This window comes from Gemmiger sp. (genome assembly GCF_057431175.1).
The window spans coordinates 1-57,671 of sequence record NZ_DBMDDV010000017.1 but is presented as its reverse complement, the minus strand read 5'-3'; the positions used below and the strand labels follow the sequence as shown (position 1 = coordinate 57,671).

General features: G+C 60.0%; 44 protein-coding genes and 2 tRNA genes (1 of these 46 running past the window's edge). 28 read left to right on the top strand and 18 right to left on the bottom strand.

Features of this window, described 5'->3' with window-relative positions:
• The 5 genes from ACZO0A_RS07715 to ACZO0A_RS07695 form a co-directional block, all read right to left on the bottom strand.
• Positions 1–465: the start of a glutamate synthase subunit beta gene (locus ACZO0A_RS07715; protein WP_291232337.1), read on the bottom strand. It extends 1,008 nt beyond the left edge of the window; only the first 465 of its 1,473 coding nucleotides appear in the window; the start codon lies at positions 463–465; its stop codon lies off the left edge, out of view.
• Positions 466–480: 15 nt separating this feature from the next.
• Positions 481–5,031, bottom strand: coding sequence for a glutamate synthase large subunit (gene gltB / locus ACZO0A_RS07710; protein ID WP_486846194.1), 4,551 nt, complete (start codon positions 5,029–5,031; stop codon positions 481–483).
• Positions 5,032–5,406: 375 nt separating this feature from the next.
• On the bottom strand, positions 5,407–5,829 hold the full coding sequence (gene mscL / locus ACZO0A_RS07705; protein ID WP_418757323.1) for a large conductance mechanosensitive channel protein MscL: 423 nt from the start codon (positions 5,827–5,829) through the stop codon (positions 5,407–5,409).
• Between the two features lie 37 nt (positions 5,830–5,866).
• Positions 5,867–6,688, bottom strand: a complete 822-nt coding sequence (locus ACZO0A_RS07700) for an Mrp/NBP35 family ATP-binding protein (protein WP_215691496.1) — start codon at positions 6,686–6,688, stop codon at positions 5,867–5,869.
• A gap of 100 nt (positions 6,689–6,788) precedes the next feature.
• A complete protein-coding gene (locus tag ACZO0A_RS07695; RefSeq protein WP_302371519.1) occupies positions 6,789–7,598 on the bottom strand; it encodes a purine-nucleoside phosphorylase in 810 nt (269 codons plus the stop codon).
• 322 nt (positions 7,599–7,920) lie between these two features.
• Here ACZO0A_RS07695 and ACZO0A_RS07690 point away from each other — a divergent pair, with 322 nt between their 5' ends.
• A complete protein-coding gene (locus ACZO0A_RS07690) occupies positions 7,921–9,264 on the top strand; it encodes an oligosaccharide flippase family protein (protein ID WP_486846193.1) in 1,344 nt (447 codons plus the stop codon).
• A gap of 101 nt (positions 9,265–9,365) precedes the next feature.
• Here ACZO0A_RS07690 and ACZO0A_RS07685 read toward each other — a convergent pair whose 3' ends face one another.
• Together ACZO0A_RS07685 and ACZO0A_RS07680 are read right to left on the bottom strand one after the other, a co-directional pair.
• Complete coding sequence (locus ACZO0A_RS07685; protein WP_291213086.1) at positions 9,366–11,138, bottom strand: ABC transporter ATP-binding protein; 1,773 nt, start codon at positions 11,136–11,138, stop codon at positions 9,366–9,368.
• A gap of 116 nt (positions 11,139–11,254) precedes the next feature.
• Positions 11,255–13,036, bottom strand: a complete 1,782-nt coding sequence (locus ACZO0A_RS07680; protein ID WP_302376160.1) for an InlB B-repeat-containing protein — start codon at positions 13,034–13,036, stop codon at positions 11,255–11,257.
• A gap of 238 nt (positions 13,037–13,274) precedes the next feature.
• On the opposite strand from ACZO0A_RS07680, the gene ACZO0A_RS07675 reads away from it, so the two are divergent.
• The 3 genes from ACZO0A_RS07675 (at position 13,275) to ACZO0A_RS07665 (ending at position 15,372) form a co-directional block, all read left to right on the top strand.
• Complete coding sequence (locus tag ACZO0A_RS07675) at positions 13,275–13,733, top strand: DUF2975 domain-containing protein (RefSeq protein WP_215691491.1); 459 nt, start codon at positions 13,275–13,277, stop codon at positions 13,731–13,733.
• Positions 13,734–13,745: 12 nt separating this feature from the next.
• On the top strand, positions 13,746–13,961 hold the full coding sequence (locus ACZO0A_RS07670; protein WP_215691490.1) for a helix-turn-helix domain-containing protein: 216 nt from the start codon (positions 13,746–13,748) through the stop codon (positions 13,959–13,961).
• A gap of 184 nt (positions 13,962–14,145) precedes the next feature.
• The gene (locus ACZO0A_RS07665) at positions 14,146–15,372 is read left to right on the top strand and encodes a DUF4153 domain-containing protein (protein WP_302492699.1); all 1,227 of its coding nucleotides are present in this window, start codon (positions 14,146–14,148) and stop codon (positions 15,370–15,372) included.
• A gap of 208 nt (positions 15,373–15,580) precedes the next feature.
• Here ACZO0A_RS07665 and ACZO0A_RS07660 read toward each other — a convergent pair whose 3' ends face one another.
• Entirely contained in the window at positions 15,581–17,164 is a 1,584-nt protein-coding gene (locus ACZO0A_RS07660; protein ID WP_302376168.1) for a UDP-glucose--hexose-1-phosphate uridylyltransferase, read from the bottom strand.
• A 460-nt stretch (positions 17,165–17,624) separates the two neighbouring features.
• Between ACZO0A_RS07660 and ACZO0A_RS07655 the strand changes: the two genes are divergently transcribed.
• Positions 17,625–20,090 (top strand): hypothetical protein, encoded by a 2,466-nt coding sequence (locus ACZO0A_RS07655; RefSeq protein ID WP_302376169.1) that lies wholly within the window; start codon positions 17,625–17,627, stop codon positions 20,088–20,090.
• 120 nt (positions 20,091–20,210) lie between these two features.
• On the opposite strand, the gene ACZO0A_RS07650 is transcribed toward ACZO0A_RS07655, so the two are convergent.
• Both ACZO0A_RS07650 and ACZO0A_RS07645 read right to left on the bottom strand, forming a co-directional pair.
• On the bottom strand, positions 20,211–21,140 hold the full coding sequence (locus ACZO0A_RS07650) for a nucleotidyltransferase family protein (protein ID WP_291209658.1): 930 nt from the start codon (positions 21,138–21,140) through the stop codon (positions 20,211–20,213).
• Positions 21,141–21,193: 53 nt separating this feature from the next.
• Positions 21,194–22,210 carry an RING finger protein gene (locus ACZO0A_RS07645; RefSeq protein WP_486846192.1) on the bottom strand — a complete coding sequence of 339 codons (1,017 nt, stop codon included), beginning with the start codon at positions 22,208–22,210 and terminating at the stop codon, positions 21,194–21,196.
• A 330-nt stretch (positions 22,211–22,540) separates the two neighbouring features.
• On the opposite strand from ACZO0A_RS07645, the gene prfB reads away from it, so the two are divergent.
• From prfB to ACZO0A_RS07630, 3 genes are all read left to right on the top strand, one after another.
• Positions 22,541–23,662 carry a peptide chain release factor 2 gene (gene prfB / locus ACZO0A_RS07640; protein WP_215691484.1) on the top strand — a complete coding sequence of 374 codons (1,122 nt, stop codon included), beginning with the start codon at positions 22,541–22,543 and terminating at the stop codon, positions 23,660–23,662.
• A 1-nt stretch (position 23,663) separates the two neighbouring features.
• Positions 23,664–24,131, top strand: a complete 468-nt coding sequence (locus tag ACZO0A_RS07635) for a MarR family winged helix-turn-helix transcriptional regulator (protein ID WP_215691483.1) — start codon at positions 23,664–23,666, stop codon at positions 24,129–24,131.
• A gap of 241 nt (positions 24,132–24,372) precedes the next feature.
• A complete protein-coding gene (locus tag ACZO0A_RS07630; RefSeq protein ID WP_486846191.1) occupies positions 24,373–26,739 on the top strand; it encodes an HAD-IC family P-type ATPase in 2,367 nt (788 codons plus the stop codon).
• A gap of 39 nt (positions 26,740–26,778) precedes the next feature.
• Here ACZO0A_RS07630 and ACZO0A_RS07625 read toward each other — a convergent pair whose 3' ends face one another.
• Positions 26,779–27,483, bottom strand: a complete 705-nt coding sequence (locus ACZO0A_RS07625; RefSeq protein ID WP_291231655.1) for a YoaK family protein — start codon at positions 27,481–27,483, stop codon at positions 26,779–26,781.
• A gap of 333 nt (positions 27,484–27,816) precedes the next feature.
• On the opposite strand from ACZO0A_RS07625, the gene ACZO0A_RS07620 reads away from it, so the two are divergent.
• From ACZO0A_RS07620 to fucO, 12 genes are all read left to right on the top strand, one after another.
• Complete coding sequence (locus tag ACZO0A_RS07620; protein WP_291231654.1) at positions 27,817–28,290, top strand: DUF2798 domain-containing protein; 474 nt, start codon at positions 27,817–27,819, stop codon at positions 28,288–28,290.
• A 229-nt stretch (positions 28,291–28,519) separates the two neighbouring features.
• Positions 28,520–28,852 (top strand): hypothetical protein, encoded by a 333-nt coding sequence (locus ACZO0A_RS07615; protein WP_291209669.1) that lies wholly within the window; start codon positions 28,520–28,522, stop codon positions 28,850–28,852.
• The gene (locus ACZO0A_RS07610; RefSeq protein ID WP_302376173.1) at positions 28,849–29,907 is read left to right on the top strand and encodes a V0D/AC39 family V-type ATPase subunit; all 1,059 of its coding nucleotides are present in this window, start codon (positions 28,849–28,851) and stop codon (positions 29,905–29,907) included. The genes ACZO0A_RS07615 and ACZO0A_RS07610 overlap by 4 nt, the downstream gene beginning before the upstream one ends.
• Positions 29,908–30,050: 143 nt before the next feature.
• On the top strand, positions 30,051–31,967 hold the full coding sequence (locus ACZO0A_RS07605) for a V-type ATP synthase subunit I (protein ID WP_294781498.1): 1,917 nt from the start codon (positions 30,051–30,053) through the stop codon (positions 31,965–31,967).
• A 152-nt stretch (positions 31,968–32,119) separates the two neighbouring features.
• A complete protein-coding gene (locus tag ACZO0A_RS07600; RefSeq protein WP_215692200.1) occupies positions 32,120–32,497 on the top strand; it encodes an ATP synthase subunit C in 378 nt (125 codons plus the stop codon).
• A gap of 4 nt (positions 32,498–32,501) precedes the next feature.
• Positions 32,502–32,807: a V-type ATP synthase subunit F gene (locus ACZO0A_RS07595; RefSeq protein WP_215692199.1), complete on the top strand. Its 306-nt coding sequence runs from the start codon at positions 32,502–32,504 to the stop codon at positions 32,805–32,807.
• 11 nt (positions 32,808–32,818) lie between these two features.
• Positions 32,819–33,409, top strand: coding sequence for a V-type ATP synthase subunit E family protein (locus ACZO0A_RS07590; protein WP_302376175.1), 591 nt, complete (start codon positions 32,819–32,821; stop codon positions 33,407–33,409).
• A gap of 11 nt (positions 33,410–33,420) precedes the next feature.
• Positions 33,421–35,175 carry a V-type ATP synthase subunit A gene (locus tag ACZO0A_RS07585; RefSeq protein ID WP_302376177.1) on the top strand — a complete coding sequence of 585 codons (1,755 nt, stop codon included), beginning with the start codon at positions 33,421–33,423 and terminating at the stop codon, positions 35,173–35,175.
• Positions 35,176–35,190: 15 nt separating this feature from the next.
• A complete protein-coding gene (locus tag ACZO0A_RS07580) occupies positions 35,191–36,579 on the top strand; it encodes a V-type ATP synthase subunit B (protein WP_215692196.1) in 1,389 nt (462 codons plus the stop codon).
• 172 nt (positions 36,580–36,751) lie between these two features.
• Positions 36,752–37,375: a V-type ATP synthase subunit D gene (locus ACZO0A_RS07575; RefSeq protein WP_215692195.1), complete on the top strand. Its 624-nt coding sequence runs from the start codon at positions 36,752–36,754 to the stop codon at positions 37,373–37,375.
• Between the two features lie 155 nt (positions 37,376–37,530).
• On the top strand, positions 37,531–37,689 hold the full coding sequence (locus ACZO0A_RS07570) for a C2H2-type zinc finger protein (RefSeq protein ID WP_294719438.1): 159 nt from the start codon (positions 37,531–37,533) through the stop codon (positions 37,687–37,689).
• Positions 37,690–37,825: 136 nt separating this feature from the next.
• Complete coding sequence (fucO, locus tag ACZO0A_RS07565) at positions 37,826–38,974, top strand: lactaldehyde reductase (protein ID WP_302376179.1); 1,149 nt, start codon at positions 37,826–37,828, stop codon at positions 38,972–38,974.
• A 277-nt stretch (positions 38,975–39,251) separates the two neighbouring features.
• Here fucO and lepA read toward each other — a convergent pair whose 3' ends face one another.
• From lepA to ACZO0A_RS07535, 6 genes are all read right to left on the bottom strand, one after another.
• Complete coding sequence (gene lepA, locus ACZO0A_RS07560) at positions 39,252–41,060, bottom strand: translation elongation factor 4 (RefSeq protein ID WP_215692192.1); 1,809 nt, start codon at positions 41,058–41,060, stop codon at positions 39,252–39,254.
• Complete coding sequence (gene alr, locus ACZO0A_RS07555; RefSeq protein ID WP_302371284.1) at positions 41,060–42,241, bottom strand: alanine racemase; 1,182 nt, start codon at positions 42,239–42,241, stop codon at positions 41,060–41,062. The genes lepA and alr overlap by 1 nt, the downstream gene beginning before the upstream one ends.
• A gap of 55 nt (positions 42,242–42,296) precedes the next feature.
• On the bottom strand, positions 42,297–43,607 hold the full coding sequence (locus ACZO0A_RS07550; protein ID WP_302376181.1) for a chloride channel protein: 1,311 nt from the start codon (positions 43,605–43,607) through the stop codon (positions 42,297–42,299).
• A gap of 285 nt (positions 43,608–43,892) precedes the next feature.
• Positions 43,893–43,968, bottom strand: a tRNA-Pro gene (locus tag ACZO0A_RS07545).
• A 164-nt stretch (positions 43,969–44,132) separates the two neighbouring features.
• Positions 44,133–46,181 (bottom strand): sensor histidine kinase, encoded by a 2,049-nt coding sequence (locus ACZO0A_RS07540; RefSeq protein ID WP_302376182.1) that lies wholly within the window; start codon positions 46,179–46,181, stop codon positions 44,133–44,135.
• A gap of 154 nt (positions 46,182–46,335) precedes the next feature.
• A complete protein-coding gene (locus ACZO0A_RS07535; RefSeq protein WP_302376183.1) occupies positions 46,336–47,031 on the bottom strand; it encodes a TraX family protein in 696 nt (231 codons plus the stop codon).
• Between the two features lie 167 nt (positions 47,032–47,198).
• On the opposite strand from ACZO0A_RS07535, the gene ACZO0A_RS07530 reads away from it, so the two are divergent.
• The 6 genes from ACZO0A_RS07530 (at position 47,199) to ACZO0A_RS07505 (ending at position 54,690) form a co-directional block, all read left to right on the top strand.
• Positions 47,199–47,927, top strand: coding sequence for an AzlC family ABC transporter permease (locus ACZO0A_RS07530; RefSeq protein ID WP_302376185.1), 729 nt, complete (start codon positions 47,199–47,201; stop codon positions 47,925–47,927).
• Positions 47,920–48,219, top strand: a complete 300-nt coding sequence (locus tag ACZO0A_RS07525; protein WP_291231645.1) for an AzlD domain-containing protein — start codon at positions 47,920–47,922, stop codon at positions 48,217–48,219. The genes ACZO0A_RS07530 and ACZO0A_RS07525 overlap by 8 nt, the downstream gene beginning before the upstream one ends.
• Before the next feature lie 44 nt (positions 48,220–48,263).
• The gene (locus ACZO0A_RS07520; RefSeq protein ID WP_302376186.1) at positions 48,264–50,738 is read left to right on the top strand and encodes an excinuclease ABC subunit UvrA; all 2,475 of its coding nucleotides are present in this window, start codon (positions 48,264–48,266) and stop codon (positions 50,736–50,738) included.
• 210 nt (positions 50,739–50,948) lie between these two features.
• Entirely contained in the window at positions 50,949–51,704 is a 756-nt protein-coding gene (locus ACZO0A_RS07515) for a DeoR/GlpR family DNA-binding transcription regulator (protein ID WP_215692184.1), read from the top strand.
• On the top strand, positions 51,701–52,609 hold the full coding sequence (pfkB, locus tag ACZO0A_RS07510; RefSeq protein ID WP_302376189.1) for a 1-phosphofructokinase: 909 nt from the start codon (positions 51,701–51,703) through the stop codon (positions 52,607–52,609). The genes ACZO0A_RS07515 and pfkB overlap by 4 nt, the downstream gene beginning before the upstream one ends.
• 155 nt (positions 52,610–52,764) lie before the next feature.
• A complete protein-coding gene (locus ACZO0A_RS07505) occupies positions 52,765–54,690 on the top strand; it encodes a PTS fructose transporter subunit IIABC (protein ID WP_302376191.1) in 1,926 nt (641 codons plus the stop codon).
• A gap of 165 nt (positions 54,691–54,855) precedes the next feature.
• On the opposite strand, the gene ACZO0A_RS07500 is transcribed toward ACZO0A_RS07505, so the two are convergent.
• A complete protein-coding gene (locus ACZO0A_RS07500; RefSeq protein WP_215692181.1) occupies positions 54,856–55,932 on the bottom strand; it encodes a 6-phosphofructokinase in 1,077 nt (358 codons plus the stop codon).
• 212 nt (positions 55,933–56,144) lie between these two features.
• On the opposite strand from ACZO0A_RS07500, the gene ACZO0A_RS07495 reads away from it, so the two are divergent.
• A tRNA-Tyr gene (locus ACZO0A_RS07495) sits at positions 56,145–56,229 on the top strand.
• A 348-nt stretch (positions 56,230–56,577) separates the two neighbouring features.
• Positions 56,578–57,507: a ParM/StbA family protein gene (locus tag ACZO0A_RS07490; RefSeq protein ID WP_302376193.1), complete on the top strand. Its 930-nt coding sequence runs from the start codon at positions 56,578–56,580 to the stop codon at positions 57,505–57,507.
• Positions 57,508–57,671: the final 164 nt, after the last annotated feature.

Below are 57,671 nucleotides of genomic sequence, written 5' to 3'. Positions count from 1 at the left end.
GGTCTTGCCGGTGCGGGCCGGGGGCGGCACAGCATGGATCGCGCCGCTCTCGTAGCCGTATTCCACGATGGCACGCTCGTTCTCCTTGACCGTGACCGGGTCGCCGGTGACATTGCCGCAGGTGCAGGCGGCTTCGCACAGGGCGGGGCAGACCCGGCTGGTGAACTCTGGGTAGCGGTTCGTGGCAATCAGGCGGTGTACGGCCAGATCCCACTTGCCCTGGTAGACCAGGTCGTTCCACTCAGGGATCAGGTTATTCAACGGGCAGCCGCTGAACATACCGCCCAGCTGGACACCGCTTTGGCAGAAGGGGACGCCGCAGTCCATGCAACGTGCGCCCTGGGCCTGCTGCTCGTCGGTATGCAGCGGGACGTGAAACTCGTTAAAATTCTGGATGCGCTCCTCGGGCGGCAGCTCTAAACTGGTCTGCCGCGCGATCTCGATAAATCCTGTCGGTTTGCCCATGATACTCTGCCTCCCTTACTTTGCGCTTTTCATGGCGTAGAACGCCTCGATTTGGGCCTGCTCGCTGTCCTCGCCCTTCTCTTCCATCTGGGCAATCAGGCGCAGCATCTTGTCGTAGTCGTGGGGCAGGACCTTCTTGAACTTTGGCAGATACTCGCCGAAGTTGTCGAGGATTTCCTTGCCGCGCGGCGACCCGGTCAGTTCGACGTGCTCACGGATCAGGTCTTTTAACAGCGATACATCGTACTTATGCTCCACGGGCTCCAGGCTTACCATGTCTTTGTTGACGCGCTGGTAGAAGTCCCAGTCCTCATCGAGGACATAGGCAATGCCGCCGCTCATGCCGGCTGCAAAGTTTTTGCCGGTCTTGCCAAGCACGACTACCGTGCCGCCGGTCATGTACTCGCAGCCGTGGTCGCCCACGCCCTCAACGACGGCCACGCCGCCGGAATTGCGCACGCAGAAGCGCTCGCCCGCAACACCGTTGATGAACGCCTTGCCGCCGGTTGCGCCGTAGAGCGCCACGTTGCCGATGACAATGTTTTCGCTGCGGTCAAAGGCGGCATCCTTCGGCGGATAGACGACGAGCTTGCCGCCGGACAGGCCCTTGCCAAGGTAGTCGTTGGCGTCGCCGACCAGTTCCAGCGTCAGGCCCTGGGGGATGAACGCGCCAAAGCTCTGGCCGCCGTAGCCGTGGCAGACGACATGGAAGGTATCTTCCGGTAAGGTGTTGCCGAACTTGGCGGTGATTTCACTGCCGAAGATCGTGCCGAAGGCGCGGTCGGTGTTGCCGACATCCAGCGTAACGGTGCTGGGCTTCGGCTCGGCGGAATCGAAATTCTTCTTGAACTTCTTCATCAGCACCTTCATGTCGGGCGTCTTTTCCAGTTGGAAGTTGTAGACATCCTTCGCGTTGAAATGTACGTTGGAGTTCTCGACCAAGGGGTTCTGCAAGAGGGCCGAAAGATCCATCTCGCTGGCGCGGGAACCTGCGGGCACGGCCTTGACCTTCAACAGGTCGGTGCGGCCGACGAGTTCATCAACGGTGCGCACGCCGAGCTTTGCCATATACTCACGCAGATCCTCGGCCATGAAGCGCATGAAGTTCATGATGTACTCGGGCTTGCCCTTGAAGCGCTTGCGCAGCTCGGGGTTCTGGGTGCAGATGCCCATGGGGCAGGTGTCCAGATTGCAGACGCGCATCATGACGCAGCCCATGGCCACCAGCGGCCCGGTGCCGAAACCAAATTCCTCGGCACCCAGCAGAGCGGCGATGGCAACATCGCGGCCGCTCATCAGCTTGCTGTCGGCCTCGATGCGGACGCGGCTGCGCAGGCCGTTCATGATGAGGCACTGGTGTGCCTCGGCAATGCCCAGCTCCCAAGGCAAGCCTGCGTTGTGAATGGAGTTGCGGGGCGCCGCGCCGGTGCCGCCGTCAAAGCCGGAAATCAGGATGACCTCGGCACCCGCCTTGGCCACGCCGGCTGCAATCGTGCCGACACCGGCCTCGCTGACCAGCTTGACATTGATGGCCGCCTTGCGGTTGGCACACTTTAAATCGTAGATAAGCTGTGCCAGATCCTCGATCGAGTAGATGTCATGGTGCGGCGGGGGAGAGATGAGCCCCACGCCGGTCGTGGAGTTGCGGGTCTTGGCGACCCACGGGTAGACCTTGCCGCCGGGCAGCTGGCCGCCCTCGCCGGGCTTGGCGCCCTGCGCCATCTTGATCTGAATTTCGCTGGCGGATACCAGATACTTGCTGGTGACGCCGAAGCGGGCGGACGCCACCTGCTTGATGGCGGAGTTGCGCTCTGTGCCGAAGCGGTCCTCGGCCTCGCCGCCCTCGCCGGTGTTGGACTTGCCGCCAAGCCGGTTCATGGCGATGGCCATACACTCGTGGGCTTCCTCGGACAGCGCGCCGTAGCTCATGGCGGCGGTCTTGAACCGCTTCACGATGGAGTCCACGCTCTCGACCTCGTCGAGCGGGATACCCGCCTCAGGGTAGTTGAAGTCGAGCAGGCTGCGCAGATGCATCGCATCGCCGCCCTCATTGGCGGCGGCCGCCGTGTACTGCTTGAAGATGTCGTAGCTGCCGGTCCAGCAGGCCTGCTGCAGCAGGTGGATGGTCTGCGGATTGTACAGGTGCTGCTCGGCAGCGGGGCCGCCGCGGTACTTGTGAGCACCCAGACTCGGCAGCTCGCGGTTGATGTCCAGCCCCAGCGGGTCAAAGGCCTCCTGATGGCGGGCCTCCAGATCGTTCTGGATGTCCTGAATCGTGATGCCGCCCACGCGAGAGACGGTGTTCGTGAAGTACTTGTCTACGACCTCTTTCGAGATGCCGAGTGCCTCAAAGATCTGGCTGCCCGCGTAGGACTGGATGGTGGAAATGCCCATCTTGGACGCGATTTTGACAATGCCCGCGAGGACGGCCTTGTTGTAATCCTCGACGGCGGCATAGTAATCTTTGTCGAGCAGGCCGTCGGAAATCAGCCCGCCGATGGTCTCCTGCGCCAGGTACGGGTTGATGGCCGCTGCGCCGTAGCCCAAGAGCGTTGCGAAGTCATGCACCAGGCGCGGCTCGCCGCTTTCCAGAATCAGCGCCATAGCCGTGCGCTTGCGGGTGCGGACCAGGTACTTGCTGACTGCGCCCACAGCCAAAAGGCTGGGGATGGCGACGTGGTACTCGTCAATGTCGCGGTCGGACAAAATCAGGATGTTGGCGCCGTCGCGGTAGGCGCGGTCCACATCGACAAACAGGCGGTCAATGGCCTTTTCCAGGTCAGTGTTCTTGTAATAGCAGATAGACAGTGTCACGACCTTGAAGCCGGGCACATCCATCGCCTTGATTTTGAGCAGATCAGTCTCGGTCAGAATCGGGTTCTCGATTTTCAGCACCTTGCAGTTGTCGGCATCCTCTTCCAGCAAATTGCCCTGGGCACCGACATATACGGTGGTGGAAGTGACGATCTTCTCGCGCAGGGCATCGATGGGCGGGTTCGTGACCTGGGCGAACATCTGCTTGAAGTACTCGCTCAAACTCGGGCGGGTGTGGCTCAAAACGGCCAGCGGGGTATCGCTGCCCATGGCCCCGGCAGGCTCGCCGCCGTTCTTCGCCATCGGCAGAATGATCGTAGATACGTCCTCATACCGGTAGCCGAAGGCCTTTTGCAGCTGGACGAGCTGGTCTTTCGTGTAGCTGGGCACCTTCTTGTTGGGCACCTTCAGGCTGGACAGCGGAACCAGGTTGCGGTCCAGCCACTCGCCGTAGGGTTGGCGGCTGGCGTAGTCGGCCTTCAGCTTTTCGTCGTCCACCAGCTCGCCCTTGACGGTGTCCACCAACAGCATTTTGCCGGGGCGCAGACGATCCTTGCGCACGACCTCGTCAGCAGGGATATCCAGCACGCCGACCTCGCTGGACAAAATCAGGCGGCCGTCCTTCGTGATGTAGTACCGGCTGGGACGCAGGCCGTTACGGTCCAGCACCGCGCCCATGACGTCGCCGTCGCTGAACAGGATGCTGGCGGGGCCGTCCCACGGCTCCAGCATCGTGGCGTAATACTGGTAGAAATCACGCTTCTTCGGGTCCATGGATTTGTTGTTGTCCCAAGGCTCGGGGATGGTCACCATGACGGCCAGCGGCAGATCCATGCCGTTCATGACCATAAATTCCAGGGTGTTGTCCAGCTGGGCAGAGTCAGAGCCTCCCTGGTTGACGATGGGCAGAACCTTCGTCATATCGTCCTTTAAGTAGTTGGAGCCGATGGTCTCCTCGCGGGCCAGCATCGTGTCCACGTTGCCGCGGATGGTGTTGATCTCGCCGTTGTGCAGGATAAAGCGGTTGGGGTGGGCGCGGTTCCAACTGGGGGCGGTGTTGGTGGAGAAGCGGCTGTGTACCATGCCGATGGCGGACTCGTAGTCTGTATCCTGCAAGTCGGGATAGAACAGGCGCAGCTCCTTGACGAGGAACATACCTTTATATACGATGGTCCGGCTGGACAGGCTGCAAACGTAGGTGTCGGGGCTGGACTGCTCAAACACGCGGCGGGCGACATACAGGCGGCGGTCAAAGGCAATGCCCGCCTCTACGCGCTGCGGCTTGCCCACAAAGCCCTGCCAGATGCTAGGCATACAGGCAATGGCCTTGTGGCCCAGCACCTCGGGGCAGGTGGGGACTTCGCGCCAGCCTAAGAAGGGAAGCCCCTCTTTTTTGCAGACGATCTCAAACAACTTTTTGGCTTGGTTGCGCTTGAGTTCATCCTGTGGGAAAAAGAACATACCAATGCCGTATTCACGCTCTTTGCCGATTTCCAGGCCCAGCTCGGCCGCCGCTTTCTGGAAAAATTTGTCGCTGATCTGCGTTAAGATACCGACGCCGTCGCCGGTCTTGCCCTCGGCATCCTTGCCTGCGCGGTGTTCGAGATGCTCCACGATTTGCAGTGCATCATCAATGGTTTTGTGGCTCTTGCGCCCCTTGATATCCACCACGGCACCAATGCCGCAGTTGTCATGCTCAAACTGTGGGCTGTACAGCCCGGCGGGGGTGCTGCGCTCGGTAAAGTTTTCCATGCCTTGTCTGCTCCTTTCCCAATGCAAAAGCAACGCAGCTACGCACATAACGCTGCGGCCTTTGGGGTAACAAAAAAGACGTCCCCGAAGGGGCGCATAAGCCCCTTGTGGGAACGTCTTTGTTCTTGTCTGCATCATACCATAGAACCAGGCGCTTTACAATCCTAAAGCAGAAGATTTTACGGAAATTAAGCGCAAAACGTTTGAAAATTTCATTATCGAAGTTTAAACTTAATAAAATTAAGCAGCGAGCGATAAGAAAGCCTCCCTTTGACAAGGAAGTCTCTACTCCGGCAGCTGGTTCACCATTCTCTAAAAAACACAACAGCGCAGGGCTGCACTGGCTCTGCGCTGTTGTTGGTAATAAAGCGAAAATTACGCCGTTTTTTCCTCGTTCTGCTTTTTCAGCTCAGCAAGGATGTCGGCCAGCAGCTCTTCCTGCGTGGGGGCGGCGGGGGCCTCCGGCTCAGCGGGGGCGGCTTCCTCGTGCTTGCCCATCTCCATCAGTTTGTTCATAGCTTTGACGATGCAGAACAGCACAAAAGCCATGATCAGGAAGTTGATGACAGCCGTGATAAAGGCACCATACTTAAAAACCAGCTTGCCATCGCCGAAAACGTCCCACATCATGGCGTCAAAGTTCACCTTGCCCAGAATGCCCAGGATGGGGCTGATGAGGTAGTCGGTCAGGGAAGTGACCAGCGTGGAGAACGCACCGCCGATGATAACACCGATGGCCATATCCATCATGTTGCCCTTCAGGGCGAAGGCCTTGAACTCTTCAAAGAACTTTTTCATAAGCAGGTGCCTCCTCAAAATTTAACGCCGCAGCGTTTTACTTCTTCAGCAGCTTTGCCACGGTCCGGGCTGCATTGTCGAGGTAATCACCCGCAAAGACCTCGATCATGCCCGCGTCGGCCTCCTTGGCAAGCTCGGGATCGATGGGCATTTTCGCCAGCACCGGCAGCTTGTACTTGTCGGCAATCTCGTCCACATGGCTGTCGCCAAACACGTTGATATGCTTGCCGCAGTCGGGGCAGACGGCGTAGCTCATGTTCTCGACCAAGCCGAGGATGGGCACGTGCATCATCTGGGCCATCTGGACGGCTTTGCCGACGATCATGCCGACCAGTTCCTGCGGGCTGGACACGATGACGATGCCGTCCACCGGCAGCGTCTGGAAGACGGTCAGCGGCACATCGCCGGTTCCCGGGGGCATATCGACGAAGAGAAAGTCAACGTCCCACACAACCTCCTGCCAGAACTGCTTGACAGCGCCCGCAATGACGGGGCCGCGCCAGACAACGGGGGCCTCTGGGTCATCAAGCAGAAGGTTGATGCTCATAATTTCCACGCCGGTGCGGCTGCAAACCGGATTGATGCTGGTGCCGTCGCCGGTGGCGGGACCCTTGACGCCGAACAGGCGGGGGATGGAAGGACCGGTGATGTCAGCGTCCAGCACACCGGCCTTGAAGCCGAGGCGGCGCATCGAGACGGCCAGCATCGCGCTGGTCATGCTTTTGCCGACGCCGCCCTTGCCGGAAACGACGCCGATCACTTTTTGGATACGGCTGCGCTCGTGCGGCGGCTCATGCTGCGGTGCGCGGTGGTCACAGCTGGCACTGCAGCTGCTGCAATCGTGGGTACATTCGCTCATGGTATGTTTGCTCCTTTAAAAATTGCTCTTTCTCCAGTTTACCAAAAATCGCGCCGGAATGCAAGAACACTCACAAATTTAAAAACGACCTGGCATGATTTTATAACACTTCCACGATTCCCTTGACCAACTTCTGGAACACCGGACCGCGCCGGTCGGCAATCTCGATGACTTCGGCCCCGTCCAGCCGCTTGCCCGCCATCCCGGCGGCCATGTTGGTAATCAGGCTCAGTGCCACCACCGGCAGACCGCAGTGGCTGGCGGCGATAGCCTCGGGCACGGTGCTCATGCCCACGGCGTCCGCACCCAAAACGCGAAACGCGCGTATCTCGGCGGGGGTCTCAAAGCTCGGCCCCATGTAGCCGAGGTAGACGCCCTTTTGCAGCAGGATGTTTTGTTTTTTGGCAACGGCAAGCGCTTTTTCCTGCAATTCCGGCGTGTAGGTGTGGGTCATATCGCAAAAGCGCGGACCGATGCTGTCATCGTTTGTGCCGCGCAGGGGGTTCGCGCCCATAAAGTTGATGTGGTCGGTGATGAGCATGATGTCGCCGACATTGAAATCCCAGTTCACGCCGCCCGCCGCGTTGGTCAGCACCAGCGCACGGCAGCCCAGTGCCTTGAACACCCGTACAGGCAGGGCAATGGCGGCCATGTCGTGGCCCTCATAATAGTGGAACCGCCCCTGCATACACAGGACGTTTTTGCCCGCCAGCTGCCCGGCCACAAACTGCCCGGCGTGCCCCGGCGCGGTGGACACAGGGAACCCCGGCACGCTGCGGTAGGGGATGATGACGGCATTTTCAATTTGTTCTGCCAGCCCGCCCAGGCCCGACCCCAGCACAAGGGCAATATCCGGGGCGAACGGTAATTTTTCCCGCAAGTATGCGGCAATGGTAGTGGCTTGATTCATGGTAAAAATCTCCCATTTTATTTGAGGCAATACCGCATAATTCTAAGTGCCGATACGGCGAGCGAGGTGCGGCAGCTGCTAAGCCAAAAGCGCAGATAATACTGGATGTCTTATCGAGCATTTTGGCAACGCAGATGCCGTGCCGCAGCCGCCGGAGCGGTGCTTGAGCCGTTAGGCGGGAATTGTGCGGTGATGCCTTGAGGTTGCAGGGCGGCCTGACCTCACCCCGCCCTACGTATATCTTAGCACAGCAAACAGATAATCTGCAAGTCATACCGACCGATTTCCCCGCATACCCATCAGCAGGGGAAGGGGGCGGCGTATGAGCAAACGCAAGACCTATCTGCAAAACGCGGCGCTGCTCACCGGGTCGGGGCTGGTGCTGCGGGCGCTGGGCATGGGGTTCCGGGTTGTGCTGGCAGCCTACCTGGGCGGCGAGGGCATGGGCCTGTACCAGCTGATTCTGGCGCTGTACATGGTGTTTGTGTCCTTCGCCACGGCGGGCATCAACGTGGCGTCGGCGCGGCTGGCGGCCCAAAGCCTGGCCCGGGGCAGCGGCATGGCTGAGACGCTGCGTGGGTTGTGCTTCACGGCACTGGGCTTCGGCACAACAGCCATGGTGGCGCAGGCCGTGCTGGCCGGGCCGTGCGCACGGTACCTGCTGCACGATATCCGCGCCGAGACCGCGCTGCTGATTTTGGCCCCCAGCCTGCCGTTTATGGCGGTGTCCGGAGCGGTGCGGGGGTGCTTTTTGGCTGCGCGGCGGGTGCAGCCCAATATCACAGCGCAACTCATCGAGCAGCTGGTGCGGATGGCTGTTGCCGTGGCGGGGCTGCGGGCGCTGGCCCAGTGGGGCGCGGGGTACGGCTGCGCCGCCGTGCTGCTGGGCAACACGGTCAGCGAGGGCGTCTCCTGCGGCGTCATGCTGGCGTTTGCCGCCCGCACGCCGGAATTTGTGCCCCGTCCAGGCGCCCCGCTGCACCCCTACACCCGCAAGGAACTCTACGATATTCTTTGGCCGGTCGAGGGCAGCCGCCTGTTGGCCAGCGCCCTGCAGGCGGCCGAGAGCAGTCTGATTCCCTACACGCTGGCGCTCTGCACCGGCAGCCGCACCGAGGCTGTGGCCCAGTACGGCAGCCTGAAAGGGATGGCGCTGCCGCTGCTGTTCTTTCCGTTTTCGGTGCTGGGGGCGCTGTCCGGCCTGCTGATGCCGGAAATCACCCGCGCCCACACCAAGGGAGACACCGCCGCCATGCGCCGCTTGATTTTCACGATGCTGCGTCTGACCGGCGCATTCTCGCTGGCGGCAGGGGCCGGATTTGTGGTGTTCGGTGCGCCGCTGGCGCAGTTCGTCTACCACGACGCCGAGGTCGGACGGTATGTGCAGATTTTAGGCTTTGTCGCGCCGTTCATGTACCTGGAAAGCATGGTGGACGGCGTGCTGAAGGGCCTGGGGGAGCAGCTGGCGACGTTCCGCTATTCGCTGCTGGACTCGATATTGCGCATCACAGCCATCTGGTTTGTTGTGCCGAAATATGGCATGATGGGGTTCCTGGGGGTGATGGTGGTGTCGAATTTGATGACGTTCTGCTTGAATATGAAGAGGATGATGGAGCAAATAAAAAAGCCTTCCCCCGATGGGGGAAGGCGGCCGAAGGCCGGATGAGAGGCGGACTTGCCATGATTGCCCGGTAAGGGGCGGCGGGGGTAAATCTCCCCTCATCAGCCCGCTTCGCGAGCAGCTTCTCCCCCAAGGGAGAAGCCGTTTTACAAGGTTTCCCCGCTCACCAGTCCATTCCACAACCTATAATATACGCCCTGCTTCGCCAGCAGCTCTTCATGGCTGCCTTCTTCCTCAATGCCGTCCTTGCCCAAAACGAGGATGCGGTCGGCGTTCTTGATGGTCGTCAGGCGGTGGGCAATCGTCAGCGTTGTGCGGCCCTTCGCCAGTTTGTCCAGGCTCTGGCCGACCAAAATCTCGCTCTCGTTGTCCAGGGCACTCGTGGCCTCGTCTAACAGCAGAATGCGCGGGTTCTTCAAAAATACGCGGGCAATGGCGAGGCGCTGCTTCTGCCCGCCGGAGAGCTTGACACCGCGCTCACCGACATAGGTGTCATAGCCGTCCTTCAAGGCGCGGACAAAGGCGTCAGCCCCAGCCAGGCGGGCAGCTTCCTCAATTTCGGCGCGGGTCGCGCCCGGACGGCCGTAGGCGATATTCTCCGCCACTGTGCCGCTGAAAAGATACACGTCCTGCTGCACCACGCCGATGGCACTGCGCAGGCTGTGCAGCGTTACGCTGCGCACATCCTGGCCGTCAATGCGGATGGTGCCGCCAGTCACGTCGTAGAAGCGGGGAATCAGGTTGCACAGCGTCGTTTTGCCGCCGCCGGACGGCCCGACCAGCGCGACATTCTCGCCCGGGAGGATGTGCAGATCTACGTGGCGCAGCACTTTATTGTGGTCGTCGGGGTACTCAAAGCTCACATCGTCAAAGTCGATGCCGCCCTCTTTGACTTCCAAGTCCTTCGCGTTGGGGGCGTCGGCAATCGCGATGGGGGTGTCCATGATTTCCGCAAAGCGCTCGATGCCGGTCATGCCGCGCTGGAACTGCTCGGCAAATTCGACGATGCGGCGGATCGTGGCGATCAGCGTGGACACGTACAGCACGTAGGCAACCAGATCGCCCGCGCTGATGGCCCCATACACAAGGGACAGACCGCCCGCCAGGATGACCACAAAGTACATCAGGCCGTCAAAAAGGCGGGTGGATGTGTTGAACGCGGCCATGGCATAGTAGCCCAGCGTCTTGATGTTCTCAAAATCACGGTTGCCCTGCTCAAACTTTTCACGCTCCAAATCTTCCGCCGCAAACGCCTTGACGACTCGCTGGCCCAGCAGGCTGTCCTCAATCGTGGCGTTCAGTTCACCAATCTGGAATCGCTGCTGGCGGAACCGCTCCCGCAGTTTGTGGTTGAGTTTGACCGACACAACGCCCATCAGCGGCACACAGGCAAACACCACCAGCGTCAGCGGCACACTGGCCTGGCAGAGGATAACGAACGATGCCACGATCTTTATGCCCGCAATGAAAAATTCCTCGGGGCAGTGGTGGGCAAACTCGGTCACGTCAAACAGATCGTTGGTGATGCGGCCCATAATCTGGCCGACCTTCGTGTTATTGTAGTAAGTGTGGTCCAGCCGCAGCAGGTGGTCAAAGGCGTCGCGGCGCATATCCGTCTCGATATGTACGCCCATGATGTGGCCGATGCCGGACATAAAGTAGCTGGCCGCGCCGTCGATGACACGCAATACGAAGTAGAGCGCCGCCATTTTCAGCACGGCGTCCACGGTAAGGGCCGCAGCGCTGACGGTATTTGTCAGGTTGCGCATGATGGTGGGCAGCGCAATATCGCAGAGCGTTGTCAGCGCGGCGCAGAACAGATCAAACGCCAGCACGCCGCGGTATTTGACCATATACGGAAGAAAACGGCGTATCAGCGCCCCGTTTTTCGGGCGCTGCGGGGTGGTAGTTTCAGACATGGATTCCTCTTTCATTCGGACTTGTAGGGGCCGGGCATGCCCGGTCCGCACGTGGAAGGCAAACGGTCGTTTACCGGAAAGCTGCGGGCCGCATATGTGCGGCCCCTACATGGTGGTTACTCGGTGGGGGTGTCACTTTCCGTTGTTGGTTCACTCGGCGTAACTGGTTCTGGCGCAGGTGCGGCCCGCAAAACCTCGTTACAGCGGGAGCACACAACGCTGCCGTCGGGCTGCTCAACGCCGCTGTGCCCCAGTGCGGCAGATTCCTCCGTTTTTGTCTCGCCGCAGCTGCATTGGTAGGTTTTTGTGCCGGCTGCCGTGCAGGTGGTGGTGTCACTGATCAGCTGGAAATCATGGGTGTGCGGTTCCGGTGTCGGTGTCGGCACTGCCGTTGGCTCGGGTGTGGCGGGCACGGCGGTCGGCGCAGCGGTGGGTACTGCCGTCGGCACCGGCGTCGGTGCCTGGGTGGGCACTGCCGTTGGTGCCGTCGTCACGACCGGCGTAGGGGAGGGGGAGGGAGACGGCGTGGCCTTGGCGGCCTCGACCTTCGTCTCGCCGCAGCCCTCGCGCTTGCAGGTGTAGATGATTTCCGCGCCCTTCTGCACCCCGTCATCCCAGTCGTGGCCCAGCGGCTTAATGTCCTTCTCGACGACTTCGCCGCAGATTTTGCACTTGTACTTGGCGGACCCGGCCTTCAGGCAGGTGGCGGCAGTCTTGGTGCCCTCGACCTCAACATACTCGTGCTCGTGGGCGTCGGCCTTGAAGTGCGCCGTCAGCACCACGCCGCCCGCGTCGGCGTTCTGGGGCATTGTAAAGCTGATGGTCGCGCTGCTGTAACTGCCGCCGGAGCTGGCCGTCCAGCCCGCAAAGACAAAGCCCTCGTCAGCCACGGCGGTCACGGCGCTGGCGGTGCCGCCTTTCTTGACCAGCTGGCTGGTGGAGCCGCTGACCTTGCCGCCGTTTGTAGCGACAAATTCCAGCGGGACCTTCGCGCCGCGCACGGCTATCGGGTCGCTGGTGATAAGGTTCGCAGGGACGCCGTCGGGCTGGGGGATGGACCCCAACGGCTGCGGGCGGCGGTCCTCGGTGATATAGGCGTGGGTGCGCACATAGTCAAAGTACGCTGTAACGGCGGTTTTTGACAGGTGCACGCCGTCGGACAGCGTGTAATCCGTCTTGGCCCAGCCGGTGGCGGCGTCGCGCAGGACTTCGGCGCTGTTCAAAAACTTAAAGCCGTTTTCCTCGCACATTGTCACCAGTGCGGCATTGTAGGCGTCCACCTGGGTCATGGTCAGGTTGGTGTTCTCGCGCTGTTTGTCCAGCGGCGGGATGGCACTGACGATGATATCGCAGTAGGGCCACGCAGTCTGGATGGCCTGCAAGCCCTGCAAATAGGTCTTGATGTAGCTGGTCGCGTCGGTGGACGAGCCGCCCAGGTTGTTGGTGCCGTAACAGATGATGATGCGCTGGGGCTTGAGCATCGCCACGGCCTCCGGCACGGTGTACATTGTGGAGGAACCCTTGAATTTTTCACATTTCAGCGTGGTAATAGCACCAGCGCCCATGCTGACGACACCGATGCTGTTGTCCACCGATGCAAAGGCCGTGCCGGTTTCGTCGGCGTACATCGTGTAGCGCACGGTGTTTGAGTCGCCGATAAACAGCGTCTCGTCCAGGTAGCTGCGGCCCGCGTCCTCAGTGGCGGGCAGCACGGTCCCGATTTCGGCGGCGACAGGCTGTGCGGTCGTCGCGGCCGTGGGCGTCAGCGTGGCAGCGACCTCGGCTGTTTCGGCTGTGGCGGAGGCAGCAGGCTCATCGGTGGCAGCGGGCTTGCAGCCCACCAGGCAGACGCCCAGCGCCGCAGCCAGCAGCGCGGCCCGGCAAAAGGGTAATTTCATGCGGTGCACCCCTCTTTTTTGTTTCGATACACAGCTATGATACAACATTTTGTGTCAATACGCAAATGAATCTTGCAGGTTTTACAAATTTATCGAAAAACAATAAAAAAATGCTTGTAAAACGATATGCGCCGTGGTATACTGCAAACAATGAAAGCGGGGGCAGGCCACATGCAGGGGGCGATGCCTGCATCCGTCCCTACAATAACAACCATTTGCAGCAACAGGAGAGCTACCTATGAACTACCATTGGAACGACCGCAAAAGTATCACGCTGACCCGGGTGGTCGTGGCGACGGCCATTTTGGGCAGCGCCATTATGACAATATCCGGCCCATGGCTGACCCGCTGGATGGTCACGGCCCACGCGCTGCCGCCGCGCACAGGGCCGGTGTTGCTGGTGTTGGGCTACCTGTGCGCGGTGCTGGCGTTCGGGATGCTGTTCAGCCTGTACAAATTCCTGCGCCGCATCGAGGCCGGGCAGATTTTTGTGCCCGCCAACGTCACAGCGCTGCGGCGCATCAGCTGGTGCTGCGTGGGCGCAGCGGTGCTCTGCCTGCCTGCGGGGGTGGGCATCTACCTTCCGTTTGCGTTTTTGGGCGTGGCAGCGGCGTTTATGGCGCTCATCGTCCGGGTGCTGAAAAACGCTTTTGAACAGGCCGTCCGCATGAAGGACGAGCTGGATCTGACGATTTAAGGGGGCGGTGCTATGCCTATCGTGGTCAATTTGGATGTCATGATGGCCCGTCGTCACAAAGGTGCGGGCGAGCTGGCTGAGGAAATCGGCATCACCCCGGCAAATTTGTCGATTTTGAAAAACAACAAGGCCAAGGCCGTGCGGTTTTCGACCTTGGAAGCCCTCTGCAAGGCGCTGGACTGCCAGCCGGGGGATATTTTGGAGTTTGTGCCGGACGAGAATCGGTAGGGGCCGGGCATGCCCGGCCCGCGGCTTACCCGCAAACGCCCACGTAATTTTACACGACCGGGCCGGACATATCCGGCCCCTACGGGAAGGTGGTTTCGCTATGCTGTATGCACTTTTGATGTACCCGCTGGCGTATTTTTATCTGCGCGGAGTGATGTTTCCGCAGTCATATTCGGATTGGGGAATGCCGGTTTTTGCGGCGCTGTTCATTGTGTATGTGGACTGTGCCGCCCGGGCGGCCCACCGCACCGCCGCCCGGGAAACCCCGATCTGGGCCGGGTGCTGGCTGGCGCTGTCGCTGACGTACCCGCTGTTCGGCTATCAGCCGGACCCGCTGGGCACGTGGCAGTGGATGGCGTGGCACATTTTCGCCGTCTGGTACGTGCTGGCCCGCTGCGGAATGCTGGCCCAGGGGTACAGCGGCAGCCTGGTTTTGCTGGATGGCCTGGCCGGGGTATTCCGGCTGCCCTTCGGCAATTTCTTCCTGCGGGTGCGCACGGTGTTTTCTGCGCTGAAAACCGGCCTGCATGGCCGCATCAAAGCCCGTAAGGCGCTGCGCGTGCTGGCTACGGCGGCACTGACGCTGGCGCTCTGCGGTACGGCGTGGGGCTTGCTGGCCGCCGCCGATGCCAACTTTGCGGCGCTGGGCCAGAGTGTGGCCGACTGGTGGAACAGCCTGCTCAACAATATAAAATATATCGATACACTGATGTATATTCTACTGTCGCTGCCGGTGGGCGCGTGGCTGTACGGACTGGTGTTCGGCGCACTGCGCCGCACCGAACCGCCCACGACGGCGGCCCAATGTACCGCTGCGCTGGAACACGCCCGCATTGTGCCGCGCAGTACGGCAACGGTAGCGGTAGCCGCGCTCTGCGGTGTTTACGCGCTGTTCTTCGCCGTGCAGGCGGGGGAGTGGTTCGCCGCCGCGCCCCTGGGGTTAAGCGCTCCGGACGCCGCTGCCTTTGCGGTGGACGGCTTCTGGGAGCTGCAAAAAATCCTGCTGCTCAACTTCGGCGTGCTGGCCGGCGTGCATTTTCTGGGCCGCGCACCGCTGCCCAAAGCGCTGGCCGCGGTGTTCTGCGGCTTCGGGCTGGCGTTTGCTGCGCTGGCGGCGGGCAAGCTGGCGGTCTATGTCGTCCTCTACGGCCTGACGCCCCGGCGGGTCATCGCGGGGTGGTTCCTCGGCGTGTTGGCGGTCTGGTGCGTGCTGGCGCTGGTGCGGGTGTTCCGCGCCATCCCGGCGGCGCATATCGCCATTCTGGTGCTGGCGGTCAGCTTTACGGTTCTGGCCTGCGTGAACATGAAACAACGCATTATCAATGCAAATTTGGCCCGCGTGGAAGCCGGAATCGATGAAGAACCCGATTGGGGCGTGCTGTGGGAGTGCGGGTACAGGGAGGAACCGTAGGGGAGGGATTCATCCCTCCCGGGTCGTGTGCGGCGGATTTCACGGTAAACATCATTGAGTTGTAGGGGCCGCACATGTGCGGCCCGCGCGTGTACGGCAGACGACTGCCTGCCGGAAGGTCGCGGGCCGGGCATGCCCGGCCCCTACAAGGCAACGAAAACAGGGACACCAGCCCTTCCGGGTCGATGTCCCTGTTTCTTATGCGATTTTACACTTTCTTAAACCCTACGCTCTGCATAAACCGCACAAATGCGGCCTGACCCTGGGCGTCCTGCTTGAATACACCGGCGTTCTCCAAAACGTGGCTGAACACCGTGCCGATCTCCGCCTTCACGGCCTTGTTGGCGGCTTCGGGCTTCATGTGGGTGCCGTACTTGGCAATCAGCTCGTCGATCCAATCGGCGTGTACGGCCAGGGTGTCGCCCGGCTCACGGCTCGTGTTCGGGCGCTGGCCCGTCAGAATCTCCGCAATCTGCGCACCCTGATCCTTCAGGCGGGCGGGCAAAATCGCCAGGCCCATGACCTCGATCAGGCCGATGTTTTCCTTTTTAATATTGTGGTATTCCTTGTGCGGGTGGAAGATACCATCCGGGAACTCCGCACTGGTGCGGTTGTTGCGCAGGGCCAGGTCCAGGATGAACCCATCCGTCTCGTCGTAGTGCAGGATCGGCGTCACGGTGTTGTGGGGCGTGCCGTCTGTTTCTGCCAGAATACCGACGCTCTCGTCGGTGTAGGTGCGCCAGGCGGTCAGGATGTTGTTTGCCACGATCTGCATCTGCTGGCTGCTGCGGCCCACCAGGCGCACGGCGGAGACAGGCCAGTTCAAAATGCCGGCCTTGACGCCGGGATAGCGGATATCTGCCATAGGTACGGCAATATCGGCCTTCTGCATCGGGAAGACATACCGCCCGCCCTGGAAGTGGCTGTGGCTCAGAATGCTGCCGCCGACGATCGGCAGGTCGGCGTTGGAGCCGCAGGTATAGTGGGGGAACTGCGCCACAAAGTCAAAAATTTCGGCCAGCGTCTGTTTATTCATCTCCATGGGCTTGTGCTGCTCGTGGAGCATGATGCAATGCTCGTGGAAGTAGGCATAGGGGCTGTATTGCAGGTAGAACTGCTCGCCCGCCAGCGTAATGGGCACAATGCGGTGAGTCTGCCGCGCGGGGAAGTTGATGCGCCCGGCATAGCCGATATTCTCCTTGCAGAGCATACAGGCCGGGTAGCCGCTCTTGGGCTGCAAACGCTCCAGCGCGATGGTCTTGGGGTCTTTTTCAGGCTTGGTCAGGTTGATGGTGATTTCCAGTTCGCCGTAGGGGGTGGCGGTGTTCCACTGGATGTTCTTGGCGATCTGCGCGGTGCGGATGTAGTTAGTGTCCACGCAGAGCTGATAGAACCAGTCAGTGGCGGCCTTTGCGCCCTGCTTCTGGTAGAGCTTCTTGAACTTTTTGCAGACTTCGCTCTCGCGGGGCATCAGGGCACCCATCAGGCGTGTCTCAAAGTTGATGCGGTACTGGTTCACCGCGCCGTCGAACAGTTCCTTCTGGGCGGCCAGCTCGACCATCTCGTCCAGCAGGGCGGCGGGGGTGGCGGGATCCTCCTTCGGGGGCTTGGCCTCGCTGGGGGCGGCCAGGGCCAGCAGGTCCAACAGGGTGTTGCGTGCTACCAGAACGTCCAGGTCTTTGATGAGCTTGTGCTTGCGGCCAAAGCGCAGCAGGCGCTCCACATCCAGGGCCAGGCGCGCGTCGCGCTGCTCCGGGGTCAGGGTCGTAATGTCCAATTCGTTCTTTGCCATAAGTACCCTCCTGTAACGGTGTATGCGGTGTGTTGATTCTGTTGTATTAACCATACCGCCTTTTGCCTCGGCTTTCCATAGCGTTGTGTGCCAGGCTTTTGCAATTTTCAACCAAAAGCCCGGCAGGGCCTGCTGTAATTTTGTTTTTATTGTCGCATTTTATGGTGGGGTTGTCAATAGTCTGCCCGGGGCAGAGAATGTAGGGGCCGCACATGTGCGGCCCGCGACTTTTAGGCAGACGACCGCCTGCCTTTCACGCGAGGGCCGGGCATGCCCGGCCCCTACATGGGAGCCAAAATCCATCAACTTGCACAAACCAGCCCGGGATTTTTGTGCGCATGGGAAAAATTCCACACAATTTACACAAATGTATCAACTGTGCATTGACAGAATGCAATGGGGGGGGGGTACAATGGCGGTATGCAGTAAAACTTACATAATAAGGAAAGGAAAAAGCAACATGAGAAAACGCATTTGCAAAAAGGCGGCGTCTCTTGCTTTAGCGCTGGCCATGGCAGTTTCTGTCTGCACGACAGCACTGGCAGAGGACGACACCGAGCAGACGACCACGGAAACGACCAGCATTTCCGAACAGACGAAGGACAACGGGGGAGAGGATAGACTCTCCACCGAGACCGTGGAAAACGGCGCAATCCTGACGCTGGATGAGTTCAACGCACTGACCGAGATTCCCGCGAATGTTACCGAGCTGACGGTAAATCTGGACGGCGTGGATTTGAGAAACGGCAGTTTTGTTGTCGGCAATGAAACCATTGCTGACACCTATCGGTATGTCAACACCTTGGATGAAATGCGGGAAGATGAAACGCAGTTTGAACCGCATGGACAGGGATTTGTTGTTGGAACCCATAAGCAGGGAATTAAACTGAATATTGTTGGAAATATTCAATTTTCAGATGATGCGGCGAGTGTAAACTCGCCGGCAAATTCACTTACATTTAAAATTCCTGATGCGTCCGATATTGTGTTCTCTAATGCGACACTGAATGGATTTATTCGCATCTATTCGTCTTGGACACAGAGCTTTGCGTCAATGGTCAAAGGGCATAAAATGAATGGTCTGACGCTCAAAGATTGTATAGTCAATGGCCTTTGGGTTCAGAACAGCGGTGCGCCCGCGAACGATATCATTATTGACGGATGTACTTTTAATGAGCATAAAAACACTGTCTCGCCCAACGATTCCAGCCCGATTTGGATTCAGAACATTGAGACTTGCAGCGTAACGATTCAGAACTCGAACTTCACGATGAGCCGTCCTATTAAAGTCATCGAAAATAACGTTCTGGGTGTTTCGTTCAAGGCAATCAATAATACGTTCACACTGCTGGACAATAATAAGGACGGCAGCAAAGTAAAGGAAATTGCTATTTACATTACGGATACCAAGAATGGCGACACAAGAGGCATAGCAAACCCCACTCGCGAGCAGCAAATCGGTACTGCAAGCCTTGGCAACGTTGAAATCAGTGGCAACACGGTAATTGGCGGTGCAGCTCTGCTTGCGTTTACGCAGGAAGAGCCTTTAATTAAGATGGCTGACGGTGCAACGTTCATCGTTAAAGACAACAAGCTGGGCGAAAACGTAAAGACCAGCGTGATTTGGAAAAAGGGCGTGGAATACGTCCCTGACTTTGTCACCGTCATCAAGCCTGCAACCGTTGCCATCTCCACCGCTGCACCCTCTGTGCGTGTGGACGATGTCACCGATGAAACCCTCATCCAAGCCGCAAAGACCGTTGACATCTCCGGCGAGAGCGTGGACGCTGTTGAGAACAGCGATGCCGTTGTCGCCGTCAAGGCCGACGCCGAAAAGACCTACAAGAACGCGGATAACACCTGGAACGAAGCCAAACTGAAAGCGGCCCTCGAAAATTCCGCACTTGCGAACACCGATGTGAACAACATCACCCTCGTGGTTGTGCCGTACCTGGCTATCACCCCCAAGCAGACCGACGCAAAAGGCCAGCTCACCTTTGCTATTGAGCTGCTGTGCGACCTGCGCGCTACGACCGACCCCGACAATATGACCCCCGACAACACCTACACGATCAGCACCACCAATATTTCCGCCAACGCCCCCACTGTCACCATTCAGCTGTCCGTCGGCAGCGCGTTCACCGCGGACCAGCTGACCGGCCTGTACGTCAAGCACGACAGCACCAAGGGCGTGCGCTACTACGATACCACCGTTGTGAACGTCGACAACAAGACGATCGCCTTTGAGAACCCCGACGGATACAGCGACTTCACCGTCATGTACAGCGCTGACGAGGCCGTCGTTGACTTTGAGGGCACATCCAAGACGCTGAACCTGACCAGCCTGAACGACAAGACCCTGCCCGCCCCCGCCAAGACCGAGAACTTCCTCGGCTGGCAGTTTGCGGGTGTGGATGGCACCTACACCGAACTGGACGAGGCCCTGCTGGCCAAGCTGGCCGCTGCCTACAAGGCCGCCGGCAAGCCCCTGACCGCCACGGCCCAGTACAAGACCGTCGAGCAGCCCACCCCGGCCCCGACCGAAGCGCCGAAGCCTACGGCAGCGCCGACCGCCGCCCCCACGGCGGCCCCGGCGGCTACTGCGGCCCCGGCCCCCACGGCCGCGCCCGCCGCAAACAATAAGTATTACACCTGCACCGCCTGCGGCCACCACAACTGGACTGCCACTGGAGAGGGCTACAAGTGCGATACCTGCGGCCATTTGGAAAGCGCGAAGCAGCTTTCCGGCTATGCCAACGTCAAGGGCGTGTACACGCCGCAGACCACCGGTGCAGCCCAAGCTGCCAAGGCCAGCACCATTCCGCAGACCAGCGATGATATGCCGATCATCCCGATCGTCGTTATCTCCATCGCCGCCCTGCTGGGCCTGGGTGTGACCGCCTATTTGAAGAAAAAGCAGAACTAAGGTTGTTCTGAAATAGCAAAAGCAAACCGCCCCATGCACCGTGATGGTGCATGGGGCGGTTTTGCCTTCCCCCAAGGGGGAAGCCTAAAGCCTCCCTTGTCAAAGGGAGGCTTTGCTTTCTTACTTCTTCAAATCGCTGAACAAATCCTTCTTATACACGCCATCGGCGACCAGCTTGGCGAAGCTGTCAATGACGGTCTGCTTGTCCTCGGCGTAGGTCACCCCGAACCACTTGTCGTGGGTGGGCAGGACCTTGACGCTGACCTTGCCCGCGTGCAGCAGCTCGTCAATGTAGATGGGCAGCAGGTACTCGGCTTTCAGCGGGTTGGCAGGCTCGGCCTTCTCAAAGAACTCAACAAAACCGGCGTCCAGCAGGTCCACAAACTCCGGGGTCAGTGCCCACATATTCATCGAGACAAGGCTGTCCGTGTCGATGCTCTTGCCGCCCGCTGCTGCGCCGTCGGCGGTCTTTTCAATGCCGCTGGTCTCCAGCACGCCGGTCAGGTAGTGGGCGTCGTTCATCTGGCAGATGCCGCGGGTGACAGCGCCGTTGTCGCTCAGGGTGTTTTTCAGCACAAAGCCCGCCATGGCCAGGTCGCCGGACTTGTCGGGCGTGTAGCCCTGCAAAAAGTCGTGCAGCTGGACAAAAGCCTCTTTGCCGTAGTAGTCGTCGGCGTTGATAACGGCGAACGGCTCCTTGATGATGCCCTTGCAGGCCAGCACAGCCTGGCCGGTGCCCCAGGGCTTGCTGCGGCCCTCGGGCACGGCGTACCCGGCGGGAACGTTCTCCAACGCCTGGAACGCGTAGTCGATCTCAACGCCCAGCTCGGCGCAGATTTTCTCGATGCGGTCGCCGATGGCCTCTTTGAAAGCGTCCTCGATATCGTGGCGGATGATAAAGACGATTTTGTCAAACCCGGCCTCGATGGCGTCATGAATGGAATAGTCCATGATGATCTCGCCGTTGGGGCCGACGGCTGCCAGCTGCTTGATGCCGCCGCCGAAGCGGGAGCCGATACCAGCGGCCATAATAACTAATGCGGTTTTCATAAGTTTCCTCCTATTTTAACACCATTGGTGTATTGCGTTGTTTTGCGGTGCCATCAATACCCACTCATCGCCATGGCGTACTGCACAAAATCGGGGCCGGCCAGGTTGATGACCAGGGACGCCAGCAGCAGAATGACGGCGTAGTACAAAATCACCGACAAAAAGCTCGTGCCGCCCTTTTGCAGCAGGGCATCGGTGCGGGCGTCGCCCTCGGGGTAGTCGGCATAAATTTTCTCAATGCTGCGCTTGGCATCGTTGCGATACCACGATACCGCAAACAGGCCCAGCACGATTTTGAACGCCCACGCCACCACGGCGCAGATGTTGGCCGCCGTGGGGATCCACCCCAGCGGCAGCGAGCCGAACAGCGTCGGGTTGAACGTCGCCACAATGGCAATCAGCTCCGGCGCGCTGAGCAGCAGCATCACAAGTGCGGCCAGCAGACCCTCTTTCCACATCTTGCGGTAGAAAAGGTACGCAGGGCCGAACAAAAATGCAGACAGGCAGACCGTGGCATTCTTCTTCGTCATGCTCATGCGGAAAAACTGCATCAGGTAGTACATCGGGCTGCGGCCCACGTAGGCGGCCCAGTCCTTGGCCTTGATGCCGTCGATGGGGTCCTCGGGGCCGATCTCGCGGCGGTAGATGCCGCCGTCCTCGCCGGTGCCGAAGGTGTCAATGTGCGGCCCGGGCGTGGTGCGGCTGTTGTTCACCGCGGACGAGTCGCGGGCGTAGATGGGCACAGACTTTTCATCGTCTGTCTTGGCGGTGATGGGGTCCGGCGCTTTGGGCAGGGGGCAGCCGCAGTGCGCACAGCGCACCGCGCCCGGCGTGTTGTGGGTGCCGCAGTTGGGGCAGGTGGCCTCGTGTGCGGCCTTGTCGGCGTCGGGGCCGACCTCGGGCTGCCACTCAAACCCGGCGGCGTGCTCGGATTTGTGCATACATACGCCAACTTTTTGCCAGCAGGCCCGGTGGTAGGGTGTGCCGCAGTCAGGGCAAACGACGATATCGTCCTCGTCGGTAAATGCCTGTTCGCAGACAGGGCAGTGGTTTCCGGTGTAACGTGTCATGTGGTGTGTCCTCGTTCTTCTTTCAGTAACATAAAGACATTATACCGCATCAAATGGATAAATGCAAAGAAAACATAAAAACTTTACAAGAGAAATGAATTTATTGCCTTTTTTCCTTGCGCCACCGGGTAGTGGCCGGGCGGTCGTTTGCCCGAAGGCTGCGGGCCGGGCATACCCGGTCCCTACCCGGTGGCGTTGTTTTTGCCGGGAGGGATACATCCCTCTTTTACAAATATTTTATGCGGCTGCCCCTCTTTACAACGCCTGCCAATTCGCTTATAATGGTACTATGTAATTTTATGCCAACTTATGTGATGAGGGATACCATATATGATTACCATTGACGAACTGAAAGCAAAACTCGGCGGCATGAAAACCGCCGTGGACGACCTGCGCGACGCCCTGTCCATTGAGGCCAGCGAGAAGCGCCTTGCTGAGCTGGAACACCAGATGACGATGCCCGGCTTCTACGATGACCAGGCCCGCAGCCAGAAAATCATCGGTGAGATGGGCGAAGTGAAGAACAAGCTCGAGCGCTTCGGTAAACTGGCCACCCAGTATGAGGAAGCCGAGACGCTGCTGGAAATGATCGAGGAAGAGAACGATCCCGCCCTGGCCGCCGAGGGTGAGGAGGCCGTTGAGGGCGTCGAGAAGTCCATCGACGAGCTGCAGCTCATGACGATGCTGAACGGCGAGTACGACCACAACAACGCCATCCTGACCTTCCACGCAGGCACCGGCGGCACCGAGGCCCAGGACTGGGCCGAAATGCTCTACCGTATGTACACCCGCTGGGCCGAAGCCCACGGGTACAGCGTTGAGGTGCTGGACGTGCTGGACGGTGACGAGGCCGGTATCAAGTCCGCCTCCATGATGGTCAAGGGCGCGAACGCCTACGGTATGCTCAAAAGCGAGCACGGCGTCCACCGCCTGGTGCGCATCAGCCCGTTTGACGCCAACGCCCGCCGCCAGACAAGCTTCTCCAGCCTGGAGGTCATGCCCGAGCTGGACAACAACATCAATATCGAAATCAACCCCGCCGATATCGAGATGCAGGTCTACCGTTCCTCCGGCGCGGGCGGCCAGCACATCAACAAGACGTCCTCGGCCGTGCGCCTGATCCACAAACCCACCGGCATTGTGACCAGCTGCCAGACCCAGCGCAGCCAGCTGCAGAACCGTGAGTACGCCATGGAAATGATGAAGGCCAAGCTGTACCAGATCGCTTTGCAGCAGCACAAGGACAAAATCGACGACATCAAGGGCGTGCAGAACGAGATTGCCTGGGGCCACCAGATCCGCAGCTATGTGTTCATGCCCTACACGCTGGTCAAGGACAACCGCACCGGCTACGAGAGCAGCAACGTACAGGCCGTCATGGACGGCGACCTGGACGGCTTCATCTTTGCGTACCTGAAGGCGGCCTCCCGCGGTGAGCTGAAGGAAGATTGATATGCAGGACCGTTTCATTCGACTGTCCGTCTCGCTGGCGCGGCTGCAAAAGGTCATCCAGCGCATCAAGACCAGCGGTATGGGCCGCATTGCGCTGAAAGCGGGCCACACGCTGGTGCTCTGCCAGCTGGCAGCCGCCCCCGAGGGCTGGCATTTCTCCGACCTGACTGAGCGGTGCGACCTGGACCCGGCCATGATCTCCCGCGTGCTGGCGGATTTGGTCCGCAGCGGCCTGGTGGAAAAGTGCGGTGCGCCCGGCAAGTACAACGCGCTGTATCTGTTGACCGACGCGGGCCGCGACCGCGCCGCCCGTGTGACCGCCGTGGTACGTGACGTGGAACGCCGCGCCGACGAGGGGATAGATCCTGCCGACCTGGCGACGTTTTATAAGGTGCTGAACCAGCTGACAAAGAACCTGGAAGCCGTGGCCGCCGACCCGGCGGAGGCGTTTGAACCGTTGGAAAGATAAAACCGCGACAACCGCATATAGACAAAAGTGCCCGACTGCCCCAAAACGCAGCCGGGCACTTGTTTTGTTCATACTTGGCGGGTATACTTGCCATAATAAGCTGATGTAGTTCGTTTTACTATTGTAGGGGCCGCACAGGTGCGGCCCGCAGCTTTCCCATAAACGGTCGTTTGCCTTCTGCGACCGGGCCGGACATACCCGGCCCCTACAACCTCTACCACCTGAAAGGAGCCACCCTCTCATGCCATCCATCACCGGGCTGACCGCTGCCGAGGTCAACGCACGCCGCGCGGCAGGGCAGACGAACACGCCGCCCAAGTCCCAGACCAAGACCACCGGCGAGATCGTGCGGGACAATATCTGCACCTACTTCAACCTTGTGTTCCTTGTGCTGGCCGTTATGCTGGCGCTCGTGCGCTCCTGGCTGAACATGGGGTTCCTTGGCATCGTGTTTTGCAATACCCTCATCGGCATCGTGCAGCAGCTGCGCGCTAAACGTACCATCGACAAATTGACCCTTGTCTCGGCGCAGAAAATTCGCTGCCTGCGGGACGGCCGGTGGTGCGAGGTGCTGTCCGACGACCTTGTGCAGGACGATGTGGTCGAGTTCGGCGCGGGCGACCAGATCGTGGCCGACGCCGTTGTGCTGGACGGCAGCGCCCAGGCGAACGAATCCCTCATCACCGGCGAGGCCCGGGCTGTGCCGAAGGAGTGCGGTGCGGAGCTGAAATCTGGCAGCTTTTTAATGGCGGGGCGCTGCGTCGCCCGGCTGACCCGCGTCGGGGCCGAGAGCTACGCAAGCCGCCTGACCGCCGAGGCCCAGGCCAACGGCCACAAAGTCGCTCGGGGTGAAATGATGCGCAGCCTGGATAAGCTGATAAAATTCATCGGTATCGCGTTGGTTCCCATCGGCGCGGTGCTGATCTGGAAGCAGCATTGGGTGCTGGAACTGCCGATGAAGGACACCGTGGACGCGACGGTCGCGGCGCTCATCGGCATGATCCCCGAGGGGCTGTACCTGCTGACCAGTGTAGCCTTGGCCGTGAGCATGATGCGCCTGGCCCGCCGCAAGGTGCTGACCCGCGATATGAACTGCATTGAGACGCTGGCCCGGGTGGACACTCTCTGTGTGGACAAGACCGGCACGATCACCGAAAGCGCCATGCAGGCCGACAATCCGCTTCCACTGGCGGAAAATGAACCGCTGGACGCGATTTTGGCGAACTTTTACGCGGGTGAGCAGCCCGACAATGACACCGGCCGTGCTCTGGCGGCCCGCTTCGGGCAGGGCGGCACCGGCTGGTTTGCGCGGTGCAGCGTGCCCTTCAACACGGCGTACAAGTACAGCGCCAAGGATTTTGGCGCGCAGGGCTGCTACGTCGTCGGTGCGCCGGATGTGCTGGCCGGGGTGCGGGCAGGGGAGTTTGCCGACAAGCTGGCACCGCTGCTGGCCCAGGGCCGCCGCGTGCTGCTGCTGGCAAAATGTAACGCCGCACTGCCCGACCCGCCAGCCGCGCTCGATCCCGCGCAGCTGGAATTTCTGGCGCTGCTGCCGCTGCAAAACCGCATCCGGGAAAACGCGCCCAAGACCTTCCGCTACTTTGCCAAGCAGGGTGTGGCGGTCAAGGTCATTTCGGGCGATGACCCGCAGGCCGTCAGCCATGTGGCCGCCAACGCAGGCATTGCGGGGGCCGAGCGCTGGGTGGACGCCGCGACGCTGCGCAGTGAGCAGGCGCTGGCCGAGGCCGCCGAAAAATGCACGGTCTTTGGCCGTGTGACGCCCGAGCAGAAGCGCCAGCTCGTCCACGCCTTGCAGGCGAAAGGACACACAGTTGCCATGACCGGAGATGGCGTAAATGACGTATTGGCGTTAAAAGATGCCGACTGCGGCATCGCCATGGCGTCCGGTGCACAGGCAGCCAGCCAGGTGGCGCAGCTGGTGCTGTTGGATTCTGACTTTGCCGCACTGCCCAGCGTTGTGGGCGAGGGGCGGCGTGTCATCAACAACATCCAGCGGTCAGCGTCGCTGTTTCTGGTCAAAAATATCTTCTCGTTCCTGCTCAGCATCGTGGCATTGGCGCTGCCGCTGGCCTATCCGTTCCAGCCTTTGCAGCTGTCCCTCGTCACATTTGCCACCATCGGCGCACCGGCGTTTTTCCTGGCATTGGAGCCAAACCACGAGCTGGTGCGCGGGAAATTCATGCGCAACGTCCTGCGGGCCGCGCTGCCCGGCGGGCTGACAGACTTCCTGCTCGTGTTCTGCACCCAGGGATTTGGCTATGCGTTTGATATCCCCACAGACATGGTTGGCACGATCTGCACCTTCGTGATTTTGTGCGTAGGCTTGCAGATCTTGTGGGGTGTCTGCATTCCGTTCACGCCGCTGCACTGGATCATCTGGGGCGGCATGACGGTGATGGGGGTCGCGGGGGCGTTCCTGCTGGCCCCCTGGCTGCCGCTGGTGCGGCTGGACTTGGGCGGCATGCTGGTCTTGGTCGTATTGCTGGCCCTTAGCGCCCCGACCCTGGCGGGGCTGACCTTTATGGGGGCGCGGCTGAACGGCATGGTGAATGATGCCCGGAACAAAATAGGACGAAGAAAAGTATAAAAGTAAGCCCCATCCGACGTAAAATCGGATGGGGCTTGCTTATTTTTCCAACTCTTCTTCGATCTCCGGCAGATCCTCTTTGATAAACATAAAGCACAAGCTCACCAGCAGCAGTGCGCAGGAAAGCCAGATCGTTTTCTCGCCGAAAATGCCGACGCACTGTGTGCCGATGCCTGCACCCAGTGCAAACACGAAAATCACGCCGAAATAGTGCAGAGCCTTCCACAACAGCTTTTTGTCGCGGGTATGCCCAAAACCAACCAGCGAATCCATACCGCTGCGCAGGTTGCCGATGCACATGGTACTGGCAAACGGGTAGCCGTGTACCTTGCGGAACGCCTGTACCTGCATGGCGCAGGAAAAGGATACCAATGCGTTGGCACCGATATCCCACGCGGCGGGGAAGAAGCCCACCACGAACAGCAGCGCAATCTCGGCCAGCAGCACAAGCTGCCGCCAGTGCATACGCTTGGCCTCGCGCCAGCGCAGGCGGATACACTCAGCCGCCGCCACGCCCAGCGCAAAGGCCAGCACCGGGATGAAATAGTGGGCGAACCGTGCGAAATCGCCCTCGAACAGGCTTTGGCTCATCAGGACGATGTTGCCGGTCTGGGCGTTGGCAAACACCTTGCCGCGCCCGATGTAGGTGTAGGCGTCCTGTAACCCGCCCGATGCGGACAGAAACATGACCGTGCGGAATGCCTCGGACATCTGCCCGCGGTGATGCAGTAATGAATGTGACATGATTTTTGACCCCTCTTACGATTGCACAGGCAGGGGCGGGCATTGGCCGCCCCACCAATCATTGCCCATTATAGCGCGCCGCGCCATCCCTGTAAAGTTTGCGGCGACAGTTGCGGCGTTTTGTACCAAAGTGACGCGGCAAAACGGAGAAATATTTTATACAAAGTGCAGAAATTTGTGCAGGGGTATTACATAAGCGGAAAATTTGCGGTATACTGGCTCCACTTTCCAACGCAGTGAGACAACAGCCGCAGGGCGTCGCAACGAGTTGAGCGACACCCTGCGGCTGTTTTTGTTTTGGAGAAAATAACGTATATATGAGGAGTAATTACAATGCCGCAAACAAAGAAACAGGAAATCGCCTACACCGTCATGATGGTCTGTGTCATGGTCTACGGAATGGTCTGCTATAATATCGCACTGGATGTGGGTGGGATGCAGAATTTCATCTTCGCCGCTGCCCTCAGCGAGCTGCCCATTATGGGCGTCATCGGCTTCCTGCTGGATACGTTCCTGGTCGGCCCCGCGGCCATGCGCATCGCCATGGGTTGGTTCACCCCCGGCAAGGATAAGCAGGTGTTTCTGGTAGCGGCCATCTCCTGCCTGTCGGCCTGGATGATGTGCCCGTTGATGAGCTTTTTCGCCACGCTGTTCTTCAAGGACAGCCACAACGCAAACTTTTTTGCCATGTGGGTGCAGACCACGGCGATGAACTATCCCGCCGCGTTCCTGTGGCAGCTGTGCGGCGCAGGCCCGCTGGTGCGGTTTGTGTTCGGCAAAGGGCTGGCCGCCATGAAAAAGCAGTGAGATCGATTTCGCAAAACATCGACAAGAAAAACACAAACCCATTTTTGTACAAATAAAACTGCACAAAAACCACTTGCCATATTTGGTCATAGTGCTATAATTACGGCTGAACCTGAAAAAGTTGGTCTACCTATTTACATAATAGGAACTACTTCCGGGTGCAGAGAATGCAAGGGAAGGGAAACGCTGATTGGTTCAGGTAAAGCTCCCAAAGAGTGAGGTGCATTGCATGAAAGATGTCAACGACCTGATGCAGGCCATTTTGGAGATGGACGCCGCCCAGCGCAAGGCCAGCGAGAAGGCCAAGGCCGAGCGCACCGCCCGGTTGGCGGCCCTGGACGAGCAGAAACAGAAAATCATCGCGGAGTGTGACGCCCGCGAAAAAACCGAGTGTGCAGCCGCAGCCAAGGCCGCGGCCGACGGTAACGCCGCCGCGCTGGCGGCACTGGAGCAGCAGCGCCGGCAGGCTGCCGAGACCATGACCGCCGCCGCAAAGGCGAAACAAGCACAATGGTGTGCCGAGCTTGTACAGCGCACCCTGGGCGGGGAGGCCGCACAATGATGAAGGCGAGCGCGGCTTCCGGCAACGCCGTACTGGCCAAGGCCCGCGCCCTGTATGGCCGCAGGCTGCGTGCCGACGATTACCGCCGCCTGATGGGCTGCCGCACGATGACCGAGCTTGCCGCGGCCTTGAAGGAGTACCCGCTGTACGCCGACGCCCTGACCGAGGTCAACCCCCAGTACGCCCGCCGCGCCCAGCTGGAAAACCTGCTGCGCCAGGGCCTGTACGCCCGGTACGACAGCCTTTGCCGCTATGACCGCAGCGCGGGCAGCAAGGTGTACGAGTACTTCACCCTTTGCTGCGAGGTCGATGAGCTGACCGCCGCCATGCGCTGCCTGGATGCAGGCCGCCCTGGCGATTACCTGTTCCGCCTGCCGGAGTTCATGCAGCAGCGCTGCTGCATCGACCTCTACGCGCTGGCTAAAGCCACGAGCCTGGACGGCATCCTGGCCGCTGTGGCCGACACGCCGTGGGAAAAAGTCCTGGAACCGATGAAAGCCGCCAAGCCGGACCGGGGCCTGACTGCCCAGGCCGAGCCGCTTTTGCAGGACCGCCGCCACAAAGCCCTTGTGGCGCTGGCCCCGGCCAAGAAAGGCACGAGCGCCGCGCCGAACTTGCGCGACTTGGTGGAGCTGGAATGCGATACGTCCGCTGTCTCTAACGCAGCGCGGCTCATTCGTATTGGCGCACCGGATTCGGTGGTGCGTTCCAACGCCCGCCGCGACTGCACGGCTATGACGAACGACGAGTGGGAGTACCTGCTCGCCGCACGCGACCTGGCCGACTTCAAGGTGCGGTTCGCCAAGACAAAGTACGGCCCGCTGCTGGGCCACCACGAGTACAGCGTGCTGAAGGAAGGCTTCTTCCACTACCGCTGCGACTGGTGCAAAAAGTGGCTGCGGTTTTCCACCGACCCAACGCTGGTTATGCTGTGTTACGTCTGGCTGGCCCAGTGCGAGGTGCAGGATCTGGATCACATCATCGAGGGCGTGCATTACAAGCTGCCGCCCGAGGAAGTCCAGTCGCTGCTGGTCGGGTTTGATGAGAACGATTGAGTTTTACACTGTCGGTGACGGCAACACGCCGCGGCGGTCAGGGGACTGACCGCCCTACACCCGAGGTACGATACCGTAGGGCGGCCAGTCCTCTGGCCGCCGCACCGCACGGGTGTAAGACAGTTTGAAGGAGTGTGAACTGATTGGTTGAAAAGATGAAACTGGTGCGGGTACAGGGCACGATGCCGCAGCTGAACGAGTTTATCGGCTCGTGCTGCATGGACGGCCGCTTTGACCTGGAACCTGCCACCAGATATATGTCGGAATCGCTGGGGTACGGCGCTCTGAATGAAGAGAACCCCCACACAGCGATCCGCGACCAGATCGAGACCATGGCCCAGGAGGCCAACATAGAGCTGCACAAGGGGCAGCAGCACAGCGACCCGGTGGACGCCGAGGGCCGCAGCTATTTAAGCGATCTGCTCGAACAAATCGACGAGCTCTGCGCTGAGCGTAAGATCCTGCTGGACCAGAAAAAGCTCTGCGAGGACGGCATCGAGCAGTACAGCCACTTTACCGGCCTGAAGGTCAACGTCGATGACCTGCTGGACTGCGCCCATGTCAAGGTCCGGTTCGGCTTCCTGCCCACCGAGGGCTACAACAAGCTGATGAACAACTACGGCGATGATCCGTATATCCTGTTCACCCCCTGCAACCAGACGAAGGCCGGTTACTGGGGCGTCTACATGACCCCGCGGGAGAAAGCGCTGGAAACCGACGGTATCTTCTCGATGCTGTACTTTGAGCCGGTGCATGTGCCCGGCGCGGCCGGTTCGCCCGCCGAGATCATCGAGCACTTTAAAGAAAACCTTGATGTCGTCAACAAGAGCGTGGACGATGTCAACGGCCGCATTGCCACCCTGTGGCAGAAGAACGCCGAGAAGGTTCAGCTGTTGTACGACACGGCCTGCTACTACGCCGCTGTGTACGACCTGCGCCGGATGGCGGCGGTCAAGGGCCAACACTTCTTCTGCGTCGGCTGGGTCCCGGCGTCGGAGGTGGACGAGGTCGCGGGTAAGGCCCGCGCCGTCAAGGGGCTACGCGTCACGGTCGATGGGCCGGAATCCGCCGGCAAGATGACGCCCCCCACCAAGCTGAAAAACCCCTGGTGGAGCCGCCCTTTTGAGTTTTTCGTCGAAATGTACGGTCTGCCCGCCTACGGCGAGACAGATGTCACCGGCTTTGTAGCGATCACATTCACCGTGCTGTTCGGCATGATGTTTGGCGATGTCGGGCAGGGCATTGTGCTGGCGCTGTTCAGCACCTTTATGTGGAAGGTCAAGCACAATGACCTGTTCCATCTGATGATTCCCTGCGGCATTTCGAGCACGATCTTTGGCCTGGTCTACGGTTCTCTCTTTGGCTACGAGGAGGCCCTCGACCCGCTCTACCATGCTTTGGGCATGGCGGGCAAGCCCGTTTCGGTCATGGATTCCATCACCGGCATCCTGATGGTGGCCGTTTACATCGGCATTGTGCTGGTGCTGGCGGCCATGGCGCTGAATATGTACACCCACGCCCGTCACAAGGAGTGGGGCGAGTTCATCTTCTCGCCCAACGGCCTGGTTGGTGTCGTCACCTACCTGTGCGGTGTTGACCTGGCAAGCGCCTACATGGGCGCGGTCACGTTTATGCCGCAGGTCGTGGCAATCATCGGTCTGGTGGTCGGTTTGGTGCTGCTGCTGTTTGCAGAGTTGCTGGCCCCGATGGTCGAAGGCAAGCCCTGGCAGCCCGCAGGCGGCATGGGCAACTACTTGATGCAGAGCGTGTTCGAACTGCTGGAAACAGTGCTGAGCTACCTGTCCAACACCATTTCCTTCCTGCGTGTGGGCGCGTTCGTCATTGTCCACGCCAGCATGATGATGGTCGTCTTTACGCTGGCCGGTACGCCGAACAACATCGTCGTGGTCATCCTGGGCAACCTGGTGGTTATCTGTCTGGAAGCGCTGCTGTCCGCCATCCAGGGCATCCGTTTGGAGTTCTACGAGATGTTCAGCCGTTGCTACAAGGGCGGCGGCCGCAAGTTCGTGGCGTTTGACCTGAAGAAAGAGAAAGCGTAAGAGGACGCGAGGTAGGGGCCGGACATGTCCGGCCCGCAACCAACCCACAACCGGTCGATAGAATCGAAGCCGCGGGCCGGGCATGCCCGGCCCCTACAAAAGCGCCTGACAAAAAGGTGCGGATACAATAAAAATTTACGGAGGGTTCCATTATGAAAACCAAGTTCAGCAAACTGTTCGTTACCATCCTGATCGTGGCCGCTGTGACCTGCTGCGGCGCACTGGGCGTCTTTGCCGCCGATGATGCCGCCACCGACACCACCGCTGCCACGACTGCGTCCGAGACTGTCAACACCGACAACGACCACAACAGTTCTTTGAGCATCGGCCTGGTGGCTGCTGCTTTGGCAACCGGCCTGGCCGGTATCGGCGGCGGCATGGCCGTTGCCTCCGCTGCGCCTGCTGCTATCGCTGCCAACAGCGAGAACGAAAAGACCTTCGGTAAGAGCCTGATCTTCGTCGCTTTGGGTGAGTCCATCGCCCTGTACGGCCTGGTTATCTCCATCATGATCCTGTCTAAGCTGGTGTAATGCTATGCGGTTCTTTCTCATCAGCGACAACTCCGACGCCATGAACGGCCTGCGTCTGGCGGGCATTGAGGGCACCGTAGCCCGCAGCGAGGCCGACCTGCGGCACGCGCTGGCGGATGCCGCCAACCAGCCGGACATTGCCGTGCTGCTCGTCACCGAGAAGATCGCCGAGACTTACACAGCCACGCTGGACAGTGCCCGCGCTGCCGGTGGGCCGCTGCTCATCACCGTGCCTTCCACCGGCGGCGGAGCTGCCGGTAAGGACCGCCTGACCCGCTATATCCGCGAGGCCATCGGCGTGAAGATTTGAGAGGTGTGACCATGAACGAATTAGATACCCGCGCCGGGCGCTTTCTGGAGTCCATCCGCGCGGAAGGCGAGGCCGCCTGCGCCGCTATCCACGAGGAGACCGAGCGGGAAATTTCCAGCCAGCTGGACGCTACCCGCAAGGCCGAAAACGCCCGTGTGGAGCGCACTCTGCACTTTGAGACCGAGCGTGCCCGCACCCGCGCTAACCGCGATTTGAGCGCTGCCCGCATGGCCGCCCGCGCCACGCTGGCTGACCAGCGCCAGAAGATTGCCGACGAGACCTTTGCCGAGGCACGCAGCCAGCTGGCCGCCTTTGCCGCCGGCGACAAATACGCCGCCTGGCTGCAAAACGAGGCTGCCGCGCTGGCGGAAGCCCTGGGCGAGAATGCGAATATCGCCGCCCGCCCGGCGGATCTGCCGCTGCTGCAAAACGTCAAGCTGCCCGTCGGCACGACGCTTACCGCCGATGAAAGCATTGAACTCGGCGGTCTGAAAGGCGCAAACGCCGCCAAAGGCTTGGTTGCCGACGACACGCTGGCAGCACGCCTGAACGCCCAGCACGAATGGTTCTTGCAGAACGCCGGGCTGGAAATCAACATTTGAGGGGCAAAGCCATGGAAAATAAAATTTACAGCATCAACGGCCCCGTTGTCACCATCAAGGGCAAAACCGACCTGGAAATGATGGAAATGGTCTATGTGGGCAACGCCCGCCTTGTGGGCGAGGTCATCCGCATGAACGACAAGGAAACCACGATCCAGGTCTATGAGGAGACCGGCGGCCTGAAAGCAGGCGAGCCTGTCGAGAGCACGGGCGGCCCGCTGTCCGTCACCCTCGGCCCTGGCATCCTGCGCAACATCTATGACGGTATCCAGCGCCCGCTGCCCGCCATTGAGCAGCACATGGGCAGCTTTATCGAGCGCGGTGCCCATGAGCCGTCCTTGGACGAGAGCGCCAAGTGGGACGTGACCGTGACCGTCAAGGCAGGGGACACCCTGACCCCCGGCCAAATCTACGCTACCTGCCCGGAGACGCCCGCCATCCAGCACCGCTGTATGGTGCCGCCGACGATTTCCGGCACCGTGACCTGGGTCGCCGCTAACGGCAGCTACACCGTCCATTCACCCATTGTAAAGCTGACCGACGCCAAGGGCAAGGAACACACGCTGACCTTGTGTCAGAAGTGGCCCATCCGCACCCCGCGTCCGTCGGCCGAGCGCATGACCTCGCCCCGGCCGCTGATTACCGGCCAGCGCGTCATTGATACGATGTTCCCGCTGGCCAAGGGCGGTGCGGCGGCCATCCCCGGCGGCTTCGGCACCGGCAAAACGATGACCCAGCACCAGATCGCAAAGTGGTGTGACGCCGATATCATCATCTATGTCGGCTGCGGCGAACGCGGCAACGAGATGACCCAGGCGCTGCAGGAGTTCAGCGAACTGGTCGACCCCCGCACTGGCAAGAGCCTGATGGATCGTACCGTGCTGATTGCCAACACGTCCAACATGCCTGTTGCTGCGCGTGAGGCGTCCATCTACACCGGCATTACGCTGGCCGAGTATTACCGCGACATGGGCTACCACGCCGCCATGATGGCTGACTCCACCTCCCGCTGGGCCGAGGCTCTGCGTGAGATCAGCGGCCGTCTGGAGGAAATGCCCGCCGATGAGGGCTATCCTGCGTACCTGCCCAGCCGCCTGGCGGAGTTCTACGAGCGCGCCGGTTATGTCAAGACGCTGAACGGCGCAGAAGGTTCCGTCTCGGTCATCGGTGCAGTCAGCCCGCAGGGCAACGACTTCTCCGAGCCTGTCACCCAGAACACCAAGCGCTTCACTCGCTGCTTCTGGGCGCTGGATAAGTCCCTGGCCTATGCCCGCCACTACCCGGCCATCAACTGGAACGACTCCTACAGCGAGTATTTGGGTGACCTCGGCGGCTGGTACTATGATAATGTCGGCCACGACTTCATGTCCTGCCGTGAGCGCATCGCCAACCTGCTTTTGCAGGAGAACAACCTCATGCAGATCGTCAAGCTAATCGGCTCGGACGTGCTGCCCGACGACCAGAAATTGACCATCGAGATCGCCCGCGTTATCCGCGTAGGCTTCTTGCAGCAGAACGCTTTCCACGCCGTGGATACCTATGTCCCGCTGGAAAAGCAGCTGAAGATGATGGAAACCATTTTGTATCTGTACGACAAGTGCGCCGCGCTCGTCGCCAAGCAGGTGCCGGTCAGCCGTCTGCTGGCTACCGGCCTGTTTGACGAGCTGGTGCAGATGAAATATACCGTGCCCAACGACGACTTTACCAAGCTGGACGAGCTGCAAAAAGCCATCGATACCAAGCTGGCCGCCGTGGTCCAGGGCTGATGAGGAGGGAATAACATGATTCTGGAACATATCGGACTTTCCCAAATCAACGGCAGTCTGGTCGTGCTGGACGACGTCAAGGGCGTGCAGTATGATGAAATGGTCGAGCTGCACCTCGACGACGGCTCCACCCGCGTGGGGCGTGTTGTCCGTGTGGACGGCGACCGCTGCGTTATCCAGGTGTTCGAGGGGACCCGCGGTCTGAGCCTGGTCAACAACCGCACGGTTATGACCGGCCACCCGATGATGATGGATTTGAGCCCCGAACTGCTGGGCCGCGTGCTGGACGGCCTGGGCCGCCCCATTGACGGCTTGGGCGATATCTACCCGGTGGCCCGCCGCGACGTCAACGGCGCGCCCATCAACCCGGTCAGCCGCGTTTACCCCCGCAACTACATCCACACCGGTATCTCGTCCATCGACTGCCTTGCCACGCTGATTCGCGGCCAGAAGCTGCCGATCTTCTCCGGCTCCGGCATGAAGCATAACGAGCTGGCTGTCCAGATCGTCAAGCAGGCCAGCGTGGCCGACGGTTCGGACTTTGCCATCGTCTTTGCCGCCATGGGCGTCAAGAACGACGTTGCCTCGTACTTCCGTGAGAGCTTCGAGAGCTGCGGTGCGATGGAGCGCGTTGTCATGCTGCTGAACCTGGCAAACGACCCCATCATCGAGCGTATCATCACCCCGCGCGCTGCGCTGACTGTGGCCGAGTATCTGGCCTTTGATCTGGGCAAGAACGTCCTGGTCATCCTGACCGATATGACAAGCTACTGCGAGGCCCTGCGCGAGTTCTCGTCCTCCAAGGGCGAGATTCCCGGCCGAAAAGGCTTCCCCGGCTACCTGTATTCTGACCTGGCGAGCCTGTACGAGCGCGCCGGTATCATCAAGGGCAGCAAGGGTTCTGTGACGCAGATTCCGATCCTGACGATGCCTGGCGACGATATCACGCACCCCATCCCCGACCTGACCGGCTACATCACCGAGGGCCAGATCGTGCTGGACCGCGGCATGGATGCCATCGGCCTGTATCCGCCGGTTTCTGTGCTGCCCAGCCTGTCCCGTCTGATGAAGGACGGCATCGGTGCGGGCTACACGCGTGAGGATCATGTCACGCTGTCCAACCAGCTGTTTGCCTGCTACGCTAAGGTGCAGGACGCCAAGGCGCTGGCAAGCGTCATCGGCGAGGAAGAACTGTCCCAGAGCGACAAGCAGCTGATGGCCTTTGGCCGTGCGTTCGAGCAGGAGTTCATCGGCCAGGGCAACACCGACCGCACGATGGAGCAGACGCTTGACCTCGGCTGGGAGCTGCTGGCGACCCTGCCGCGCAATGCGCTGGATCGCTGCGACGCCGAGACGCTGGATAAGTATTACGAGCCGGCGAAGGCGAGAATCAGTAAAAAGTAACCCCAAAGCCTTCTCCCCATGGGGGAGAAGGTGCCCTGCAGGGGCGGATGAGGGGAGAGCGTGCGGGAAATGCCCGTAGACGGGTGATAATGGCACACTCGGCCCTCATCAGTCACCTTCGGTGACAGCTTCCCCCGAAGGGGAAGCCAAAGCAGTATAAAAGGAGTACCCAATGGCACAGCAGGTTTTTCCCACAAAATCAAACCTGATGGCGACGAAGCGCAGCCTGGCGCTGGCGACCCAGGGCTATGACCTGATGGACCGCAAGCGCAATATCCTTGTGCGAGAAATGATGCAGCTGATCGACCGCGCGGCGGGCATCCAGGACCGCATCAGCGCGGCCTATGCCGAGGCCTACGAGGCCCTGAAAAAGGCCAATATCATGTTGGGCTCTGTCGGCGGCTATGCGGCCGGTGTGCCGGTGGAACGCGGCGTGCAGCTCAGCACCCGCAGCGTTATGGGCGTCGAGCTGCCCACCCTCAAGCTGAACACCACCTCGCCGCTGGGGCTGTACTACGATCTGGAATCGACAAACGGCACCATCGATGTGGCCTACCTCAAATTCAATGAGGTCAAGACCCTGACCGTCGAGTTGGCCGAGGTCGAGACAAGCGTTATCCGCCTGGCCGAGGCCATCCAAAAGACCCAGAAGCGCGCCAACGCCCTGGGCAACGTGCAGATACCCCAGATGCAAAAGACCATCAAGTCCATCGACGAGGTCCTGAGCGAACGCGAACGCGAGGAGTTCAGCCGCCTGAAGGTCATCAAGGCACAGAAAGAAAAAGAAGAGGCGTGACCCCCCAAGCCTTCTCCCTTGGGGGCGAAGGTGGCCCCGCAGGGCCGGATGAGGGGAGAACTGGCCGCAGCAGTCCCATAAACGGGCGACAGCGGCAAAGCTGCCCCTCATCAGTCCGCCTCGCGGCCGGCTTCCCCCGAGGGGGAAGCCTTTTTTTGTCCCTTGGCAAACCCATGAAAAAACCGGAAGAACTGCTGGAATGGGGCGGCACGAAAAAAGACAGCACGCTGCCGGCATTTTCCCGCCACATGATGCAGGTCAGCAAAATCAACCTGACGATTTCGATGACGCTGAACCGGTACAGCAGGGCCTAAGGACAGGCCTTGTACACTTTTCACAAACTTTGCGCCACTTTTTTGGATTGTACTGTGAAAATGGCGGTGGTATAATAACCGTAGAATATGGAAATCATCGGCCCAAAGCCGATATGTTTAAAGGAGAGAATATTCTATGGCAGATCGTATTGTTTTGAACTCTATCTCTTACCACGGCCACGGCGCTATCGAGAACATCGTTCCCGAACTGACCGCCCGCGGCTACAAAAAGGCTTTCGTCTGCTCTGACCCTGATCTGGTCAAGTTCGGCGTCACCAAGAAAGTCACCGACCTGCTGGAGGCTGCCGGTTTTGCCTATGCCCTGTACAGCGAGATCAAGCCCAACCCCACCATCAAGAACGTGCAGGACGGCGTGGCGGCTTTCCAGGCTGCCGAGGCTGACTGCATCGTGACCATCGGCGGCGGTTCTTCCATGGACACCGCCAAGGCTATCGGCATCATCATCAATAACCCTGAGTTTGCCGACGTCCGCAGCCTGGAGGGCGTTGCCCCCACCAAGAAGCACGCCGTCTTTACTATTGCTGTGCCCACCACCGCAGGCACTGCGGCCGAAGTCACCATCAACTACGTCATCACCGACGTGGAGAAGAAGCGCAAGTTCGTCTGCGTGGACACCAACGATATCCCTGAGATCGCCGTGGTTGACCCCGATATGATGTCCAGCATGCCCAAGGGCCTGACCGCTGCCACCGGCATGGACGCCCTGACCCACGCGATCGAGGGCTACATCACCAAGGGCCACTGCACCATCTCCGATATGTTCCACCTCGAGGCCATCAAGCTGATCGCCGAAAACCTGCGCGGCGCTGTGCAGAACACCCCGGAGGGCCGCGAGGGCATGGCCCTGGGCCAGTACATTGCCGGTATGGGCTTCTCCAACGTTGGTCTGGGCATCGTGCACAGCATGGCCCACGGTCTGTCTGCCCTGTATGACACCCCCCACGGCGTTGCCTGCGCCATCATCCTGCCCACCGGCCTGGAATACAACAAGACCGTTGCAGGAGAGCGTTACCGCGCCGTCGGCAAGGCCATGGGCGTGAAGGGCATCGACGAGATGAACGACACCGAGGCCGCCGACGCAACGATCGCCGAGGTCAAGAAGCTCTCTGCTGACGTCGGCATTCCCGCTGACCTGAAGGGTATTCTGAAGGAAGAGGATGTCCAGTTCCTGGCCGAGTCCGCCTTTGCCGATGCCTGTTGCCCCGGCAACCCCCGCGACACGAACGTCGAGGAAATCAAAGCACTGTACCGCAGCCTGATGTAATTACCGCATAACAACAAAATCGGGTATCCATCGTTTGGATGGATACCCGATTTTATTTTGCGGCATTGTAGGGGCCGGGCATGCCCGGCCCGCGGCCTTCCCGCAAAATCAATTTTGCCGAAAAGCTGCGGGCCGCACATGTGCGGCCCCTACAGAGTGGCAAAATTTGCAGGGCGCGGCGGGATAATAAGTAGGGGAGGGATAAATCCCTCCCCTACGAATATTTTGTTTGGAATTTCTTCGGTTCCTTCTTTGCAAAGAAGGAACAAAACCCCCGTTACGAATCCGAATCCAGTTTCAGCACCGCTGTAAACGCTTCGCTCGGCAGGGTCACGCTGCCCAGCTGGCGCATTTTCTTTTTGCCTTCCTTCTGCTTTTCCAGCAGCTTCTTTTTGCGGGTGATGTCGCCGCCGTAGCACTTGGCCAACACGTCCTTGCGCATGGCCTTGACTGTCTCGCGGGCAATGACCTTGCCGCCCACGGCCGCCTGCACAGGAATTTCAAACAGTGCGCGGGGAATGTTCTCCTTCAATTTTTCGCAGATGCGGCGGCCCTTGGCGTAGGCGTTGTCCGCAAACACGATCATCGACAGGGCATCCACGACCTCGCCATTGAGCAAAAAGTCCAGACGAACCAGCTTGCTCTCGTGCCAGCCTTCCCACTCATAGTCATAGCTGGCGTAGCCGCGGCTGCGGGATTTGATGGCGTCGAAGAAGTCATAGACAATCTCACCCAGCGGAAGCTGATAATGCAGGTCAACGCGCGTTTCGTCCATGTACTTCATGTCTACCAGCACGCCGCGCTTCGTCTGGCACAGGTCCATCAGCGGGCCGACATAATCGTTCGGCGTGTAAATGTGGGCATTGACAAACGGCTCCTCCTGTTTGACGATGCGGGTCGGATCAGGGTAGGCGGAGGGGTTGTCGATGATCTCCACCGTGCCGTCAGTCAGCGTCAGGCGGTACTGAACGCCCGGCGTCGTGGTGATGAGGTCCAGATCGAACTCGCGCTCCAACCGCTCCGTGATAATTTCCATGTGGAGCAGGCCGAGGAACCCACAGCGGAAGCCGAAGCCCAGCGCGGCACTCGTCTCCGGCTCAAAGGTCAGGCTCGCGTCGTTCAGCTGCAATTTTTCCAGCGCGTCTTTCAGATCGGGGTAGTCCGCGCCGTCGGCAGGGTAGATGCCGCAGAAAACCATCGGCGTCACGGTGCGGAAACCGGGCATCGGCTCGGCCGTCGGGTTGGCGGCCAGCGTCACGGTATCGCCGACGCGGGTGTCGCGCACAGTCTTGATGCTGGCAGTCAGGTAGCCGACCTCGCCGGCCTCCAATTTGTCGCAGGGGGTCATCTGGGTCGCGCCCATGTGGCCGACCTCCACCAGCTGGAACTCTGCGCCGGTACTCATCAGGCGGATGGTGTCACCGGGCTTGACGGTGCCCTCAAAGATGCGCACATAGACGATGACGCCCTTATAGCTGTCGTAGATGGAGTCGAAGATCAGCGCTTTCAGCGGCAGCGTCGGGTCGCCGGTGGGGGCGGGCACGTCCCGCACGACGCACTCCAAAACGTCCTTAACGCCGATGCCCAGCTTGGCGGACACGCGCGGGGCCTCCATGCAGGGCAGGCCGATGACGTCCTCGACCTCCTTCGCCACGGCGTCCGGGTCGGCGCTGGGCAGGTCGATCTTATTCAAAATCGGTACGACTTCCAGGTTGTGGTCCAGCGCCAGGTAGCAGTTTGCCAGCGTCTGGGCCTCCACGCCCTGGCTGGCGTCCACGACCAGCACTGCACCCTCGCAGGCGGCCAGGCTGCGGCTGACCTCGTACTGGAAGTCAACATGGCCCGGAGTGTCGATGAGGTTGAACTCGTAGGTCTCGCCGTCGTCGGCCTTATAGCGCATCGTCACGGCGCGGGCCTTGATGGTGATGCCGCGCTCTTTTTCAATGTCCATGTCGTCCAGCACCTGGTCGGTCATCGTGCGCTTGTCAACGCTGTCGGTCAGCTCCAGCATACGGTCGGACAGGGTGGATTTGCCGTGGTCGATGTGTGCGATAATGCAGAAGTTGCGGATGTTTTTGCGGGCCATCAGGTTTCCTCCAAATCGTTCCAGATCTCGCAGATCTTGCCGTTCTCTTTGTATACGCGGGGCACGCGGCGCGCCAGCCCGCAGACAATTTCGTAGTTGATGGTCTGGGTCTTGGCCGCAATGGTGTCGGCGGTGTCGCCGCCGCCCGGGCCAAAGACTGTGACCTCGTCGCCCATCTTGACATCAGGAATGTCCGTTACATCGAGCATAGTCTGATCCATGCAGACGCGGCCCACCACGGGGGCAGCGTGGCCGTGTATGTTCATGACGCCAAGCCCGCCGGACAAACGGCGGGGGTAGCCGTCGGCGTAGCCCACGCAGACCGTGGCAACGCGCATCGGGCGCTCGGCTGTGAAAGTGCGCCCATAGCTCACGCTCTGGCCGGGCTGCAAGTCCTTGACAAAGGTCACAACGCATTTCAGCGACATGACCGGCTGCAGGGCAGGAAAGCGGACGTCGTCGCTGGGGTCAAGCCCGTACAAAATGATGCCCGCGCGGGTCATATCGTGCCGCCACTCGGGGTGGCGCAGCTGCGCGGCCGAGTTGGCACAGTGTACGGTGCCGGTGGCAAAGCCATCGGCCTGCAAACGCGCTACCACCCTGGCAAACAGCGCATACTGCTCGTCGGTGTAGGCGGTGTCCGCAGGGGTGTTGCTGTCCGCCACGGCAAAATGCTGGAACACGCCGCAGATATCCAGCCCCGGCAGGGTGTACAGGGCTTCCAGCTCGTGGATAGTTTCATCAAACCCGGAACGCACCGCAAAGCCAATGCGGCCCATGCCGGTGTCGATTTTCAGGTGTACCTTGGCTTGTACGCCCGCCTTGACGGCGGCAGCGGAGAGTGCCTGCGCGTACTCGGTAGAAAAACAGGCCGTGGCTATGTCATTTTCTGCCAACACTGCCGCATAGGACGGGTCAGCAAAGCCCAGAATCAAAATCGGTTTTGTGATGCCGCTGCGGCGCAGGTGCCGTCCCTCGCCCAGGCTGCTGACGGCAAACGCCGCCGCACCGGCCTGCTGCAAGACGTGGGCGATGGTCGTGTCGCCGTGGCCGTAAGCGTCGGCCTTGACAACGGCACAGATATCGCCGCCTACCGCGCGGTGGATATATTCAAAATTGCTGCGCAATGCTGTCAGATCGATCTCCGCCCAGCAGTGCTTTTCCAGTGCAAGTCTACTCATAAACGCCCATTCCTCCATAACACTTAATTATACCATGGAAACAGCGTTCCCGCAACTAATTTTCGCCGTCATCGTTTGTGGTAAAATGCTTGGCATCCGTCTCGGACCAGCGGCCATGGACCCGCTGCACGCCCACAATGCGCAGCTTGGAGTGCAGAAAGTGCTGCTCACGGTAGAGGCTGAAATAGCTGGACAGCATGTACGACACCGCACAGGCCAGCGCAAACAGCGCAATGCACTGCCCGCCGAATACTTCAATCGCCAGGCAGATGGACGCCAGCGGGCTGTTGGTGCAACCGCAAAAAAGCGCCACCATACCCAGCGACGCGCCCAGCTGCGGCGGCAGACCCAGCAGCGGCGCAGCTACACAGCCGAACGTCGCCCCGGTGAAGAAGATGGGCACGATCTCGCCGCCCTTGAAACCTGCACCCAGGGTCAGCGCGGTGAACAGCATTTTTAGCAGGAACGCATACGGCACGGCCTCGCCGTTGATGGCGGCCTCGATGACGGCGGCACCGGCGCCGTTGTAGTCGGTCGTGCCGAGCAGCTTTGTCAGCGCCAGAATCAGCACGCCGCCCGCCGCAACGCGCAGATAGGCGTTGGGCAGAAATTTTTTGTAGAGCTTGGGCGCGGTGTGGAGCAGCTCACAGAAAAATATGCTCAGCGCCGCCAGCAGAGCCCCCAAAAGGATGACCCGCACCAGGTTCAGCGGTGTGGCGGCGACCTCGGCTTTCAAAACGAAGGATTCCGGCGCATGGCCCATCTGCCCGCTGATAAAAACGCCCAGCAGTGCCGAAACCAGGCAGGGGAGAAGGGCCGCGTACTGCATCGAGCCGACATCCACGACTTCCAGCGTGAAGATGGTGGCCGCCAGCGGCGTGCCGAAGATGGCCGAGAACGCGCCCGCCATGCCGCACATCGTCATTAAACGGCAGTCTCGGTTTTCCAAGTGAAACACCTTGCCGATCTGCCCGGACACTGACCCGCCCAGCAGCAGGGCCGCGCCCTCGCGCCCGCTGGAACCGCCGAACAGGTGGGTCATGACAGTGGAAGCAAAGATCAGCGGCGCGGTGCGCAGCGTCATGGGCTTGTGCTCCCGCACCGAGACGAACACCTGATTGGTGGAACCGCCGCCGTCGGGGTCGAAGTGGCTGTACAAAAACACGATGACCAGGCCCGCGATGGGCAGCAGGTACAGCAGCCACGGCTGGGCCGCGCGGGTGGCGTTGGCCCAGTTCAGCGCCAGTCCGAACGCTGCACCCAGCGGCCCGACAACACACCCCACCAGCGCCGCCAGCACCAGCCACTTGGCGCACACCGCCAGATACCCCGCCGCGCTGCGCAGACAGTGCCTGACCTTTCCCATAAAGATTCCCTCCCGAATATTCCGAAATTTGAGATTATTATAGCGTTTTTGCGGGGAAAAGACAACAGAAAAATACCCTGCCAGGGGCAACTCGGCAGGGTATCGCTTCCATGGTGAGGTTATGCAGCACCACGTATACAGGGGCACAGGCTTTGCAGCGTGGCAGCGTAGAAGAACATATACTTGAATAGCTGGACAGCAAAGGCGCGTATCTGTATGCAGCGCGGTAAAAAATGCGGTATAATACAAAAAGACCACCCGGAAACAAACGTTTCTGGGTGGTTTTGGTCGAGGTGACAGGACTCGAACCTGCGGCCTCGTGGTCCCAAACCACGCGCGCTACCAACTGCGCAACACCTCGTTCTTATAACTTACTTATTATAATACACAAGCGGCGCGGGCGTCAAGCCCTGGCTCAACAAAAAAGCGGCCCTGTCGTATTCATATTTCAGGTACTCGGCAAAGGTGATGGGCTTTTGGTCGGCAAAAAATGTTTTTCCCGGGGGAAAATTTCCTCTCTGCAAGTTATTTCAGATTTTTCCGCAGTGCGGCCAACAGGGCGTTCACGCTGATGGGTTTGGAGATATGGTCATTCATGCCGGCGTCAAACGCGCGTTGCTTATCTTCTTCAAAGGCGTTGGCCGTCATGGCGATGATGGGCACGGTGGACCGGGCATCAGGCAAAGCGCGGATGGCCTGCGCTGCCTGGTAGCCGTCCATGCGGGGCATCTGGATATCCATGAGCACGGCGTCGTAGTACCCGGCGGGTTTTGCACCCAAAAGCTCCAGGCAGCGGATACCGTCCTCAGCGCGGTTAACGATCATGCCGTTCTCCTGCAGGATCGTCAGCGCGATCTCGGCGTTTAGGTCGTTGTCCTCGGCCAGCAGCAGGTGCTTTCCTGCCAGCCCAGCGGCGGGGTCGGCGGGCTGCTCGCGCTGCTGGATCAGCTCTTCTTTGCTGATGACAGGGAAGGGGATAACAACCGTGAAGGTCGAACCCTTACCAACAGTGCTCTCGACATCGATGGTACCGCCCATGAGCTGGACGAGCGACTTGACGATGGGCAGGCCCAGGCCGGTGCCGATGACGCGGCTCTCGGTGCTGGTGTGCTCACGAGAAAACTCCTCAAACAGGTGGGGGAGATATTCCGCACTCATACCGATGCCGTCATCCTGCACGACAGCCTTGTAACGCACGGTGCCGGGCGTTTCGCCGGGCAGTTCGGTCATGGTGAAATCGACGCGGCCGCCCTCGGGTGTGTACTTGATGGCGTTGCTGATGATATTTAAGAAAATTTCGCGTACCTTCGTTTGGTCGCTGCGCACATAGGGATGTTGGATATCGATGGTGCAGGTGGTGGTGATGTGCTTTTCGTCGGCCAGTGGGTCAAACACGGCTTTCAGCGAGGCGGCAAGCTCGTTGATGTCAGACGGCTCAAGCTTCAAGGCAGCCTTGCCGCTCTCAATGCGGGCCATTTCCAGCACATAGTTAATGAGGGAGAGCAGGAAATCGCTGGACGAACGTATTTTTCCCAGATAATCCAGCGCACGATCCCGCTCGTCCAGGTGGGCTGCCAGTAGCCCTGCATAGCCAATGATGGCGTTCATCGGGGTGCGGATGTCATGGCTCATATTAAAAAGGAACCGCGTTTTGGCAACGTTGGCGGCCTGTGCCTCCCGTGCGGCCTTTTCCAGCTCGGCGGCGTGGACGGCGTCCTTGTAGCGGCGCAGTTCAAACTGCCAGTAGCCGGCTGCGGCCAGCGCGGGCAGCACCAGCAGCAAAAGCACATCAAAGGCTTCCTGGGTCGGGGTGATCCAGCCCGTGGCCGGGCGTATCTCAAAATACCAGGTATCGTTGGGCACGGCGCAGGCAACTTCCAGTGTGTTCGGTCCCACGGGGCGGTCGCCCTGGGCAATGACGATCCGCTCACCGTTGTGGCCCTCCTTCCAAATCAGGTACTCGTAGGAGGCATCCTGTAATTTGTCGATTTGGATTTCATCGAGAAAGCTCTCCCAGTCCAGCACCAGGACGGAGAAGCCCCAGTATTTTTGGCTGCCGTCCGCGCCGGTGGTGTAGATAGGATCGAACAGCAGTGCGCCGGTGCCGCCCTGCACCAGCTGAAACGGCCCGGCAATCGTGTACTGGCCGCTCTCCTTGGCAAGGCTGGCTTCAACTTTGCGCTCGGGGTGCCGGAGCATATTCAGCCCCAGGACGTCGGCGTTGCTCGCCTTCGGGTAAACGCTGCGCACGACGCCGTTCGGGGCCAGCTCTACGGCCTTGATAATGCCGTCCTCGTTGTACATAAGCTTGGACAGTGCGGCAAAATCGCTGTCACTGATTTCATACCCGGACTCAACGATGCTTTTCAGCAGCTCGGACTCCGCCAGGTAGCGGTTGAGCTGGGCCTCCACATTGGCGACGGTGGCCTCCGCCGTGTAGGACGCCTTGAGCTGTTCGCGCATGACGATGCTGCGGGTGAAAAATGCCAACGCCGCCAGCAACACAAGAAACATGAGGATAAAGACGAGAACTGCCCGTTTTACAATGACATTCTGGTCGTTTCTCTTTTTCATATCTTCAACTCCCTGTGGGGGATTTTTATGCAAAGTTACATATAACCATTATAGTTGTTTGGCGGGCAAGTTGCAAGCAGGGCCTGAAAATCTGAACAAAACCCTGAACAAAACCGAACAAAAAAGCCGTATGCGGCAAAGCATACGGCAAAATTCACGCAAGGATGCGGATCAGCCCCAGCACCAGCAGGTGTGCCGGGTAAAACGTATAGAAGAACCACTTGGAAAAGCTGCGCCCCCGCCGGGCACGCTGCCCATTGTAAAGGTAGAGGATGACGAACCCGGCAGCGAGGATGGGCACCGCGCAGCCGACGGTTTCCGCCAGTGAGCCGCTGCCAAGGCCTGCCATGCCGCCATAGAGCACTGCCGCCGCGGCAAAGGCAATCTGCTTGCGCGGGCGGGAATCCCGCGCCCAAATAAACAGCAGTGTGAACACCGGGGCCAGCAGCGCCCAATCGCAGAAGAGCGACGTGCAAATCAACAACACAATGGCCGCCCCGCGCAGCACGCGGTCGTGGATTCTTTCCTGCGCCAGCAGCACCAGAAAGCAGAGCAGCAGGGTGAACAGCATATTGAACTGCACAAAGCCCGCAATGCCATTTTCCGGGAAAGCCAGCTGGTAGGGCAGCTGTGCCAGTACAGCAAACCCCAGCAGCCGCCCGGCGTATTTGCGTTTGGAGCGGGTGTAACCGTACCCCTCGACGAGGAAATAGCACATTGTCACGGCGGTAAAATAGCCAATGTAAAGGCACAAATTGGTATACCACATCCCGGCGGGCAGAAACACATTGGCAATGTGGTTGATAAGCATGGTGAGCATGGCAATATATTTGATGGCATCGCGGGACATGGGGAGAACTCCTTTTTTCAAGTATCACATCTATTATACTTACGATATATCCTGGGGGCAATATTGCAAAGCTCATAAAAATTCTGCGGCGGACATCCGGCCCGCCCTCTTTCTTTTCCTGCGCATCTGCGTTATAATAAAACGCGGTGAAAGGAAGATACAGGAATATGGAACAATCTACAAAATTCAGCCGCAAGGTGTTCTGTGACGGTATGCGAGACGGGTTCCCCATTGCCTTGGGGTATTTTGCCGTCGCGTTCTCGCTGGGCATTGCGGCACGCAATGCGGGGCTGACCCCGGTGCAGGGCTTTTTAGCCAGCATCCTCAATAACGCTTCGGCGGGGGAGTATGCGGCGTTCACCCTGATCGCCGCTAAGGCGACCTATTGGGAGGTCGCGGTCATTACGCTGATCGCGAACGCGCGGTATCTCTTGATGAGCTGCGCCCTGGCCCAGCGGTTCTCGCCCGAGACGCCGTTTTTTCATCGGCTGCTCATCGGGTATGATGTGACCGACGAGCTGTTCGGCATTACCATCGCGCGGCCCGGGTACTTGAACCCCTACTACACCTACGGCGCGATCCTGCTGGCCGCGCCCGCCTGGGCCATCGGCACGGCGCTGGGCATTATCGCGGGCAATGCGCTGCCGCTGCGGGTTGTCAGTGCGCTGAGCGTGGCGCTGTACGGTATGTTTTTGGCTATCATCATCCCGCCGGCCCGCAAAAACCGCATTGTGGCGGCGCTGGTGGTCATCAGCTTTGTGCTGAGCTTCGCCTGTGAGTATCTGCCCGGCATCTCGGCATTGTCCGGCGGCACGCGGACCATTATTTTAACGGTGGTCATCTCGGCGGCAGCTGCGGTGCTGTTCCCGGTCAAGCAGGAGGCAGACCATGAATAACTACATTTATATAGCGGTCATGTTCGCGGTGTCCTACACCATCCGCATTTTGCCGCTGACGCTGATCCGCAAGCCCATCAAAAACCAATTCATCCAGTCGTTCTTGTACTACGTGCCCTATGTGACGCTGGCGGTCATGACCTTCCCGGCCATCATTGAGGCGACCCAGACGCCCATTTCCGGCGCGGCGGCACTGGCGGCAGGCATCTTCGCCGCCTGGTGCGGCGCAGGGCTGTTCCCGGTATCGGTGATCTGCTGTGTACTGGTGTTTGTGATTGAACTATTCGTGTAGGGCGGCCAATGGCCGCCCCTACAATTTGCAGAACGAGGAATCCCATGATAAACACTATCCAAATCCGCGGGGCGCGGGTGCATAACTTAAAAAACATCGACGTCGATGTGCCGCTGAATAAAATCGTCGGCATTGCGGGCGTGTCCGGGTCGGGCAAGTCGTCGCTGGCACTGGGCGTGCTCTACGCCGAGGGTTCGCGACGCTACCTGGATGCCCTGTCCACCTACACCCGCCGCCGCATGACCCAGGCCGCCAAGGCCCAGGTCGATGAAGTTCTCTACGTGCCTGCCGCGCTGGCGCTGCACCAGCGGCCCGGTGTGCCCGGCATCCGCAGCACCTTCGGCACCGGAACGGAACTCTTGAACAGTCTGCGCCTGATGTTCTCCCGCCTGGCGAGCCACCGCTGCCCGAACGGCCATTACATCCCGCCGACGCTGAACGTTGCCGCCGAGCAGCCGATTTACTGCCCGGAGTGCGGCGCACGCGTCCGTGCGCCGTCGGCAGAGGAACTTGCCTTCAACAGCCAGGGCGCTTGCCGCACCTGTGATGGCACCGGCATGGTGCGCACCGTGGACCGGGCCACCCTTGTGCCTGACGATTCTCTGACCATCGACGAGGGGGCCGTCGCACCGTGGAACAGCCTGATGTGGAGCCTGATGACCGATGTCTGCCGCGCCATGGGGGTGCGCACAGACGTACCGTTCCGTGAACTGACAGACAAAGAGAAAGACATTGTTTTTAACGGTCCGGCCGAGAAAAAGCACATCTTCTACAAGGCAAAAAGCACCCCCGAGGCGGGCGAGCTGGACTTTACCTACTTTAACGCCGTCTACACCGTTGAGAACGCCCTCGCCAAAGTCAAGGACGAGAAGGGCATGAAGCGGGTGGAGAAATTCCTGCGGGTGGACACCTGCCCTGACTGCGGCGGTTCGCGCCTGTCGGAGGCCGCTCGTGCGCCAAAACTGCGGGGCATCGGCCTGGACGAGGCCTGCAAAATGACGCTGACCGCCCTGTGCGACTGGGTGGACGGCGTACCCGCCAGCCTGCCGCCTGAAATGCGCCCCATGGCCGAGAGCATCTGCGAGTCCTTCCGCGTCGGCGCGAAGCGGCTGCTGGATTTGGGGCTGGGCTACCTGACGCTGGACCGCGCGTCCGCGACGCTCTCCACCGGGGAACGCCAGCGCATGCAGCTGGCCCGCGCCGTTCGCAACCGCACCACCGGCGTGCTGTACGTGCTGGATGAGCCATCCATCGGGCTGCACCCCTCGAACATCGTCGGCCTGAACGGCGTCATGCACGACCTGATTGCCGACGGCAACTCGGTCGTCCTTGTCGACCACGACACCCAGGTGTTGGCAGAATCGGACTACATCATCGAGATGGGCCCCGAGGCCGGTGCAGGCGGCGGGCGTATCATTGCCCAGGGCACCGTGCCCGAGCTGACTGCCAACGCCGCGTCACAGATCGGGCCGTTTTTGGGCGGGCAAGGGAGCGTGACGCCCCAAAACCGCCCCGCCGAGGAACTGTTTGCCGAGGGGCGCATCCACCTTTCCACCGGCACCATCCACACGGTCAAGCCGCTGGAAGTAGATATCCCGAAAGGCCGCCTGACCGTCGTGACCGGCGTGTCCGGGTCGGGCAAGACAACGTTGATTTTGGAAAGCCTTGTCCCGGCGCTGGCGGCCAAAACCAGCGGCGCGGCCCTGCCTGCCCACGTCAAAGATGTGCAGGCCGTGGGTATCGGGCAGGTAAAGCTCATTGATGCAACGCCTATCGGCATCAACGTCCGCTCCACCGTGGCGACCTACGCCAATGTCCACGACGAGCTGCGCAAGGTCTTTGCCCGCACGCCGGACGCCAAGCGGCTGGGGTACAAGGCGGGCGATTTCTCCTACAACACGGGCAAACTGCGCTGCCCGGTCTGCGACGGCACAGGCACCATCAGCCTGGACGTGCAGTTTTTGCCCGACGTGGAGATCCCCTGCACGGCCTGCCGCGGCTCTCGCTATGCGCCGGAGGCCGACGCCGTCTACCACGAGAATAAGCATGGCGGGGCCTACACACTGCCCGAGCTGATGGATATGGACATCAACACGGCGCTGACGGCTTGCACAGACTTAAAATTGGTGACACAGCGTTTAAAAGTGCTGCAAGACTTGGGCCTTGGCTACCTGACCCTGGGCGAGGAAACGCCGAGCCTTTCCGGCGGCGAGGCCCAGCGGCTGAAATTGGCCAGCGAGATGGGCAAGGCCCAGGGCGACACGGTGTTCGTCTTTGACGAGCCGACCATCGGCCTGCACCCGCTGGACGTGCGCACCCTGCTGGGGGTGTTCCGCACGCTGATCGAGAACGGCGCGACGGTCATTGTCATTGAGCACGACCTGGATGTCATCCGCAGCGCAGATTATATCATTGATATGGGCCCCGGCGGCGGGGAAGAGGGCGGCTGCATCGTGGCGGCCGGGACGCCTGCGGAGATTAAAGCGATCCCCGAGAGCAGGACGGGGAAGTTTATTTGACATACAACTTAAAAAGGCTTCTCCCTTGGGGGAAGCCTTTTTTATTTTGTACATCCTGCACAAAATTATCACGTGATTTTTGGCGATTGAAAATGACTGAAAATGATTGATTTTGACGGGGAATCTGCTATAATACAGATACAGCCAGTCATAAAACATCATAAATCACCAAAAACAGTCAAACAATGACCGGGAAAGGAGCAACACCCCATGTTAGCCGAAGAACGCTTTGCCTTGATTTTAAACCTGCTGGCGGAGAAACGCACCGCCACCGTGCAGGAGCTTTGCGAGGCGCTGAACGCCAGCGAGTCCACGATCCGCCGAGATTTGACCGAACTTGACCGGCAGGGCCGCTTGAACAAGGTCCACGGCGGCGCAACACTGCCGGACGGCCAATTCCTGGCTGACGAGCCGACGATGGCCGCAAAGGAAACGCTGGCTGTCGGCCAAAAGCGCAGCATCGCTCAGGCGGCAGCCGACCTTGTCCGCGCCGGGGATTTCGTCTACATCGACGCAGGCTCCACCACGCTGGCTATGGTCCGTGCCCTCAGCGGCCCCGCGCTGGATGCCCACTACGTCACCAACGGCATCGCCCACGCGCGGCTGCTGGCGCAAAAAAGCTGCAACGTCTGCGTGCCCGGCGGTCTGCTGCGCCCCAAGACCGAGGCCATCATCGGCGCGGCGGCACTGACGAGTTTACAGCAGTTCAACTTCACGAAGGCCTTTCTGGGGGCCAACGGCGTGGCGCTGGGCGCAGGCTTCACGACCCCTGACCCCGAGGAGGCTGCCGTCAAGGCCATGGCCTCCCGCCGTGCGCGGGAAACCTGGTTCCTCGTGGATGACTCCAAGTTCGGGCGGGTCTACCCGGCGGTCATCAGCGAACTTTACGGCGGCGCGATTCTGACGAACCGCTGCCCCGAACCGAAATACAAGCAGCTGACACTGGTAAAGGAGACGGAACTATGATCTATACAGTGACCTTCAATCCGGCCATCGATTACGTGGTGCGGCTGGACCGTGAGTTGGCCGTCGGCGACGTGAACCGCGCCAAAGGCGAAGACTGCGTGCTGGGCGGCAAGGGCATCAACGTGTCCGGTGTGCTGGCGCAGCTGGGGTGCGAGAGCGTGGTCCTCGGCTTTGTGGCAGGGGAGACCGGTGCGTGGCTGGAGCGCGGCCTGGTCGCCCAGGGGCTGAAAACCGACTTCGTCCATCTCGACCACGGCATGACCCGCATCAACGTCAAGATCAAGGCCGGGCAGGAGACCGAGCTGAACGGCGCAGGCCCCGACATCCCTGAAAGCGCCATGCAGGCGTTGGAAGAAAAGCTCGATCGCCTGCAAAAGGGCGATATCCTGATTCTGGCGGGCAGCATCCCGGCCAGCCTGGCGCAGACGACCTATGAGCGCATCCTGGCCCGGCTGGAAGGCCGCGACATCCGTGCCGTCGTGGACGCCACCCGCGATTTGCTGGTGAATGTGCTGCGGTATAAGCCGTTCCTCATCAAGCCGAACAACCACGAACTGAGCGAGATCGCCGGCGTCAAACTGACGAACGATAACGAGATCGTCACCGCCGCCAGGATGATGCAGGCGAAGGGGGCGCGCAACGTGCTGGTCAGCATGGCGGGCGACGGTGCGCTGTTGCTGGACGAGCAGGGCGGTGTACACCGCATCGGCTGCCCGAAGGGCAAGGTCGTCAACAGCGTCGGTGCGGGGGACAGCATGGTGGCCGGTTTTGTGGCCGGTTATCAGCAGAGCGGCGGTGACTACGCCGCAGCCCTCAAGCTCGGCACCGCCTGCGGCAGTGCCACCGCGTTCAGCCTGGGACTGGCGACAAAAGCGGATATTGATAAGCTGCTCAAGACGATGTGAGTAGACCGTGACTTGCAGGGGCCGATGCAAGTATCCGCTCCTGCAAAGACGTGCGGCCCGCAACTTAGCCATAAATGCGCATTTCCCATAAAGCCGAGGGCCGGGTATGCCCGGCCCCTACACCTCAATAGAAACAAACGAAGGAGACAAATCGTATGCGTATCACGGAACTGTTCACTGCGCAGTCCATCGCGCTGGATGTTGCGGCACCCGACCAGGCCGCTATCCTTGACAAGCTCGTGGAGCTGCAGGCCACCCACGGCAACATCACCGACAAGGACGCCTACAAAAAGGCCCTCTACGCCCGCGAAGCCGAAGCCTCCACCTATGTGGACAACGGCATCACGGTCCCGCACGCCCGCACGGCCTGCGTGACTCGCCCCAGTCTGGCCGCCCTGCGTTTGAGCGCACCGGTGCAGTACAACCCTGACGACGACGGCAAGACCGACCTGCTGTTTGCCATTGCCGCGCCGGAAAACGGCAGCCTGCACATTGATATGCTGGCCCGCATGATGCAGATGCTGATGAACGACGACTTTGTCGAAAAGCTCCGTGCCGCCAAGACGCCCGCTGAATTTTTGGACGCCATCGACGCGCAGGAGGATGCCCAGTTCGGCGAGGAAAGCTTTACCCAGCAGGAAATCCCCCAGAGCGGCTACCGCGTGCTGGCCGTCACAGCCTGCCCCAACGGCATTGCCCACACCTACATGGCCGCCGAGGCCCTGACCAAGATGGGGGACAAGCTGGGTCTGCCCACGAAAGTTGAAACGAACGGATCCGACGGCGCGAAAAACGTGCTGACGCCCGAGGAAATCGCCGCCTGCGACGGTATCATCATTGCGGCGGACAAGAATGTCGAGACGGCCCGCTTTGACGGCAAGCCGGTCATTTTTGCCCGCGTGGATGACGGCATCCACAAACCGGAGGAGCTTATCAAGAAAATTGCTCACGGCGAAGCGCCCATCTACCGCGCCGAGGCCGGGGCCAAGGCCCAGCAGAGCGCAGGCGGTGCGAGCGACAGCCTTGGTCACAGCCTGTACAAGCATCTGATGAACGGTGTATCGCATATGCTGCCCTTCGTTGTGGGCGGCGGCATCATGATCGCGCTGGCATTTTTGCTGGACGATTACACCATTGACCCTTCCAACTTTGGCATGAACACGCCGGTGGCGGCCTTCTTCAAGACCGTGGGCAACGCGGCGTTCGGCTATATGCTGCCGATTCTGGCAGGTTTTATCGCCATGTCCATTGCGGACCGCCCGGGCCTGGCCGTCGGCTTTGCGGGCGGCGTGCTGGCCATGAACGGCACGAACTTTGCGGGCCTTGCCAGCGGTGACACCACCGGAATTTCCGGCGGTTTTCTGGCGGCGCTGCTGGCCGGTTTCGCCGCGGGCTACATTGTGCAGTTCCTCAAGAAAATCACCGAGAAGCTGCCTGTCAGCCTGAACGGCATCCGCCCGATGCTGATTTACCCCTTGGGCGGTATCCTCGTCACTGGTTTGGTCATGTGCGGCATCAACCCGGTCATGGGCATCATCAACACGGCCATGACCGACTGGCTGAACGCCATGGGCGACACGTCCAAGGTGATGCTGGGCGCAATCGTCGCGGGTATGATGAGCATTGACATGGGCGGCCCTTTCAACAAGGCGGCTTATGTGTTTGGCACGGCAGCGCTGGCTGCCGGCAACTACGAGGTCATGGCGGCTGTTATGGTCGGCGGCATGGTCCCGCCCATCGCCATCGCGCTGTCCACCACCTTCTGCCCCAAAAAGTGGAGCCCCGACGAGCGCCGCAACGGCATTGTCAACTATGTCATGGGTCTCTGCTTTGTCTCCGAGGGAGCGATCCCCTATGCGGCAGCAGACCCGCTGCGTGTGCTGCCCAGCTGCATCATCGGCTCGGCGCTGGCCGGTTCGCTCTCGATGGTGTTCGGCTGCGCCCTGCGCGCACCCCACGGCGGTATCTTCGTGTTCCCGGTCGTGGATCATGCCCTGCTCTACGTCGTCGCCCTGGCCGTCGGTTCGGCGGTGGGCGCGCTGATTTTGAGCCTGCTGAAGAAAGAGTACGTGGAAGAATAAGCACAGAAACCATGCAAGGCCGCCCCGGCAAAGGGGCGGCCTTTTGGCGTGCCGTAGGGGAGGAGACGGCGTTCCCGACGACCCGGCAACGCCGCAGACGTAAAAATCCCCGCTCCCTGTGCCGCGGGCGGCAGAGGAGCGGGGATTGGATATTTTGCGGAAAAATCAGCCCAGGCTGATGCCCATAGCGCGGGCAACGTTCAGCATATCGCAGTCGCCGGGCACGCCGCGGGTCTTACCGGCAATGTCGGCCAGCGGGTTGGCGGTGACGTGGCGGTTGACCATGGCGACGGTCACGCCGTAGTGCTCGTCCGCCACCAGCCCGGCCGCGTAGGAGCCAAACTGGGTCGCCAGCACGCGGTCGTAGGCGCTGGGGCTGCCGCCGCGCTGCATGTGGCCGGGTACGCAGATGCGGGTCTCGGCACCGGTCAGCTCCTCCACCTGCTTTGCAATGCGGGCGGTGGCGGTGGTGTAACCGGCCTCGGCACGCTTGGCGGTCCACTCCTTGCGCTTCATCTTGGCCTCTTCCACCGAGAACGCACCCTCGGCCACGGCCAAAATCGAAAAGTTCTTGCCCGCCTTGGCACGGTTTTCGACTGCGGCGGCGACCTTCTTGATATCGTAGGGCAGCTCGGGCAGCAGGATGATATCCGCGCCGCCCGCAATGCCGGCGTAGAGCGTCAGCCAGCCGGCCTTGTTGCCCATGATCTCAATGCACATCACGCGGCTGTGGCTGCCCGCCGTGGTGTGGATGCGGTCGATGACCTCGGTGGCAATGTCCACGGCAGTGTGGAAGCCGAAGGTGACGTCGGTGCCGTAGATGTCGTTGTCGATGGTCTTAGGCAGGCCGATGATGTTCAGCCCTTCCTGGCTGAGCAGGTTCGCGGTCTTGTGGGTGCCGTTGCCGCCTAGGCAGAGCAGGCAGTCCAGCTTGGCGGCGCGGTAGTTTTTCTTCATCGCGGCGACCTTGTCCACCTTGTCGTCTTCGACCACGCGCATCTTTTTAAAGGGGGTGCGCTTGGTGCCCAGGATGGTGCCGCCCACGGTCAGGATGCCGGAGAACTCGTCGGGGGACATCTCACGGTAGTTGCCGTTGATCAGGCCGTCGTAGCCGTTCATGATGCCGACGATCTCGACTTTGTCGCCCATGCGGTGATAAAGGGCCTTTGCCACACCGCGCAGGGTGGCGTTCAGGCCGGGGCAGTCGCCGCCGGAAGTAAGGATACCAACACGAATCGCCATAGTAAAACCTCCCAATGCTGTATTTATACTATATTATAAATGTACGCTAACCCAAACCGGATGTCAAGAAAAGTTTTTACACGATGCTGCGACGGAAACAAACTTTTTTGAAAAAATCGCAAAAAAATTTAAAAAAGGGCTTGCAATTTAGAATCTGCTTTGCTATAATAACATACGTCGCCGGGAGACACGGCAGACACAAAACCAAATATGGGAGCTTTCCCGAGTGGCCAATGGGGACAGACTGTAAATCTGCTGCTTAATGCTTCGGTGGTTCGAATCCACCAGCTCCCACCATAAGACTGTGATAAAAAAGATGTCACAGTCTTTTTTCTTTGTTGTAGCGTCGAAAATCGGCGATTTCGCCAACCAATTTTTGAACACGGTTTTACAGTGTTGTCCAACCATTTTTGGGCGGTTTGCCCACCCTGAAGCCCACTTTTTCTGCCGTTTTTTGGAATTTGGCAGGGGAGGGGGCAATTTTTTTGAGAAAAAACAGAATAAATCCTGCTGTTTTCAGAATGTTTTCAATTTCCCCGCAGCCAATTTCCTGTTGGTTGCGGGGATTTTTCGTTTTTTCCGGCAGTTTTCATTTTGTTTTCAAGTTTTCCATTTTATACCCATTTAAGAAAGCGAGGAATTCTCATGAGCATCATTATCGGTATCGACCACGGCTACTACGCCATCAAGACAGCACACTGCTCGTTCCCGGCAGGGCTTACAAGCTACGGAGAACATGAACCCTACACCCGCCAAGGACTCTTAGAGTTTGGAGGGTGCTTTTTTGTTTGCGGCACCGGGCGGCAGCCTATCCAGCGGGATAAAACCGTGAACGACAACTATTACCTGCTGACGCTGGCTGCCATCGCCAAAGAAATCCAGCAGCGTGGTTTGCCGCCCGAATGTTCTGTGCGCATTGCGGCGGGTCTGCCGCTGACGAGTTTCGGACGCGACAAACCCAAGTTCAGAGATTATCTGCTGCGGAGCAACCAGCCTGTGAACTACAAGTTCGAGGGCGTGGCGTACAGCATTACGATTGAGGAAGTTGCTGTCTTCCCACAAGGCTACGCCGCCCTTATGACCGAAGTGGGGCTTTTGCAGGATGAACCCTCTATGCTCCTCATGGATCTCGGCGGGTGGACGGTGGACCTCATGCGCATCGACAACGCCATCCCTGCGGCTGACACTGCGCACAGCTTGGAACTCGGCATGATTCGCTGCGTGGATGACATCCGTGAGCAGGTGCGCCGCGAAACCGGGCTGTCGCTGACGGATGCCCAAATCGAAAATATGCTGGTAGGTCAGCCCTGCACGGTCAGCGATACGGTGCGCGACATTGTAAACAAACAAGGTCGCAAGTACACAGAGCATCTGCTGTCCGCCACGATGGAAGCCGGCTTCGACCTGCACGCCATCCCCGCCGTGCTATTAGGCGGCGGCGCATCGGTGGTGAGCCGCCACCTCAGCCCCAAAGACGGGCTTTGTAAGACAATCTTTCTGCTGGACGACAAGGTGAACGCAGTAGGGTTCGAACGCGCGTTGACCGCCGTGTCGCGCCGTAAAAGCGAGGCATGAAACGACCGCAGTATGTTTTCCGCCCGAACCTCAACGACCCGCAACACCGTCGCGCATGGGTGTTGCTGCAGCAGATGCCGTCAGCCCGCCGCAAGGAGTTTCTGGTACAAGCCATCCTTGCGGCAGAACAAACGGATAGGCTGGAAGAAAGCATCCGCAAGGTG

Excerpts from the sequence above, each read along its gene's own strand:
- gltB (WP_486846194.1), bottom strand. The coding sequence starts at position 5,031 with ATGGAAAACTTTACCGAGCGCAGCACCCCCGCCGGGCTGTACAGCCCA.
- mscL (WP_418757323.1), bottom strand. The coding sequence starts at position 5,829 with ATGAAAAAGTTCTTTGAAGAGTTCAAGGCCTTCGCCCTGAAGGGCAAC.
- ACZO0A_RS07700 (WP_215691496.1), bottom strand. The coding sequence starts at position 6,688 with ATGAGCGAATGTACCCACGATTGCAGCAGCTGCAGTGCCAGCTGTGAC.
- ACZO0A_RS07695 (WP_302371519.1), bottom strand. The coding sequence starts at position 7,598 with ATGAATCAAGCCACTACCATTGCCGCATACTTGCGGGAAAAATTACCG.
- ACZO0A_RS07690 (WP_486846193.1), top strand. The coding sequence starts at position 7,921 with ATGAGCAAACGCAAGACCTATCTGCAAAACGCGGCGCTGCTCACCGGG.
- ACZO0A_RS07685 (WP_291213086.1), bottom strand. The coding sequence starts at position 11,138 with ATGTCTGAAACTACCACCCCGCAGCGCCCGAAAAACGGGGCGCTGATA.
- ACZO0A_RS07680 (WP_302376160.1), bottom strand. The coding sequence starts at position 13,036 with ATGAAATTACCCTTTTGCCGGGCCGCGCTGCTGGCTGCGGCGCTGGGC.
- ACZO0A_RS07675 (WP_215691491.1), top strand. The coding sequence starts at position 13,275 with ATGAACTACCATTGGAACGACCGCAAAAGTATCACGCTGACCCGGGTG.
- ACZO0A_RS07670 (WP_215691490.1), top strand. The coding sequence starts at position 13,746 with ATGCCTATCGTGGTCAATTTGGATGTCATGATGGCCCGTCGTCACAAA.
- ACZO0A_RS07665 (WP_302492699.1), top strand. The coding sequence starts at position 14,146 with ATGCCGGTTTTTGCGGCGCTGTTCATTGTGTATGTGGACTGTGCCGCC.
- ACZO0A_RS07660 (WP_302376168.1), bottom strand. The coding sequence starts at position 17,164 with ATGGCAAAGAACGAATTGGACATTACGACCCTGACCCCGGAGCAGCGC.
- ACZO0A_RS07655 (WP_302376169.1), top strand. The coding sequence starts at position 17,625 with ATGAGAAAACGCATTTGCAAAAAGGCGGCGTCTCTTGCTTTAGCGCTG.
- ACZO0A_RS07650 (WP_291209658.1), bottom strand. The coding sequence starts at position 21,140 with ATGAAAACCGCATTAGTTATTATGGCCGCTGGTATCGGCTCCCGCTTC.
- ACZO0A_RS07645 (WP_486846192.1), bottom strand. The coding sequence starts at position 22,210 with ATGACACGTTACACCGGAAACCACTGCCCTGTCTGCGAACAGGCATTT.
- prfB (WP_215691484.1), top strand. The coding sequence starts at position 22,541 with ATGATTACCATTGACGAACTGAAAGCAAAACTCGGCGGCATGAAAACC.
- ACZO0A_RS07635 (WP_215691483.1), top strand. The coding sequence starts at position 23,664 with ATGCAGGACCGTTTCATTCGACTGTCCGTCTCGCTGGCGCGGCTGCAA.
- ACZO0A_RS07630 (WP_486846191.1), top strand. The coding sequence starts at position 24,373 with ATGCCATCCATCACCGGGCTGACCGCTGCCGAGGTCAACGCACGCCGC.
- ACZO0A_RS07625 (WP_291231655.1), bottom strand. The coding sequence starts at position 27,483 with ATGTCACATTCATTACTGCATCACCGCGGGCAGATGTCCGAGGCATTC.
- ACZO0A_RS07620 (WP_291231654.1), top strand. The coding sequence starts at position 27,817 with ATGCCGCAAACAAAGAAACAGGAAATCGCCTACACCGTCATGATGGTC.
- ACZO0A_RS07615 (WP_291209669.1), top strand. The coding sequence starts at position 28,520 with ATGAAAGATGTCAACGACCTGATGCAGGCCATTTTGGAGATGGACGCC.
- ACZO0A_RS07610 (WP_302376173.1), top strand. The coding sequence starts at position 28,849 with ATGATGAAGGCGAGCGCGGCTTCCGGCAACGCCGTACTGGCCAAGGCC.
- ACZO0A_RS07600 (WP_215692200.1), top strand. The coding sequence starts at position 32,120 with ATGAAAACCAAGTTCAGCAAACTGTTCGTTACCATCCTGATCGTGGCC.
- ACZO0A_RS07595 (WP_215692199.1), top strand. The coding sequence starts at position 32,502 with ATGCGGTTCTTTCTCATCAGCGACAACTCCGACGCCATGAACGGCCTG.
- ACZO0A_RS07590 (WP_302376175.1), top strand. The coding sequence starts at position 32,819 with ATGAACGAATTAGATACCCGCGCCGGGCGCTTTCTGGAGTCCATCCGC.
- ACZO0A_RS07585 (WP_302376177.1), top strand. The coding sequence starts at position 33,421 with ATGGAAAATAAAATTTACAGCATCAACGGCCCCGTTGTCACCATCAAG.
- ACZO0A_RS07580 (WP_215692196.1), top strand. The coding sequence starts at position 35,191 with ATGATTCTGGAACATATCGGACTTTCCCAAATCAACGGCAGTCTGGTC.
- ACZO0A_RS07575 (WP_215692195.1), top strand. The coding sequence starts at position 36,752 with ATGGCACAGCAGGTTTTTCCCACAAAATCAAACCTGATGGCGACGAAG.
- fucO (WP_302376179.1), top strand. The coding sequence starts at position 37,826 with ATGGCAGATCGTATTGTTTTGAACTCTATCTCTTACCACGGCCACGGC.
- lepA (WP_215692192.1), bottom strand. The coding sequence starts at position 41,060 with ATGGCCCGCAAAAACATCCGCAACTTCTGCATTATCGCACACATCGAC.
- alr (WP_302371284.1), bottom strand. The coding sequence starts at position 42,241 with ATGAGTAGACTTGCACTGGAAAAGCACTGCTGGGCGGAGATCGATCTG.
- ACZO0A_RS07550 (WP_302376181.1), bottom strand. The coding sequence starts at position 43,607 with ATGGGAAAGGTCAGGCACTGTCTGCGCAGCGCGGCGGGGTATCTGGCG.
- ACZO0A_RS07540 (WP_302376182.1), bottom strand. The coding sequence starts at position 46,181 with ATGAAAAAGAGAAACGACCAGAATGTCATTGTAAAACGGGCAGTTCTC.
- ACZO0A_RS07535 (WP_302376183.1), bottom strand. The coding sequence starts at position 47,031 with ATGTCCCGCGATGCCATCAAATATATTGCCATGCTCACCATGCTTATC.
- ACZO0A_RS07530 (WP_302376185.1), top strand. The coding sequence starts at position 47,199 with ATGGAACAATCTACAAAATTCAGCCGCAAGGTGTTCTGTGACGGTATG.
- ACZO0A_RS07525 (WP_291231645.1), top strand. The coding sequence starts at position 47,920 with ATGAATAACTACATTTATATAGCGGTCATGTTCGCGGTGTCCTACACC.
- ACZO0A_RS07520 (WP_302376186.1), top strand. The coding sequence starts at position 48,264 with ATGATAAACACTATCCAAATCCGCGGGGCGCGGGTGCATAACTTAAAA.
- ACZO0A_RS07515 (WP_215692184.1), top strand. The coding sequence starts at position 50,949 with ATGTTAGCCGAAGAACGCTTTGCCTTGATTTTAAACCTGCTGGCGGAG.
- pfkB (WP_302376189.1), top strand. The coding sequence starts at position 51,701 with ATGATCTATACAGTGACCTTCAATCCGGCCATCGATTACGTGGTGCGG.
- ACZO0A_RS07505 (WP_302376191.1), top strand. The coding sequence starts at position 52,765 with ATGCGTATCACGGAACTGTTCACTGCGCAGTCCATCGCGCTGGATGTT.
- ACZO0A_RS07500 (WP_215692181.1), bottom strand. The coding sequence starts at position 55,932 with ATGGCGATTCGTGTTGGTATCCTTACTTCCGGCGGCGACTGCCCCGGC.
- ACZO0A_RS07490 (WP_302376193.1), top strand. The coding sequence starts at position 56,578 with ATGAGCATCATTATCGGTATCGACCACGGCTACTACGCCATCAAGACA.